Annotated in this window: 51 protein-coding genes (2 of these 51 cut by a window edge); 15 read left to right on the top strand and 36 right to left on the bottom strand. The window is 39.7% G+C overall.

The genetic code is table 11. The features are described from left to right. The 3 genes from AC504W_RS00510 to coaBC form a co-directional block, all read left to right on the top strand. Positions 1 to 52: the end of an alpha/beta hydrolase gene (locus AC504W_RS00510; protein WP_494875679.1), read on the top strand. 569 nt of this gene lie to the left of the window's left edge; the window shows 52 of its 621 coding nt (coding positions 570-621); its start codon lies beyond the left edge, outside the window; it ends in the stop codon at positions 50 to 52. A 153-nt stretch (positions 53 to 205) separates the two neighbouring features. Beyond that, on the top strand, positions 206 to 418 hold the full coding sequence (gene isiD / locus AC504W_RS00505; RefSeq protein ID WP_062297109.1) for a protein IsiD: 213 nt from the start codon (positions 206 to 208) through the stop codon (positions 416 to 418). 63 nt (positions 419 to 481) lie between these two features. Continuing rightward, positions 482 to 1,714 carry a bifunctional phosphopantothenoylcysteine decarboxylase/phosphopantothenate--cysteine ligase CoaBC gene (coaBC, locus tag AC504W_RS00500; RefSeq protein WP_494875677.1) on the top strand — a complete coding sequence of 411 codons (1,233 nt, stop codon included), beginning with the start codon at positions 482 to 484 and terminating at the stop codon, positions 1,712 to 1,714. Positions 1,715 to 1,804: 90 nt separating this feature from the next. On the opposite strand, the gene AC504W_RS00495 is transcribed toward coaBC, so the two are convergent. Next, a complete protein-coding gene (locus AC504W_RS00495) occupies positions 1,805 to 2,428 on the bottom strand; it encodes a class I SAM-dependent methyltransferase (RefSeq protein WP_494875676.1) in 624 nt (207 codons plus the stop codon). Positions 2,429 to 2,521: 93 nt separating this feature from the next. On the opposite strand from AC504W_RS00495, the gene hemH reads away from it, so the two are divergent. After that, positions 2,522 to 3,688, top strand: coding sequence for a ferrochelatase (gene hemH, locus AC504W_RS00490; protein ID WP_494875675.1), 1,167 nt, complete (start codon positions 2,522 to 2,524; stop codon positions 3,686 to 3,688). A 109-nt stretch (positions 3,689 to 3,797) separates the two neighbouring features. After that, positions 3,798 to 4,376, top strand: coding sequence for an NADPH-dependent FMN reductase (locus AC504W_RS00485; protein WP_494875674.1), 579 nt, complete (start codon positions 3,798 to 3,800; stop codon positions 4,374 to 4,376). Positions 4,377 to 4,390: 14 nt separating this feature from the next. On the opposite strand, the gene AC504W_RS00480 is transcribed toward AC504W_RS00485, so the two are convergent. The 5 genes from AC504W_RS00480 to AC504W_RS00460 form a co-directional block, all read right to left on the bottom strand. Beyond that, a complete protein-coding gene (locus AC504W_RS00480) occupies positions 4,391 to 4,603 on the bottom strand; it encodes a DUF4351 domain-containing protein (protein ID WP_494875672.1) in 213 nt (70 codons plus the stop codon). A 10-nt stretch (positions 4,604 to 4,613) separates the two neighbouring features. Beyond that, on the bottom strand, positions 4,614 to 5,522 hold the full coding sequence (locus tag AC504W_RS00475) for an Rpn family recombination-promoting nuclease/putative transposase (RefSeq protein ID WP_494875671.1): 909 nt from the start codon (positions 5,520 to 5,522) through the stop codon (positions 4,614 to 4,616). An 8-nt stretch (positions 5,523 to 5,530) separates the two neighbouring features. Further along, entirely contained in the window at positions 5,531 to 6,562 is a 1,032-nt protein-coding gene (locus tag AC504W_RS00470) for a zinc-dependent alcohol dehydrogenase (RefSeq protein ID WP_494875670.1), read from the bottom strand. A gap of 121 nt (positions 6,563 to 6,683) precedes the next feature. Next, positions 6,684 to 6,869, bottom strand: a complete 186-nt coding sequence (locus AC504W_RS00465; RefSeq protein WP_096582175.1) for a hypothetical protein — start codon at positions 6,867 to 6,869, stop codon at positions 6,684 to 6,686. 57 nt (positions 6,870 to 6,926) lie between these two features. Beyond that, complete coding sequence (locus AC504W_RS00460) at positions 6,927 to 7,994, bottom strand: glycosyltransferase family 4 protein (RefSeq protein ID WP_494875669.1); 1,068 nt, start codon at positions 7,992 to 7,994, stop codon at positions 6,927 to 6,929. A 460-nt stretch (positions 7,995 to 8,454) separates the two neighbouring features. Here AC504W_RS00460 and xth point away from each other — a divergent pair, with 460 nt between their 5' ends. Beyond that, complete coding sequence (gene xth, locus AC504W_RS00455; protein WP_494875668.1) at positions 8,455 to 9,240, top strand: exodeoxyribonuclease III; 786 nt, start codon at positions 8,455 to 8,457, stop codon at positions 9,238 to 9,240. Between the two features lie 9 nt (positions 9,241 to 9,249). Here the strand turns inward: xth and AC504W_RS00450 are convergent, their stop codons facing one another. From AC504W_RS00450 to AC504W_RS00430, 5 genes are all read right to left on the bottom strand, one after another. Continuing rightward, positions 9,250 to 11,457: an EAL domain-containing protein gene (locus tag AC504W_RS00450; RefSeq protein WP_494875666.1), complete on the bottom strand. Its 2,208-nt coding sequence runs from the start codon at positions 11,455 to 11,457 to the stop codon at positions 9,250 to 9,252. Between the two features lie 194 nt (positions 11,458 to 11,651). Beyond that, on the bottom strand, positions 11,652 to 13,160 hold the full coding sequence (locus tag AC504W_RS00445) for a hybrid sensor histidine kinase/response regulator (RefSeq protein ID WP_494875664.1): 1,509 nt from the start codon (positions 13,158 to 13,160) through the stop codon (positions 11,652 to 11,654). A gap of 8 nt (positions 13,161 to 13,168) precedes the next feature. After that, positions 13,169 to 15,463, bottom strand: a complete 2,295-nt coding sequence (locus AC504W_RS00440; protein WP_494875663.1) for a PAS domain-containing sensor histidine kinase — start codon at positions 15,461 to 15,463, stop codon at positions 13,169 to 13,171. A 157-nt stretch (positions 15,464 to 15,620) separates the two neighbouring features. Further along, positions 15,621 to 17,156, bottom strand: a complete 1,536-nt coding sequence (locus AC504W_RS00435; RefSeq protein WP_494875661.1) for a SagB/ThcOx family dehydrogenase — start codon at positions 17,154 to 17,156, stop codon at positions 15,621 to 15,623. 107 nt (positions 17,157 to 17,263) lie between these two features. Then, on the bottom strand, positions 17,264 to 18,163 hold the full coding sequence (locus AC504W_RS00430) for a DUF4349 domain-containing protein (protein ID WP_494875660.1): 900 nt from the start codon (positions 18,161 to 18,163) through the stop codon (positions 17,264 to 17,266). A gap of 186 nt (positions 18,164 to 18,349) precedes the next feature. Here AC504W_RS00430 and AC504W_RS00425 point away from each other — a divergent pair, with 186 nt between their 5' ends. Both AC504W_RS00425 and ilvC read left to right on the top strand, forming a co-directional pair. Continuing rightward, entirely contained in the window at positions 18,350 to 18,814 is a 465-nt protein-coding gene (locus AC504W_RS00425; protein WP_494875659.1) for a thermonuclease family protein, read from the top strand. Between the two features lie 93 nt (positions 18,815 to 18,907). After that, entirely contained in the window at positions 18,908 to 19,903 is a 996-nt protein-coding gene (ilvC, locus tag AC504W_RS00420; RefSeq protein ID WP_096582157.1) for a ketol-acid reductoisomerase, read from the top strand. A gap of 144 nt (positions 19,904 to 20,047) precedes the next feature. Here ilvC and AC504W_RS00415 read toward each other — a convergent pair whose 3' ends face one another. After that, positions 20,048 to 20,257 (bottom strand): hypothetical protein, encoded by a 210-nt coding sequence (locus tag AC504W_RS00415; RefSeq protein WP_494875658.1) that lies wholly within the window; start codon positions 20,255 to 20,257, stop codon positions 20,048 to 20,050. Between the two features lie 658 nt (positions 20,258 to 20,915). Here AC504W_RS00415 and AC504W_RS00410 point away from each other — a divergent pair. Then, the gene (locus tag AC504W_RS00410) at positions 20,916 to 21,659 is read left to right on the top strand and encodes a hypothetical protein (protein WP_494875657.1); all 744 of its coding nucleotides are present in this window, start codon (positions 20,916 to 20,918) and stop codon (positions 21,657 to 21,659) included. A gap of 15 nt (positions 21,660 to 21,674) precedes the next feature. On the opposite strand, the gene AC504W_RS00405 is transcribed toward AC504W_RS00410, so the two are convergent. Continuing rightward, positions 21,675 to 23,318: an alpha/beta hydrolase gene (locus tag AC504W_RS00405; protein WP_494875656.1), complete on the bottom strand. Its 1,644-nt coding sequence runs from the start codon at positions 23,316 to 23,318 to the stop codon at positions 21,675 to 21,677. A 155-nt stretch (positions 23,319 to 23,473) separates the two neighbouring features. Here AC504W_RS00405 and AC504W_RS00400 point away from each other — a divergent pair. The 3 genes from AC504W_RS00400 to AC504W_RS00390 all read left to right on the top strand — a co-directional run bounded on the left by AC504W_RS00400 (position 23,474) and on the right by AC504W_RS00390 (position 25,896). Beyond that, positions 23,474 to 24,159, top strand: a protein-coding gene (locus tag AC504W_RS00400) for an IS1 family transposase (protein WP_494873060.1) whose coding sequence is annotated in 2 segments (ribosomal slippage) — positions 23,474 to 23,813 and positions 23,813 to 24,159 — 687 coding nt in all. Because the reading frame shifts where the segments join, the coding sequence is not laid out codon by codon here. 527 nt (positions 24,160 to 24,686) lie between these two features. Continuing rightward, positions 24,687 to 24,893 (top strand): hypothetical protein, encoded by a 207-nt coding sequence (locus AC504W_RS00395; protein ID WP_494875655.1) that lies wholly within the window; start codon positions 24,687 to 24,689, stop codon positions 24,891 to 24,893. Positions 24,894 to 25,236: 343 nt separating this feature from the next. Further along, the gene (locus AC504W_RS00390) at positions 25,237 to 25,896 is read left to right on the top strand and encodes a PEP-CTERM sorting domain-containing protein (RefSeq protein ID WP_494875653.1); all 660 of its coding nucleotides are present in this window, start codon (positions 25,237 to 25,239) and stop codon (positions 25,894 to 25,896) included. Positions 25,897 to 26,006: 110 nt separating this feature from the next. Here the strand turns inward: AC504W_RS00390 and AC504W_RS00385 are convergent, their stop codons facing one another. Next, positions 26,007 to 26,801 carry an HAD family hydrolase gene (locus AC504W_RS00385; RefSeq protein WP_494875651.1) on the bottom strand — a complete coding sequence of 265 codons (795 nt, stop codon included), beginning with the start codon at positions 26,799 to 26,801 and terminating at the stop codon, positions 26,007 to 26,009. A 115-nt stretch (positions 26,802 to 26,916) separates the two neighbouring features. Here AC504W_RS00385 and AC504W_RS00380 point away from each other — a divergent pair, with 115 nt between their 5' ends. Beyond that, positions 26,917 to 27,708 (top strand): hypothetical protein, encoded by a 792-nt coding sequence (locus AC504W_RS00380; protein ID WP_187308028.1) that lies wholly within the window; start codon positions 26,917 to 26,919, stop codon positions 27,706 to 27,708. A 115-nt stretch (positions 27,709 to 27,823) separates the two neighbouring features. Here AC504W_RS00380 and AC504W_RS00375 read toward each other — a convergent pair whose 3' ends face one another. From AC504W_RS00375 to AC504W_RS00360, 4 genes are all read right to left on the bottom strand, one after another. After that, the gene (locus tag AC504W_RS00375; RefSeq protein WP_494879506.1) at positions 27,824 to 28,558 is read right to left on the bottom strand and encodes a DevA family ABC transporter ATP-binding protein; all 735 of its coding nucleotides are present in this window, start codon (positions 28,556 to 28,558) and stop codon (positions 27,824 to 27,826) included. A gap of 142 nt (positions 28,559 to 28,700) precedes the next feature. Continuing rightward, positions 28,701 to 29,855 carry an ABC transporter permease DevC gene (gene devC, locus AC504W_RS00370; protein ID WP_096582141.1) on the bottom strand — a complete coding sequence of 385 codons (1,155 nt, stop codon included), beginning with the start codon at positions 29,853 to 29,855 and terminating at the stop codon, positions 28,701 to 28,703. A gap of 92 nt (positions 29,856 to 29,947) precedes the next feature. Further along, positions 29,948 to 31,399 (bottom strand): HlyD family secretion protein, encoded by a 1,452-nt coding sequence (locus AC504W_RS00365; RefSeq protein ID WP_494875649.1) that lies wholly within the window; start codon positions 31,397 to 31,399, stop codon positions 29,948 to 29,950. A gap of 567 nt (positions 31,400 to 31,966) precedes the next feature. Beyond that, positions 31,967 to 32,704: a phycocyanobilin:ferredoxin oxidoreductase gene (locus AC504W_RS00360; protein WP_494875648.1), complete on the bottom strand. Its 738-nt coding sequence runs from the start codon at positions 32,702 to 32,704 to the stop codon at positions 31,967 to 31,969. A gap of 195 nt (positions 32,705 to 32,899) precedes the next feature. Between AC504W_RS00360 and AC504W_RS00355 the strand changes: the two genes are divergently transcribed. After that, on the top strand, positions 32,900 to 33,166 hold the full coding sequence (locus AC504W_RS00355) for a hypothetical protein (RefSeq protein ID WP_494875647.1): 267 nt from the start codon (positions 32,900 to 32,902) through the stop codon (positions 33,164 to 33,166). A gap of 87 nt (positions 33,167 to 33,253) precedes the next feature. Here the strand turns inward: AC504W_RS00355 and AC504W_RS00350 are convergent, their stop codons facing one another. Both AC504W_RS00350 and psbP read right to left on the bottom strand, forming a co-directional pair. Next, a complete protein-coding gene (locus AC504W_RS00350; RefSeq protein WP_494878799.1) occupies positions 33,254 to 33,847 on the bottom strand; it encodes a Maf family protein in 594 nt (197 codons plus the stop codon). A gap of 150 nt (positions 33,848 to 33,997) precedes the next feature. Beyond that, on the bottom strand, positions 33,998 to 34,543 hold the full coding sequence (gene psbP / locus AC504W_RS00345) for a photosystem II reaction center PsbP (protein ID WP_494875645.1): 546 nt from the start codon (positions 34,541 to 34,543) through the stop codon (positions 33,998 to 34,000). A gap of 44 nt (positions 34,544 to 34,587) precedes the next feature. Here psbP and AC504W_RS00340 point away from each other — a divergent pair, with 44 nt between their 5' ends. After that, positions 34,588 to 35,274 (top strand): hypothetical protein, encoded by a 687-nt coding sequence (locus AC504W_RS00340; RefSeq protein WP_494875644.1) that lies wholly within the window; start codon positions 34,588 to 34,590, stop codon positions 35,272 to 35,274. Between the two features lie 492 nt (positions 35,275 to 35,766). On the opposite strand, the gene AC504W_RS00335 is transcribed toward AC504W_RS00340, so the two are convergent. The 16 genes from AC504W_RS00335 to AC504W_RS00260 form a co-directional block, all read right to left on the bottom strand. After that, positions 35,767 to 37,158 carry a PP2C family protein-serine/threonine phosphatase gene (locus AC504W_RS00335; protein WP_494875643.1) on the bottom strand — a complete coding sequence of 464 codons (1,392 nt, stop codon included), beginning with the start codon at positions 37,156 to 37,158 and terminating at the stop codon, positions 35,767 to 35,769. Positions 37,159 to 38,030: 872 nt separating this feature from the next. Beyond that, positions 38,031 to 39,605: a signal recognition particle-docking protein FtsY gene (ftsY, locus tag AC504W_RS00330; RefSeq protein WP_494875641.1), complete on the bottom strand. Its 1,575-nt coding sequence runs from the start codon at positions 39,603 to 39,605 to the stop codon at positions 38,031 to 38,033. Positions 39,606 to 39,816: 211 nt separating this feature from the next. Then, entirely contained in the window at positions 39,817 to 40,458 is a 642-nt protein-coding gene (gene nusB / locus AC504W_RS00325) for a transcription antitermination factor NusB (protein WP_494875639.1), read from the bottom strand. A gap of 104 nt (positions 40,459 to 40,562) precedes the next feature. Then, positions 40,563 to 41,285 carry a DUF502 domain-containing protein gene (locus AC504W_RS00320; protein ID WP_494875638.1) on the bottom strand — a complete coding sequence of 241 codons (723 nt, stop codon included), beginning with the start codon at positions 41,283 to 41,285 and terminating at the stop codon, positions 40,563 to 40,565. 523 nt (positions 41,286 to 41,808) lie between these two features. Next, a complete protein-coding gene (locus AC504W_RS00315; protein WP_494875636.1) occupies positions 41,809 to 42,699 on the bottom strand; it encodes a glycosyltransferase family 2 protein in 891 nt (296 codons plus the stop codon). Between the two features lie 99 nt (positions 42,700 to 42,798). After that, entirely contained in the window at positions 42,799 to 43,635 is an 837-nt protein-coding gene (gene hpsJ-B / locus AC504W_RS00310; RefSeq protein WP_494875634.1) for a hormogonium polysaccharide biosynthesis protein HpsJ, read from the bottom strand. A gap of 266 nt (positions 43,636 to 43,901) precedes the next feature. After that, entirely contained in the window at positions 43,902 to 44,546 is a 645-nt protein-coding gene (locus AC504W_RS00305) for a TIGR04282 family arsenosugar biosynthesis glycosyltransferase (protein WP_494875633.1), read from the bottom strand. 33 nt (positions 44,547 to 44,579) lie between these two features. Continuing rightward, on the bottom strand, positions 44,580 to 45,140 hold the full coding sequence (locus AC504W_RS00300; RefSeq protein ID WP_494875632.1) for a pilus assembly FimT family protein: 561 nt from the start codon (positions 45,138 to 45,140) through the stop codon (positions 44,580 to 44,582). A 69-nt stretch (positions 45,141 to 45,209) separates the two neighbouring features. Continuing rightward, positions 45,210 to 46,163, bottom strand: coding sequence for a hormogonium polysaccharide biosynthesis glycosyltransferase HpsE (hpsE, locus tag AC504W_RS00295; protein WP_494875630.1), 954 nt, complete (start codon positions 46,161 to 46,163; stop codon positions 45,210 to 45,212). A 22-nt stretch (positions 46,164 to 46,185) separates the two neighbouring features. Beyond that, on the bottom strand, positions 46,186 to 46,851 hold the full coding sequence (locus AC504W_RS00290) for a pilus assembly FimT family protein (RefSeq protein WP_494875629.1): 666 nt from the start codon (positions 46,849 to 46,851) through the stop codon (positions 46,186 to 46,188). Between the two features lie 14 nt (positions 46,852 to 46,865). Next, positions 46,866 to 47,960 carry a hormogonium polysaccharide secretion pseudopilin HpsC gene (gene hpsC, locus AC504W_RS00285; protein ID WP_494875627.1) on the bottom strand — a complete coding sequence of 365 codons (1,095 nt, stop codon included), beginning with the start codon at positions 47,958 to 47,960 and terminating at the stop codon, positions 46,866 to 46,868. Between the two features lie 45 nt (positions 47,961 to 48,005). Then, positions 48,006 to 48,770 carry a hormogonium polysaccharide secretion pseudopilin HpsB gene (hpsB, locus tag AC504W_RS00280; RefSeq protein ID WP_494879505.1) on the bottom strand — a complete coding sequence of 255 codons (765 nt, stop codon included), beginning with the start codon at positions 48,768 to 48,770 and terminating at the stop codon, positions 48,006 to 48,008. A 30-nt stretch (positions 48,771 to 48,800) separates the two neighbouring features. Beyond that, a complete protein-coding gene (gene hpsA, locus AC504W_RS00275) occupies positions 48,801 to 53,522 on the bottom strand; it encodes a hormogonium polysaccharide biosynthesis protein HpsA (protein ID WP_494875624.1) in 4,722 nt (1,573 codons plus the stop codon). A 593-nt stretch (positions 53,523 to 54,115) separates the two neighbouring features. Beyond that, complete coding sequence (gene rpmB, locus AC504W_RS00270) at positions 54,116 to 54,352, bottom strand: 50S ribosomal protein L28 (protein ID WP_096582101.1); 237 nt, start codon at positions 54,350 to 54,352, stop codon at positions 54,116 to 54,118. Positions 54,353 to 54,537: 185 nt separating this feature from the next. Beyond that, positions 54,538 to 56,508, bottom strand: coding sequence for a molecular chaperone HtpG (gene htpG / locus AC504W_RS00265; protein ID WP_494875622.1), 1,971 nt, complete (start codon positions 56,506 to 56,508; stop codon positions 54,538 to 54,540). A gap of 211 nt (positions 56,509 to 56,719) precedes the next feature. Continuing rightward, a protein-coding gene (locus AC504W_RS00260; RefSeq protein WP_494875621.1) for a glycosyltransferase family 4 protein crosses the window boundary here: on the bottom strand, positions 56,720 to 57,671 show its 3' portion. The gene runs 218 nt beyond the window's last position; 952 of the gene's 1,170 nt are visible here — the last part of the coding sequence; its start codon lies off the right edge, out of view; its stop codon occupies positions 56,720 to 56,722.

The raw sequence follows: 57,671 nt of genomic DNA, 5'->3' as shown, positions 1-57,671 counted from the left end.
TCTGCAAATGTTAGAAGCGTTACGAAATTTTGTTTTAACGACAATTGGGTAGCCTTAAATACAAATTTTTTACAATTATGGTAAAAATCATGCAAATTTTTACGAAAGAAATGCCGTCTAATGAGTAATATAGATTGGGTGGTTGCGTCAAGCGCAACTTTACCCAAGCTGGATGCAAATGCTGCATAAGGGAGGGGCAAGCATTATGAAAACTCTAGGCATTTCCAGAAATGAAATAGCTGCCATGACCGCAGCAGATGTGGAAGATTTAGCTACTCGTCTGGAACTTGATAATTATAGCAATGCTTTTGAAGGTTTGAACGATTGGCATCTACTGCGGGCGATCGCCTTTCAGCGTCCAGAATTAGTTGAACCCTATATCTACCTCTTAGATTTAGAACCTTACGATGAAGCTTAGATAAAGTCTGAAGTATAAAGTATGAAGTATGAAATTAATTTCAGCCTTCATATTTTTTTTCTGATGTCTAATCTTCAGTCCTCAAGCAAAAATCACACCCAAAGGGTTCTTATTTGTGTAGGCGGCGGTATTGCCGCCTATAAAGTTTGTGAGGTGGTTTCTACTCTATTTAAAAGCGGGGTGGAAGTTCGCGTGATTCTCACCCGTTCAGCGCAAGAATTCATCACTCCTCTGACTTTAGCGACTCTCTCTCGTCACCTTGCCTATACAGATGATGATTTTTGGCAACCAACTCACTCCCGCCCATTACATATTGAGTTGGGAGAATGGGCTGATTTAATCGTAATTGCACCTTTAACAGCGAATACGTTAGCTAAGTTAACCTACGGAATGGCTGATAATTTGCTGACGAATACGGTGTTAGCGTCTAGGTGTCCTGTGCTGTTAGCCCCAGCGATGAATACGGATATGTGGGAACAGTTGACAGTGCAGCGCAATTGGCAGCAATTGTTAACAGACAGCCGTTATCATGGGATGAGTACAGCATCGGGGTTACTGGCGTGCGATCGCATCGGTGCTGGTAGAATGGCCGAACCATCAGAAATTGTTACTCATATTCAATCTTTATTACATACTGGCGGTAAGCGAGATTTAGTCGGTAAACGCATCTTAATTAGTGCTGGGGGAACGCGAGAGTATCTCGACCCAGTAAGATTTATTGGTAATCCTTCTACGGGTAAGATGGGTTTGGCGTTGGCACAAGCTGCTTTACATCGTGGCGCAAATGTGACTTTAGTACATGGTGTAGCTAGTTGGGATGTACCTTTAGGTGTGCAAGCTATACCTGTGATTTCAGCCGAGGAAATGCAGCAGGTAATGTTGGAATATTTACCGAATGCTGATGTGATTGTGATGTCTGCTGCTGTATCTGATGTCAAGCCTAAAGATTATAGTAGCGAGAAATTGCCCAAGCGATCGCTCCCTCAAGCGTTACCTTTAGAACCTGTACCTGATATCGTGGCTCAATTAGCCCAACTCAAACAACCACATCAATTATTAATCGGTTTTGCTGCACAGACGGGAGATATCATCACCCCTGCAAAGGAAAAGTTGCAGACTAAGAAATTAGATGTAATTGTTGCTAATCCTATAGATCAACCTGATAGTGGTTTTGGGAGTAATAATAATCAAGCCATATTTTTAGATAGGCAGAATCATCAATTAGAAATTGCCCATTGTTCTAAGTTGGAAATGGCGCATCATCTATTCGATTTTGTGATGAGTCACCATGCTTGATTTTTATCTGCGTGCATCTGCGGTTAATTAATTTTTTGTCTCACGCAAAGGCGCAAAGAGTTAGAGAAAGTTGGCTTGTTTAGTAGGCGGCTATTTTTTTGCGTGAATCACTTGTAAGCTCCCGCCTGCATACAATTGTGTCTTCTCTACATTGAAGCCAATTTCCTTTAATAACTCTGGTAAATCGGTTTTGATTAACTCCCATGCTGTTTCTGTTTCAAATAATAGTAAAAACACTGAGACACCAGGCCAAAATATGGGATTATTTGGTGCATGAAAATCTACTAATGTAAACACACCGCCTGGTTTCAGCACTCGATATACTTCTTGAATAATTTGCCGTAATTGTTCAGCGTGCATTTCATGTAATGCGGCGCTGGTATGTACCAAATCAAAAGAATTCTCGGCAAAGGGCATATTTTCAGCAAAAGCTTCTATATATGAGGCTTCTGGGACGTTTTGTTTTGCTCTTTGCAAAGATTTTGGTGAGGCATCTAATCCTGTTACATTTTGTGAATATTTCACTAAAAATTGTGTAGATTGCCCACTACCACAACATAAATCTAATACCTGAGTATCTGAATTAATTGTTAAGCCTTGTAAGGCAAGTTGGCGAAAACGGGTTTCACCACCGACGCTGATAGCAGCTACGCGGGAAATAGCATCATACAACCATTGATAGCGGTAACTTAAATCACGTAAAATTGTGGCCATTGCATCTTTCCTGACTATTAAGCTTTATATTTAATAAAGATATATTGTTAACATTAGTAAAAAATCTGAAAAGGTTGGGGGAAAATAACTGCTATGGGTCGTGTAGGCGTTTTATTACTCAATCTCGGTGGCCCCGATAAGTTAGAGGATGTCGGGCCATTTTTGTACAATTTATTTTCTGATCCCGAAATCATTCGCCTACCATTTCGCTGGTTGCAAAGACCCCTAGCGTGGTTCATTGCCTCGCGGCGCGTGAAAACATCTCAAGCAAATTATAAGCAAATTGGGGGTGGTTCTCCCTTACGGCGAATTACAGAAGCGCAAGGAGAAGCCTTAAAAGAACAGTTGAGTGATTTAGGGCAAGAAGCTAACATCTACGTAGGTATGCGTTACTGGCATCCTTATACAGAAGAAGCGATCGCTCTCCTAACTCAAGATGATATCGATAAACTGGTCATTCTGCCTCTTTATCCACAATTTTCCATTAGTACTAGTGGTTCTAGTTTCCGGCTATTAGAAAAACTTTGGCGAGAAGACCCAAAACTACAACCGCTGGAATACACTGTTATTCCTTCCTGGTATAAACAACCAAACTACCTGCGAGCAATGGCGGAACTCATCGCTCAGGAAATAGACCAATGTCCTCATCCTGATGAGGTACATATCTTCTTTAGCGCTCACGGTGTACCTAAAAGCTACGTTGAAGAAGCAGGCGACCCCTATCAGCAAGAAATTGAGGAATGCACATATTTAATTATGCAGACCCTCAATCGTCCTAATGCTCATACTTTGGCTTATCAAAGCCGTGTCGGCCCCGTAGAATGGCTACAACCCTATACTGAAGATGCGCTAAAAGAATTAGGCACACAAGGCGTTAAAGATATCGTGGTTGTACCCATCAGTTTTGTCTCCGAACACATTGAGACATTACAAGAAATTGACATTGAGTATCGTGAAATTGCTGAAGAAGCTGGAATTCACAATTTCCGGCGCGCACCTGCGCCAAATACTCATCCAGTATTTATTCGAGCCTTGGCTGATTTAGTCATTGAAGCACTGGAACAACCCAATTTCAAGCTATCACAAGCAGCCCAAATAAAAAAAAGGGTGAAGATGTATCCCCCAGAAAGTTGGGAATGGGGTATGACTACCAGTGCAGAAGTTTGGAATGGTCGAATTGCCATGTTAGGGTTTATTGCTTTAATTATTGAGTTAGTTACTGGTCATGGTTTGTTACACATGATTGGACTGTTGCAATAAAACAGGGGCTAGGGGCTAGAGACTAGGGACGATAAAGTAGTATTTTTAAGTAAATTTCACAATGAATTTATGAAAGTCTTTTAATCCCTAACCCCATTCCCTACTTACTATGTTTAAAACATTAGTTTTCTACGGTTCCTACAGGAGCGATCGCCAAGGCATCAAAGCTGCTAGATTTATCATTGATCAACTCCAGCAAAGAAATCATGAAGTAATTTTTGTCGATGCTATGGAGTATGACTTTGGCATCTTAGATAGGATGTACAAGGAGTATGCTCAAGGTCAGGCTCCGGCAAAAATGGCAGAATTGGCAGAACATATCCGCACCGCCGACGGTTTTGTCGTGATTACCGGAGAATACAATCATTCCATTCAGCCAGGGTTGAGTAATCTGATGGATCATTATCTTGAAGAATACTATTTCCGTCCAGCTGGTATTGTCTCCTACTCATCTGGTGGCTTTGGCGGTGTACGCGCCGCTATACAGTTACGCTCGTTTCTAGGAGAGATGGGAATGGTTACTATTTCCACCATGTTTGCTATCTCTAAAATTGGCGACTCTTTAGATGAATCAGGTACTCCACGGGAAACCAGTTTGAGTAAGAGAGTCGGTCAATTTTTACAGGAATTGGAGTGGTATGAAGACGCATTGCAACGCCAACGAAAAGAAAAAGGCACTCCGTTCTAATCCAGTTATTTTAACTATCTATTTTCAAACCAAGCTTCTAAATCAGTAGTAGTTGTAAAATTAAGCAAAGCCTCACCCAAATCTTCTAACTCCGCAGTTGATAAGCCTTGAATTTGTGCTTGCAATTGCGGATTCACTTCACCTAAACGGCGGTTAAGTTGGCGTAAAATCAGCTTTGCTTCTCCTTGTTGTATTCCTTGTCTCATCCAACTGGTAACGATTTGCATAACTACTTAACTATCTATTATCAAACCAAGCTTCTAAATCAGTAGTGGTTGTAAAATTAAGCAAAGCTTCACCCAAATCTTCTAACTCCGCAGTTGATAAGCCTTGAATTTGTGCTTGCAGTTGCGGATTCACTTCACCTAAACGGCGGTTAAGTTGGCGTAAAATCAGCTTTGTTTCTCCTTGTTGTATTCCTTGTTGTATTCCTTGTTTCATCCAACTAGTAACGATTTGCATAACTCTTTCCTCCTGCTGTGGTTCAATACTAGCAAGTTGCTCTTGAAATATTCTTTCTTCTTGAGCGTTCAAATCGAGATATGTATCAATAAACCCTGATATCAATTGTACTTGTGCTGGGTTGAGTTCTAAGTTCGCCAGTAATTGTAAGGACGTTAGTTTTACTATTGGGCGTTCTTGAACATTCATCCGCATTTTAGCTATCAAAGCACTAGCGACAGGATTTCTTTGATTGAGAAAGTCTTGCCATCTCAATTGATTTAATTGCACAACGTCATAATTAAATTCCAGCACCTTTTTGTTGGGAAAATCAATACGGTATGAATTTGGTTCTGGTGTTTGTGGTGTGTCGTGGGAATAAATGACTATAGGATATATAGGTAGCGCATATTTTTCATGCAGTCGAGCGAAGTATGTAAACATTCGCTGATTAAAATTAGTTTGTGAATAAGATTGATGTTCAGTGTGGATGATGAATAAAGTATTTTGATTTCTAAATGCAACTTTAGCGGCTACATCGAGTATTTTACGCTCTCCCTCAGTCACATCTGTAAATACTTCTTGTGGTAAAAACTCGATAGAGTCTCGCTCCCAATAAGCACTGACATCGGGAAAAAATAACTCGATAAATTCAGGGAAGAAGTTAGAAAGAAGTTCTTTAAATAAACGATCATGGTCAATCATCGAGAAATTCAGTCCTGAGTACAAACCATTGCTACTTTAATTACCTGACGCGCTTTCATATCCTGAAAAACTTGTTCTAAATCCTTTAAAGGTCGCCTTTCACTGATGAGTAATTCTAAAGGTATTTTGCGACTAGATATCATTGAAAGTGCCGATCGCACATATTTAGGTGTGTTGTGAAATACGCCTTTGATAGTAAGTTCGCTGTAGTGCAATTGTTCTGTATTCACGGTAATGGTCGTATCTCTGGGACAGCCGCCGAATAAGTTGACTGTTGCACCCGGACGGGCGCAGGCGATCGCAGTTTCCCATACACTAGGTATACCAGTGGCTTCAATCACCACATCTGCACCCCAGCCTTGGGTAAGTTCTTTCACCACACCAGGAATATCAGTCATTTGATGATAGTTAAATGTGTTGGCTGCGCCGAGTTTTTGACCAATTTCTAGCCTGTGGTCATTTCCGCCCCACAGTATTACTTCAGATGTATCAGCTAATGCGGCGACAAACATTAAACCAATCGCCCCATCTCCCAACACAACTACTTTATCTTTGGGTTTGATATGGGAACGGGCGACACCATGTAATACACAAGCTAATGGTTCTGTCATCGCCGCCAACTCAAAGGGCAATTCATCAGGAAGATGCAATAAATTATGCTGAACGATGGGTGCAGGAATTTTGAGGTATTCGGCAAATGTGCCATTATTCCAAGTCAAATTAGGGCATAAGGAATACTCTTGGCATTGACAAAAAAAGCATTTCATGCAGGGCGCAGAATTATTTGCCACGACGCGATCGCCTACTTGCCAATTGCTGACACCTGCACCCACCGCCACAATTATTCCGGCTGCTTCATGACCAAACAGCGTCGGTGGTTTCAACATCTTGGCATGACCACCACGCCGCCACACTTTCAAATCTGTACCACAAGTTGTCGCTGCACCCACTTGAATGACAACTTCACCAGCTGCTGGTGTGGGGTCAGCGACTTGCTCTAACCGTAAATCTTCCTGGCCATAAAGTAATGCTGCTAACAAGGCTTGTGACCCAATTCAAAAGCTCCACCTGATTTTATCAGGTGGAGACTTACATACTAAAATAGCCAAGCTTGTTTTACTTTTGAATTCTGACTTTTGAATTCTTTTGCAACCACAAGACTTAAGTATTGATCTTTGGTGGTGTCAGCACTCCTGTATTCCGGGTTTCTCCATTATTTAAGCGATTAACTGTTAACAGCGGTACTTCTTGTCGGCACGACAGGCAAAACCAATATAGTTCACCATGACGGACATGACGCAGTAGGGAACCACCGCAACATGGGCAATTGTTGGCTCGCATACTCATTCCAATGTCCTCCTTAAAATAAGATTGATGTTAAAACGCAGGTAAAAAGGTTGTAAATTATTGCCGAACTTTAGCGGCATGGATGTAACCGTTGAGGTTGATGCGATTTTTTATAATTTGTTTGTAGACTGCTTCGTAACTGTCTACCATTTGAGTAACGCTAAATTTGTTTTTGACGTGTTCTCTACAAGTGTGGCGATTTAGTTTCAAAGCTGCGGGAATCATGGCTGCCATTTCTTCATAGTTTTGGCAGATAAAACCTGTTTGACCTTGAACAATAACCTCCGGTACAGAACCTAAATTTATGGCAATTACTGGTGTACCAGTGGCCATTGATTCAATCATCACCAAACCAAAAGGTTCTTGCCAAGAAATAGGGAAAAGAGTAATTGCAGCATTGCCGAGAAGTTCAGCTTTTGCGGTGTGGTTAATTTCACCGAGATATTCAATTTGCTGACCATCTATTTGAGGGGCAATCTCTTGTTCAAAAAACTTCGAGTCGGCTACATCAACTTTTCCGGCCATTTTTAAGCGCCAGCCAGTTTGCTTCGCAATTGCGATCGCTTGGTGTGGCCCTTTTTCGGGAGAAAAACGTCCCAAGAATGCCAAATATGGCGGTTCTTTTGGTTGGGCTATAAACGGATAATCTGTAAGCTGAATTCCGTTATAGACGGTGGCAACATAATTTAAATTAATTTGCCTTTGGGCATTACTAATGCTGACGTACGCTTGCTTTTGGTGATGACTGTATACGTTAATGTTATCTTTTGTAAAATTGCCGTGCAGAGTATGCACACTGGGAGTGGAAACCAAACTCGCCAAGGCTAATGCCGCAATTCCCACATGAGAATGAATGATATCGAATTCCGCAGCTTGTTGATAAGCTTGGCTCAGTTCTAACATTTCATACACTGCATACTCTTTGACATCACTGTCTAAACGTAAAGCGCGTGGATAAATTGCTGCTAAACGAGCCAGAGTTTGTGAATCTCCAGAAGCAAATAAAGTTACTTCATGGCCGCGACGCACTAATTCATCGGTCAAGCGACTCACTACCAGTTCAATTCCCCCATAATTTGGAGGTGGAACTTGTTCCCATAAGGGGGCTACCTGAGCGATTTTCATAAGTTGTTTTGGTTCGGACTCTAAGAAAGTCTTTTTGTAAAGATTAGTAAAATCTTTTCTAGAAGACAAAGCATTTTTACTGACTCTTTTAAGATTTCAATTAACTTAACTGACTCTGAAGAGTGCAACATTAGTTAACAGTAATGTCCAAGTCTACCAATACATTTAAGACCATTTACTATGTTGTAGACACTAAGTGCCTACCCCTATAAAATATAGCTCACCTTCATTGAATTTCATCTATCTTGGGGATCAGAATTAACTAGACTATTTTGTAGCAGAACTTACAAAAATGCAGATTTTGTAGCCGGAAATACTAAAAATACTAGCCGGGATCAATTTTATAGAAATGTCAAACTGTACAAAAATAGGCAATTGCGAGGATCATTAACATAAAGATTAAATAATACTAAAATTTTGATAATTGAGAATATCACGCATTAATTCGATAAATAACTAAATGAAAATTGTTACTTGGAATGTTAATTCGATTCGCACTCGTCTAGAACAGGTGATCAATTGGTTGAGTGAGAATCCTGTAGATGTGCTTTGTTTGCAAGAGACGAAAGTCATAGATGCCGACTTTCCGCGATCGCCCTTTACAGAATTAGGCTATCACCTCTACATATCAGGACAAAAAGCTTATAACGGTGTAGCTCTAATCTCCCGTCAACCATTAACAGATGTTTCATCTGGATTCACCGCCATATTGCCTCACTTAGAACCAGAATGGGATGAGCAGAAACGCGTAATTACAGGTGTGATTGATGGCATTCAGATTGTAAATTTATATGTGCCTAACGGTTCTGCAATTGGCAGTGAAAAATATGAATTTAAGTTACGCTGGTTGACTATTTTACGGGAGTATTTACAATTTCTGCTTAAATCTCAACCAGCCATTTGCATCTGTGGCGACTTCAATATTGCGCTGGAATCGATAGATATTCACGACAAAGTAAATCCAGAAAACCACATTATGGCATCACAGACAGAACGCCAAGCCTTACGAGATATTCTGGAATTAGGCTTTGCCGATGCTTTTCGCAAATTTACTACTGAAGGTGGTCATTATAGTTGGTGGGATTATCGCACAGCCGCCTTTCGCCGCAACTTGGGTTGGCGAATTGACCATCACTATCTCACACCAGTTTTGTATGAGCGTGCCAAAAGTTGCATCATTGATGTTAACCCCAGAAAATTGACCCAACCCAGCGACCACACACCAGTGATTGTGGAAATTGAGTAAACTAAACAGTTATGCTTCACAGTTCATCTGCACTATACAATTTCTGCCTTGGGCTTTTGCCTGATAGAGTCCTTGATCAGCAGCAGCAATTAAAGTCGCTGGGGATGATTGACTATCGGGAATAATGGTTGCGACACCTAAACTGAGAGTGATGATTTGATTTACCTGAGAATTTGGTTGTAGCAATTGCAATGCACGGATATTATTTTGAATTTCTGTAGCAACGGCGATCGCACCTTCAGCATCTGTATTGGGCAAAATGACGGCAAATTCTTCACCACCATACCGAGCAACTAAATCCGCAGGGCGTTTCACAGTCATGGAAATTGCCTGGGCTACCTGTCTGAGAACATCATCTCCTGCTAGGTGTCCATAGGTATCGTTATACAACTTAAAACAATCGACATCACACAAAATTAAGGATAAACAGGCTTGTTCCCTGGCTAATCTTTGCCACTCGGTGTTGAGTGTGTCGTCAAAGCAGCGCCGATTTGCCACTTGGGTTAAACCATCAGAAGCAGCAAGGCGCTGTAATTCTTGGTTTGCTTGTTGTAATTGATGGTATAGTTCCGACTGGTGAATAGCGATCGCAGCTTGTCCGGCTAACTGGTTAAATAAGTTAATTTCTGATTGCTGCCATTGTCTGGTGCTACTACATTGATGAGCAATTAATAATCCCCATAAACGCTCTTGTTGCAAAATCGGTACGACCAAGTTTGCCCGAATTTGTAAACTCTGCAATAGTTCAATATGACAAGGCGATAGCGCTGCGGTTTCAATATTTTCCATAGCTCTTGTATTGCCCTGTTGGTAGTAATCTGCGCGAGTGGACTGAAAGCATGTATCCATCACATTAAATCCGAGAATGGATATACACCCAGGTGCTAAGGACTCTACAGCTACTAAACCACTCCAGTCTGGCTCAAACTGATAAATTACCACGCGGTCTACAACAAATAGTTGTCGGACTTCATCGGCTGTGGTTTGCAAAATCTCGTCTAATTCTAAAGATTGTCGGATACGCTGGGTAACAGCAGCAACAATCCGTTCGGAGTCACTTTGGTGTTGCACTTGTTGCTGGATTGGTTGCTCGGTTGCCGATGCTAAAGTTAAAGCGATCGCCTCAAAATGTGGAGTGTGAGTCACAGGTACAGGATCAGGTTGAGCGATTAAATAGCCTTGAGCAAAGGTTGCACCTTTTTCTCGTAGCCAGTTCAGTTCTTCAATGGACTCAATTCCTTCCGCAACTGTCAGGATGTTTAACTTGTGGGCAATCTCGATAATTTTCTCGGTAATTGAGGCTTTGTACAAATCTTGATGCACATCTCGAATTAACTCTATGTCTAACTTAATAAAGTCGGGACGTAACTGGTGCAATAAGTTTAAACCGGAATAACCAGAGCCAAGGTCATCCAGGGCAACTAAAAACCCCCTATCTCGATAGTATTGCAACACCGCCTGGAGATGGGCTAAATCTTGTGGATTGTCTGACTCTACAACTTCAAAGACAACCTGATCGTGAGCAATACCTGCTTGATCAATTGCTTCGACTGTACTACGTAGACAAGAAGCGGGGTCATAAAGTGCTGTTGGTGTAAAATTGACGAAGATTTTCCCGTTGACTTGATGACGGCTAAATTGAGCTATTGTACTCAGGCGAGCGAGTCGGTCGAGTTGTGGTAACAGTCCGGCTTCCGTAGCTAATTCCAAGATTGGCCCTGGTGATAATAAATTACCTTCTTCATCTAGCCCTCGTAATAGCGATTCATAACCATAAATTTCGGATGTATTTTGAATTGAGACGATGGGTTGAAAGTGTGTAGTAAATCGTTCCTTTGCCAGCATATTTACTAGCCACTCAGATTGATTGAATGTAATGAAGCGTTGCAATGAGGCAATGTCACTAAAATCTTGCAGTTGTGGTTGAAGTGCGCCACGAATAAACAAGACTTGCGTTTCTTTTAATTCTCTTGGTGCTAAAAGTTGGGCTAAGTTGTAGGCAATTTCTTGAGCTTGTCCGGGTTTACACTCTAAACTTAGCCCTGGACGCTCTTGCATCAGTTCATACTTCAGCGCAAACTGCCGCAGATAGGTTGTAACTTTTGTGAGGGTATGAGGAATGGGAAACCAGAGAAAAAGTCTGCCTGCTTCCTTCGTTTGGCAGCGTGCAAGATGGCGACAAGCACAAGTCTTGGAAGTAGGAGATTTCTCGCTCATAGGTAATACTTTGCTGATCCGACTTATTTTAATGTTCCCAATCGTCTGAAATTAAAAGATAAATTGCTCTTCAAATACATGAAGATTTGGTAATTTTCAGGTAATATATTTCAGTTAAAAAATTTATTCTGTGGAGACAAGGTAATAGGGAACAAAAAGTTAGACAGAATTCAATTCTAACTTCTAAATTGTAACTACTGAATTTTGTTTGGATAATTTAACGGCAAAGTAATTGTGAATGTACTACCAACACCAGCTTGACTGTTGATACTGATTTGGCCTTGATGTGCTTCTACACACTTTTTCACGATCACTAATCCTAGTCCTGTACCTGGAATGGATTGTACATTAGAAGCTCGGTAAAATGATTCAAAAAGTCGAATTTGGTCGGCTTCCGGGATACCAATTCCGTGGTCTTGAATGCGGAAAATAGCTACTTTATCAATTAGGTCACAAGTTAAATCAAATGAAATGATACCACTTGCTGGAGAGTATTTTACAGCGTTATTGAGCAAATTCGTAAATATGTAACGTAACAGTTGCTCATCCATGCACGCCTCTGTGCGATCGCTATGACATTTAAAAATAATTTCTGCGCCTCTAGGATTAATGGTGGTAAATTCGGCAAGCAATTCTTGACAAAATTCTTGCAAATTTATAAAACTAGGATGACACTCCAATTTACCTGCATCTGATTTACCCATAAACAGCACATCTTCCATAAGTTGTTTCATGGATTGCACTGCACTATTAATTCGTTTTAAATAGGTCTTTCTTTTCTCTATAGTTAAATTTTCTCCTTGCAGTTCAATCAATTCAACTGATGATTGAATCACACTTAAAGGATTACGAAATTCATGCGAAACAGTCGAAATAAATAGAGATTTAAGTTGATTAACTTCTCGCTCTTTATGCAATGCTTGTTCAAGTAATTGCGCTTGTCTTCGTTCGCTGAGATCCCAAAAAACAACTACTACACCATTTATCTGTCCAGGCTGCCGCATAATGGGAGAAGCACTATCACCAATGGGAACTCTAGAACCATTTTTCGTAATCAGTGATGTAAAGTCATTTAAATATATCACCTGTCGCTCTCTGAGAACTTTTGCTACAGGGTTTTCTAAAGAAGTTTCTGTAACTTCATCAACTAGCTGAAAAATTTTAGATACATCTTTCCCCAAAGCATCTGCTTGCTTCCAACCAGTTAGCGACTCTGCTGCTGGGTTGACAAATGTCACCATTCCTTGTTCATTTGTGGCAATAACAGCATCACTCATTGAGTTTAAAAGTGTAGCTAATCGGTCTCGATTTTCGCGTAAATCCCGTTCTAATGCGTGTTTTAATAAGCCAATTTCAATGGCTATCCGCAAATCTTTAGGAGTGAAGGGTTTAATGACATATCCAAATGGTTGCGTAGTTTTCGCACGTTGTACTGTATTATCATCGCCATAAGCAGTCAGAAATATTACTGGGATATCTAACTGCTCACGAATCTGAGATGCTGCTGTAATGCCATCCATCTCACCTTTTAAGATGACATCCATTAAAACTAATTCAGGTTTGCCTTCTAAGGCTTTAGCAATGGCAACTTGGCCGGAAGAAGCTGTTCCAATTACTGTATATCCTAGTTGATTCAGTTGGTTAGCAATGGTTCTGGCAACTATAACTTCATCTTCTACGACTAAAATTCTCACTTGCTCCATTGGAAATATTACTGCAAAATGAACTGGGGAAATTTAATTGTAAACTTTGTACCATGATGACGTTCTAAAGTCATGCTGCCTTCAAGCTGTTCTGTAACTAAGTCATAAACTAAAGATAAACCTAAAGAACTACTATTATTCCAATCTAAATCATTGGGTATCCCAACACCATTGTCTTGAATAGACATTTCGATCTGATCCTGAATATTCTGTAATGTAATAGTTATACTTCCCTCCTCCTCATTGGGAAAAGCATGTTTGAGACAGTTAGAAATTAATTCATTAATAATCAAACCACAAGCGATCGCTTGATCAACATTCAGGCTAACTGCGGCAATATTAGTTTTTAAGTCAATTCTTTCTAACCCGATTTGGTAAGAAATTAAAATACTAGTTGCTAAAGTCTGGATATAGTCAACTACATCTAATTCCCCAATATTCGGTGATGTATATAAATTTTTATGAATTAATGAGATAGAATCAATCCGATTTTGACTATCTTGAAAAACTCTAATTACTTCTGGGTCTTTGAGAGTTTGAGATTGGAGTTGTAATAAACTTGAGACAATTTGCAAGTTATTCTTGACGCGATGATGTACTTCTTTCAAAAGAATTTCTTTTTCAGCTAAGGCGCTTCTCAGTTGCTTTTCGGCTTTTTGTCGTTCGACTAATTCTGTTTGAGCTTGTTGAAATATACTAGATTTTTGAATAGCGATCGCAATTGTCACTGAAAGTTGATCAAGCAAGTCTAACTGATTTTCTTCCCATTCCCGTGGACTAGAACATTGATGCGCCACCAGTAAACCCCAAAGGCGAGAGCCAATGTTTTCGCCACCTAATTCTAATAAAATAGGTACAACTAAATTAGCTTTGACTTCAAATTGTTCTAATAGATGAATATGACAATTCGTAAGTCCAGCTTGGTAGATATCGGCGATCGCGCGTTTTCGCCCTTGATGATAATCTACTCCTCTTCCTGTCTGAAAACAAGTATCTTCTATTTGTACACCTAAAGATACTTTCCACCCAGATTCTACCGATTCTGCTACGACTTTACCACTCATATCAGGGGCAAATTGATAAACAATTACTCGCTCGACTTGTAGCAAATGTCTTACTTCTTGAACTGTAGCGTCAAGAATATCTTGCAAATTTAAAGATTGATGAATTCTCTGCACCACAGTTCGCATTAATTGTTCTCTTTCTAACTGAGTTTTTAATGCCCTCTCAGTTTGCTTGCGATATGTGATATCCTGCCCGATACCCATGATTTGTTTATTAGGAAGTCTAATATTAGTCCAAGATGTATCAACAATTCGACCATCTCTCACTTTAGTTTTAAAATCATCCCAAGTTTGGTCTGCTGACTGCACAAAATTAATTACATATTGACGGTCTTCAGCATTAGGATATATTGATGTGAGCAAATCACAACTTGGAAAATCTTCCAGCTTCCACCCAATAATTTTCTCCCATTCTTGATTCACCCATTCTAATTGACCTGCTGGATTAATCAAGGCAATCATTAATGGAATGCGCTCAAAAATACTTTGCAGAAATTCATTTTGCTCTTTGAGGTGTGTTTCTGTATTCTTGTGTTCGGTGATATCAGACAATACAGATAAAATCGCTGACTCACCATTAAATACTAAATGCTGAAGTGAAGCAATAGCCCAAAATGTACTTCCGTCTGCTCTTTTGAGCATAATTTCATAATTATGTAATGAGCCTTGCTCCTCTAATTCTGTTAATAGGTTTTGAGATTCATTTATATCATGATAGATATCTGTAACTGGACAATTTATTATATCCAATGACTCGCATCGAAATGCTTTGAAAAACTCTTGATTAGCATTTAAAATTAAACCATCAGATAATCTAGAAATCATTAAAGGGGCAGGAATTCTTTCTGCAACGGCTCGAAACATTGCTTCACTTGCTAGAAGATTATCCTCTATTGCTTTACGCTCTGTGATGTCTTGGATATAAACTAAATGAGAGTTTTTATGCTCATATTCTATAGCATAAGTTACGGTTTCAACATCAATATATTTGCCATCTTGACAACAATGCCGACATTGATGATGAAAATTTAAATCATACTGATAATTAGACAAGTTTTCTAATAAAGCAGGCAAATGTTCTACATGGTATAAGTCAGTAATTTGCATTTGCAGAAATTGTACTTTTGAATAACCATATTTACTAATTGCTGCTTCATTGACATTGAGAAATTTAAGAGTTTCTCTATCGTAGATCCAAATCGGAGAAGGATTATTAGTAAATAAGAATTCATTATTCATATATTTATTAATATTTTTTAGACTAAATTAGTTACATTCATAAATTGCTGTTTTAAACGTTTTCTCAGAAAAATATTCTGTTTTATATTCTTAATAAAACTAAACAAGAGAACACAGAGATGACTAAAAATTTCTCTCTGTGTTGGTAGAGTTTGTTTTATCTTGGTTTTCCCAACGTAGTGATGTAGATGACAGCCTCATCAATAGGAATACCTAACACTTCGTTTACTTGGTCGTCAAAGAAGCCACCAATACCACTAACACCTAAATTAAGATTAACTGCGGCTAAGTTTAAGCGTTGACCTAAATGCCCAGCATCCATGTGTAAATAACGATAAACGCGATCGCCGTACTGAGCAATGGCAGCTTTGAGATCTGCGGTATGAAAAACAACTGCGGCGGCATCTCTGCCTAAATCTTGGCCCAAACACAGAAAGTGTAACTCGCGGCGGAAGTTTTTAAACCGAATTTGGCGTAACTCTTGAGCTTTGGGTGCGTAATAATAACAGCCAGATTCCAAACCTTTGACACCACTGACAGCAATAAATGTTTCAATTAAGTTGAGGTCAAAGTAATCGGGAGTCCGGTCAAGGTGTTGCTCAATGTAATTTTGGGGTTGGTAAGTGAAATCAAGTAAAGCTTTGAGTTCATCAAAGGTTAAATCATCACCACTGTAAGCACGGGTAGAACGGCGTTTATGGATGGTTAATTCCAAATTGAAGAGATTTTCGCCCCACTCTATTGGTGTGGTAGCAGTGGGAATTTTCAGACAGAAGGGAAAATTATATTTATCTTCCAAAGACTTTTCTTGTTTGACGGCGGGTAAATTCAGTTTGCCTGTGACACCTGGCTGAATTTGGGTGTGACGATGGAAATATTTCAGCAATTCGCCGTCAGGGACATGGGGATAGTTAGTTTCTGTAGCTGAAGGTAAAGCCGTACATCCTGTAGACAAATTTTGTTTGATATCTAATAAGTCTGCCAGAGCGAGGACAGCGATCGCACCTTCTTGTTGTGGGTCAATATATAACAAGTCATTGACCGCATCATCGATAAAACCACCAATCAAGTGTGGGCGATAATCAGTAATAGCGCTCGCTAACTCAATATTTCCCAAAAGATGGCCTGTATCGAGAAAAATTCGCCGATAAGCTCGATCTTCATAGCGCCAAGCTGAACGATAAAAAACCCCAGTCACCACAATTGCCAATTGGGTACCTTCTAAAGCGGGGTGCCAGAAACAAGCATCTTGTAAAGCTTGCCACACATCATTCTCCCAATACAACATCAGTGAATGAGTACGACACTGATAGTTATAAAGTCCTGCTGGTAAGAACGGCGTACCGCGAGATACTATATACACCTCAGCCGGATATAACCCGCCAGCGCTGGGTGCGGAACGCAAATACACCGCACTTCCCATAGAAGGCATTCTCGCCGTTAATCCGTAGCTGCGAAACAGTAACCGAGATAGCCTTTGCCACCATTGAGCATCTTCTTGTTGAGCAGCAAGGGGTTCTAATGATTCTTGCAGGTAAGGTTTAAGATCAAAAGCCGAGCCAATTTTATACTCTTTAAAAGGTACTGGCTGTTTAGCCCAGTCTAGCCTTTGGTTTTTTGAGGCTAGGGTATCAGGGTCATATTTAGTACGTTCGTGGTAGTGCTGTGCAATAGATTGGTGTATTTCTGGCATAGTACTTTCAATACCCTAGGGCTTTCTTTTTTGATCTTGGCATTCATCTGGCTCATTATTTCGTGTTAATCGGTACAATCCTCTTAAAGAGTCAACACTCAAAGCTCTTAATTTCTAGTTTCTTGGGGTCTATGGGTGCGCCGCCAACGAATAACGCCGTAAACACCCGCCGCCAAAATCAACAAATAAGGTGTGTAAACTATTAACCATATACCCAACTTTAATAAACCAATGGTAAACCCGCCTAAAGATTGGGTAGACTTGTTCCAAGTTTCCTGAATTTGTGAACCTACCGCGCGTTGGGGACTAGCACTAGATACAGCTGCTTCGAGGTTTAGCGTAATGGTGGAATAGGCAACTTGATTTTGTAAGTTTTTGAGTTGAGCATCAATTTGCTCGATAGATTGCCGGACTTGACTAAGTTCTTGAGCCACACTTAACACATCTCGTACAGAGCCAGCCCGATCCATAATTTTTTGTAAATTAGCTTCAGTTTTACGCAGATTAGTTAATCTAGCTTGGAAATCTACCAAGCGATCGCCTACATCTTCTGCTGTAATACTACGACTTTCTATTGTACCTAATTTAGCTAGTTCTTCTAATGTTGGTTCCAATAAGTTTTGGGGAACTCGCAGTTGGATAGATGCAGTATGACGTGAGTTTTCTTGAGTTGGTTGGCGTTCGTTTAACCCAATTAAATCACCTTGTTGTTTGGCGATAATTTGTGAAACTGCATCAATACTTTGCTCCACAGAGTTCACAACTATTTTTATTGCTGCCTTTTTAATTAATTGAGGACGCGCACGGAGTACTGACGCAGCTTCTACTTTTTGGGCAACATTACCTGTAATATCAGCGGCTGGTGCAGCTTGGTTTTGCTCTGCCAGTGGCGGCAATGATTTGGTAGATAAATTATTTTGTGCAGCACAACTAGTGAAAACAACTCCTCCTAGCAAAGCACTCATAAATAAGGCAGATTTGCGGGGTAGTGGCAGAGAAAAATTCATAATCTCACCGGGGATGGATGGAATTAATCTCAGTATTGCCGAGGAAAGTTTTTAAGTTAGATATTGTTGCGATTTATGTAACAACTATTTTGTCAAATTTGTGTATGTGAGATAAATCACAGGAACTACCAGATTACTGAAATAGACTCAAGGTTGCGGTGTAAAAAAATACCCATTTTAAAAAATATGAATTTAATAGAGCTACTTTTAGTTTTGGCGACAGTAGTTGGAGTCGGAGATAGCAATATAATTCGCGTCAAAAACGATACAGGACAAATTCAGACAGTCAAACTGGCTTGTGTTAATTTACCGAATGCAAGACAAAAACCTGATAGTTCAGCCGCAACGCAGAAACTCAAACAACTATTACCAACAGGTAATGCGATAGTGATTAGAAGAGTTACAGAAGATGAAGGCGATCGCATTACTGGCGAAATATTTGTCGATAATCAGTCAGTCAATCTCCGCTTAGTTGCCGAAGGTAATGCTGTTGTTGATCAAGATTCTATCTACAACTGCCAAGAAACTAAAACTCAATATTTAATCGCTCAAGCCAATGCTAAAAATAAACGACTAGGAATATGGCAGCAAATTAATCCAGGTACAAAGAAACAAGTCCCAAGATCATCATCGATAACAGAGAAATTTTGATGTTTCTTAGCTTATCTTTAGTTACACAATTTAAGGTAAGATCAAAAACCTGCCTATAAATAATTGTGATGCTTGCTGACAGGAGATGCTTCTATGGCCCGGATGTACTATGACGAAGATGCCAATTTAGACCTTTTGGCTGGAAAAACTATTGCTATTATCGGCTATGGTTCCCAAGGTCATGCTCATGCCCTGAATTTAAAAGATAGCGGTTTGAATGTGATTGTCGGGCTATATCCAGGAAGCAAGTCAGCACAAAAAGCCGAAGCCGCTGGCTTAACCGTGAAAAATGTTGCAGATGCAGCTAAAGCCGCTGACTTCATCATGATTTTGTTACCCGATGAAGTACAAAAAACAGTTTACAAAAACGAAATTGAACCTAATTTAGAAGCTGGAAATGTAGTGGCTTTTGCCCACGGCTTTAACATTCATTTTGGGCAAGTTGTCCCACCTGCTGAGGTAGATGTGGTGATGGTAGCGCCCAAAGGCCCTGGTCATTTAGTGCGCCGGACTTATGAACAAGGACAAGGCGTACCTGCGTTGTTTGCTGTTTATCAAAATGCTAGTGGTCAGGCACGCGATCGCGCAATGGCTTACGCTAGAGGTATCGGTGGCACACGTGCGGGCATTCTCGAAACCACTTTCCGCGAAGAAACTGAAACCGATTTGTTTGGGGAACAAGCAGTATTATGTGGCGGTTTGAGCGCCTTAATCAAAGCTGGTTTTGAAACCTTAGTCGAAGCTGGTTATCAACCAGAATTAGCTTATTTTGAATGTCTGCACGAAGTTAAATTGATTGTTGACTTGGTTGTAGAAGGTGGTTTAGCCACAATGCGCGATAGCATTTCCAACACTGCAGAATATGGCGACTATACCCGTGGCCCTAGAGTTGTCAACGAACAAACCAAAGCGGAAATGCGGAAAATTCTCCGCGAAATTCAATCAGGACAATTTGCTCGTGAATTCGTTTTAGAGAACCAATCTGGTAAACCTGGATTTACGGCAATGCGTCGTCAAGAAGCCGAACACCCCATTGAAGTAGTCGGTAAAGACCTACGGGCAATGTTTAGCTGGTTGAAAAAAGTTTAATTTAGTTTCACATCGGCAATTTTTCATGGTAGAGACGCAATCAACAGCGTCTCTCTACCTACACCAGATTGCAAGTCAAACAAAAGCAGAAACTCAAAGCTGTTCAGCCTTGTTCACTGCTGTAAATCCAAGATTCTGACAAATTCAATCATCCAACAAACTCATCAAGGCTTGCATTTCTGGGTCTTGTGCCTCAGATAGCTGACGACGCAAATTTGATATTTGATTGTTTAATGCTTCAGATGTATAAAGCATCTGTGATTCCTGGGCGATTTTTAATTGACTTTCCTTAATTCTGATTTTTCTAAGCAGGTCATCAACAGCATAGATTGAATCATAATCTTGAGAAATCATAGCCTTAAATTTATGGAAAATTTTCAGTGGTCAAGCTAAACTTTGCATTGCCTGAAATTATATATGTTTTGGCAGCAGGCTGATCATGAGGTTGATTAAATTTAATGAACTTTGCATCTTCTCTAGAGCGATCGCCTCAACACTGATAAAATCAGAATCACAGAATATCTCGTATTCCACGTATAGGTTTTTACATAAACTTTACACAAACTTCCCTCGTAGAGATATAGCAACGAAAAACTAGGATTTTGTTTGTATAACTGCGATTTCCCCTCATCAGCAATATGATCTGTGTGATTTACTTAAGTAAATTCCTACAAGTATTTGTAAAAAATACATGAATTTACTAGAACACTATTGCTTTTTTTCAAAGCCATTATTTATATTAACTATAGACTGTTAATCATTACTTTATTATTCATCAAAGTTTCATCTTTTAAAGCTCGAAGTCCACGTAGCTCTATAAATTTTATTTCTCAAATCACCTCAATTCCTGTATCTAACTTCAGATTGAAATAGGGATATGGTCAATATTTCAGAGGGGCAATATTTTGCATCTCTACAGTAATTGCTATTTTGCAAGTATTGTTGAACTTAGCCAAGTTTCAACTAAATTCTTGTTGCCAAAATTATAAAGTCCAACAAAAAAGAGAAGAATATGCAAGACATTCTAGAATATATTAAACAACAAGAAAAAAAATTCTCCCAATTACCTTTTTTTCAATTCCTAACAAATAGCAACATTGACCCTCATCAGCGATTAGTTTGGTTCCCTTGTCTGGCACATTTTGCCATGAGTTTTAAAGATTTGAATAATGACATACTTCAAAATAGTGTGAGTGATCATCCGCTACAAAAATTGATTAATCAGCACGCAATTGAAGATGGTAGTCACTGGAAATGGTATCTCAAAGATTTAGAATCACTAGAGATTGATCAGGTAATGCGATTCAGTGATTTTCTCAAGTTCGTTTGGAGTGAGAAAACAATTAAAACTCGCCGTCTTTCTAATAATTTAGTAGCAATGTGTCGTTATGAAACTGACATAGCACTAAAAATAGTAATTATTGCAGCAATTGAAGCCACAGGAAGTAAGGCACAGCAGGCAATGGCACAGGTCGGTGAAGAATTAAGAGCCAAAACCAATAAAAAGTACTTCTATGTTAGTCCACACCATTTAAATGTAGAAAATGCACATTTTCAATTTGCATTAGAAGATAACAATAGTGAAAGTTGTCTGGTCAATATTGAATTGAATGCAGAGCAGAAAGCTAAAGCATTAGTGTTAATTGACTATGTTTTTGATAGCTTTACTGAATGTATGGATGGGTTAATGCAATTTGCCAGTCAACATAAATTTAAAGAATTGGTCGCTAGACCTAAATATGCTTTACATAAATAGAATTTGCTATTTAGACTAGTTTGATTTTTTGTCTGTGCCATTTTTTAAGGCTTGCGCTAATTGCTCTGTACTCAAGGAACTTAACAGAGTCATATTAAGTGGAGCTTGACTAATATATTGAGTATATGCTGGCTGCAAATAGGGGCGATATTCATCATTATTTAAGAGATTAGTTTCCATAAAAGCTACACTTAGGGCTTTCAAGTAAGAATAAACTGGAGCAGGATCTGGCCCTAATAAGCCAGATGGTACAGGCAAAACATTATTTTCTGGAGTTGACTCTTGTAAAGCGGAAAAATGGGTAGCATTCTCAATTAACACTAAATATTTGTTAGGTTCAGCCAGCCAAGTAAAGGGGCGAATTTGTTCTGGGATTGCGGGGGCGAAAATATCTTGGCTACCTGTGACTAACATCGCGGGAATTTTGATTTGACTGATACCAGTTTCACCCAAGACAGAACTGTTAATGGGATTAATGGCCATCACAGCCTTAATCCGCGGATCTTGTAGCGCATAATCTGTTGGTGGCAACTCAGCTGCTTGGCATTGCAACAATAGAGATAAATTCAATGATCTATTGGGATAACAATCCCGACGTAGCTGGGCAAAGTTCAGTTTTGCTCCTGCTAAAGTTAAAACTGTGTAGCCACCAAATGAATGTCCAATCAGTCCAACTTGCTGAAAGTTGAGTTTCCCTTTGAGGCTAGAATTGAATGTTTCTAAACGTTGGAGTTCATCAAGTACAAACTTGACATCTAATGGTCTGTCAATAAATTCTCTAGGTTGTGGTGGCCCGGCTAAACCGGCAAAGTATTGTTGAAAGCGTTCGGCATTACTACCAGGATGTTCCAATACAGCGACGGCAAAGCCATAGGAAACCAAATGTTGCGCTAAATAAGCTAAGGCATAGCGGTCTGAAGCTAAACCATGAGAAATCACAATTAAGGGAAAAGGTGTTGAGGATTTGGTTTGTGGTACATAAACATCTACTGGCAAACGACGATCGCGTTTAGCGTCATTTAACTCAAAGTAAAGTTTTTGAAACTGCAATTTTCCTGGCTGGCGTAAATCTGGCTTTTGGGAAAAATCTATGTTTGCGTTGCTGGTTTGGGCGATCGCTTGTTTTTGCAAATATGCCACAGCGGCATCTCTGTCTTTAAGTAATTCCGATAAATTATTGACTATCTTAACTCCTTCTTCAAAGTTTAATTTAATAGTTGGTGAAGGAAATTTACGTATAATGTTGACAACAGTCAAACCCTCCTTAGAGTCGGCTGCTGCTAAAATAAACGCAGCCCGCAGGGCATAAAAACCATTTTGACGAGATTCGGTGAGGATTAATTCTCCTAAACGTTTGACTACTTGTTCTCCTATAGGTGAATAAGTAAACTGTGATACTAAAGTAGGTGTGGCACTAAATCGCTGTTGTAGTAATTCTCGTAGTTGCGCCAGTTGTTGAGGTGTGGCACGCTGGGCATAGGTGTCCAACTCCCCAGTAATTTTACCTTCTTTGGCAAAGGCTTCTAACGCATCAGTAGATAAAGAAAATTCTCCAAACGGAGGATAAAATAAGCTAATGCGCTCGGCTCCCCAGCTAGGAGTAGCTGATAAAACTGTGGATAACAGCCCTAAACTTAGGTATTTCAGCAATTTTTTCATAAGTTATTGATAAATCCAGAATTATCAAGGTTATATGGGGATGCGATCGTTAATATAGAAGGTTTTGCAGGACAAAAGTTAAACCTCAAAAGAAATAATACTTCGGTGGTATTTCTGGCGTTGCATAATAGAGGGATGACTTGAGGGTATCTACTGTGCAATGTCCATACTGCGGATCTACGAAAATTCGTAAGAACGGAAAGCGAAGAAGTAAACAAAATCACATTTGCGTATCATGCGCTCGCCAATTTATTGATTTGTACGAGCCACCAAAAGGATATTCTGAGGAATTGAAACAAGAATGCTTAAAAATGTACCTTAACGGTATGGGTTTTCGTGGGATTGAACGAGTCAAAGGAGTACATCATACTACTATTATTTATTGGGTCAAACAATTGGGAGAGAAACTTCCGGACGTACCGAAAGAAGATGTAATTCCAGAAGTTGGAGAACTTGATGAATTAGAGACATTTGTTGGTTCAAAAAAAACAAAATTTGGTTATGGACAGCAGTAAATCACTTTACTCAAGGTATTTTAGCCTGGGTTTTGGGAGACCATAGTGCCGAAACTTTTGAGCCATTGTGGAAAATTGCTAAACAATGGAAAAGCTATTTTTATGTGACAGATGGCTGGAAAGTTTACCCAAGCTTTATTCCAGATGGAGACCAAATTGTCAGTAAAACATATATGACACGAGTTGAAAATGAAAACACTAGGCTTAGACATTATTTAGCACGCCTTCACCGAAAAACTTTATGCTATTCCAAGACAGAAGAAATGCTGAGATACTCGGTTAAATTATTACTTCATTATTTGAAGTATCAAACTGTACCTACATAAATCGATTCATCCCTTCATTCAGCAACGCCGTATTTCTGTCTTAAATATTGGCGTTATGTTCACCCTGACTCATACCGTTTCACTTTAAGTTTGATACAAATAGACCGCAGGGGAGGCAGCGCGTTGGGGAGACACTGCGTTGCGGAGGGAACCTCCGTTGTAGCAAGTGTCGGCGGGTTTCCCGACTTGTAGCGACTGGCGTGGGCAGGGGAGCAGAGGGGCGGAGGAGAAATTATTCGTATCATTTATTTAGTGAAATGTTGTCAGATATGTGTCTGTGGGAAGACTTTTGTGAAAAAACTATGTTTGCAGTCAAGCGATCGCACTGACTCTACATGTCATCAAGACAGCTATGACACAATCTCTAGGCACAAACACTAGATTAAGAAAGCACCTAAATCAAACTTTTTGCAGGCTATCTGAAATGACCATCCCTACCCCCCATCTCTACAGATAATCTTTGTGCTTAATTCCTGTGAGTATCATCAAATAGGCGCGATAATAGATATAGAACTCAAGTTAAACTCATGTCTACAGTTTCCTGCTCCAGTTGTGTCGTGCTTCTCAGCCAACAACAGGAACAAAATATTTCTTATCAACAGCAGTGCCAAGATGAGCCAGCCAACCACAGCAAGACTACTGCTAAAAATTCTACAGTGGTAAAAAATGGTCGAGTTGTTGTTGTCTCTGAGCCAGCACAACCCCAGGAGACTAATGAATCCAAAAACCCATAAAACAAGAGTTATAAATTTTGATATTTTTTGATATTAAAACGTTAGTCTTTACTAAAAAACTACAAAACTAAGTTTAATAGCCGTATTTTTGACTAATTCCTTAAATTTACCTTTACTAATTTGCTCTAAAATTACTCTGGGGCTTAAGCTATTACACTGAGACATACGTAAATTACATATCTTTCTTGGCTGGTTGTTAACTGCTTACTATTAACAGTTAACAATCAAAAAATATCATGAGTAATTTTGTAGTTTAAAAGTGCCATAGCTTAAGAAAAATACTTTCTAGAAAAGTAAATTTTTAGCTCAATTACCTAACTTCAACTACACCAGAGGCAGATAAATGAAAAGCTTATTTCTAGGACTGGGAGCAATTTTAGTTTTTGCTCCTAATGCTTATGCAGCAAGCTTTGTATATAACGAAGCTATTAACGGCGAATTGTCTGGTGACAGCTTAAACCCAACAGTATTGAATCTGTTAGATGGATCTAACCAGATTACTGGCTCAACCACTGGTAATCCAAATCTTGACAGAGATTTCTTTACCTTCACTATTCCTGTTGGTTATGAACTGAGTCGAATTAACTTAGCTAACTATGTTGGGCTAGATGGGGTAGGCTCCAATCAAGGATTTTTAGCTGTGCAAACAGGTTCTAGTATTGCACCTACAACTATCACTACTAACACACCGCCATTACTGGGTGCAGCTTTAATTGGTGCAGCATCTGGAACACAAGTTGGAAATAATGTCTTAGATGATTTGGGTGTAGCAGCATCAATTCAAGGAGCTACCTTTGTCGGTTTCCCTAATGGTAAACTTGGCGCTGGTACTTACACTTTCTGGATTCAGGAAACTGTTCAGGGGATACAGAACTACAATCTTGATTTTGTCGTTACCAAAGTTCCAGAGCCATCAACTATTTTAGGTATCGGTGCTGTGATGGGTTTGGGTAGTTTAATCAAAAGGAAGAAGCGTGGGCATAGCGCTACTGTAGATCAATAAAGTATCTCAATAGTTTGAGCATTAATTATCTGACAAATCCCCTAATTTAATTATGGGGATTTTCTGATGATCTGTTCCCTTTTGGCGATCGCAGAATTGATGATGCTGATTTAAATCTTGGGGACTGTTGACTTTAAAATATAACTAGCTAACTCACAAAATCCTGTGGCTTCAGCTGCACTCGTTACGTAAGTGGGTTGATATTGTAGCTGATTTGCATATTTCAGTACGTTAGCTACGCCCACAGAGACGGGAAACTGATGGCGAGCAAATAAACTTTCATCATTAGGGCTATCACCAACGGTCACAACTTGTTCGAGTGAGTAGTCAGGCCAATATGCTTGTAATACTTGCAATAAACCCACAGCCTTATCTTGACCTTGGGGTTTAATGTGACACTGTACTGTACTGTAAGTGAATCCCCAGCCCATCGATTGACAGAGATGACTTAAAGTTTGTAATTCCTGTAAAGTTAAGGCAGCTACATCAAATGTCCAATCTGTGAGGCGAAAGCGATTGTCAGCAGATTCTTGAATTTGAGGAAATTCCCTTTGTAATTCGGCAAAAGCTGCTGCTAATTGTTGGCGATGTAAGCTTAAGTCAGGAATAGAAGTTAAAGCAATGGGCTGTTCAGTACCATTGGGATAGAATATACCGCCATTTTCGGCGATCGCACCTGCAACTGGCATTAAGCTGCTAACTCCACTGACCCAACCAGCCGAACGTCCAGTAACAATTATTACCTTGATGTCAGATGCCGTTAAATCTTCTAAAACTTGCAACAAGGCAGCAGAAAATTTACCTTCCTTGGTCAGAGTACCATCCATATCCGTTGCAATCAGACGGATATTACTCCAGCAAGTAGAGGCAGCTTGAGATATTGGACTAAGATTCAAAATATACATTTTAACAGCGGTATGTACGTAGTTTATAAAAACCTGTTAAAAATACTAATAATACAGCAAGATGACATTAAGGATTTGGGCATTCTAAACAATGACAATTACAGTTATTGCCACCATGCTAAATCCTATATTTCTGGCGCAGTCTCCACCAGCAAAAACAAAAAAAGTAACTCAAAAACCACCAGCCAACGAACCTCAGCAGTCCCCACCCTTTTTATTAATTACCTCTGGAGGGCTGGCTGTCGTCGTGATTGGTTTGATTATATTTGGCAAAATTCAGATGGATAAATTAGAGAAAAAAATCAAATTTGAAAAATTCCGGGCCAGAGAACTAGAGAAAAAGTTTAAACTGGCGCTAGAAACTATCCGCAAAATGGAAGCTAACCCAGATTTGGTGAACTCACGAGACTTTAACCTAGATTATCTGCGGATGCGGATGTCTGAAGAAGTATTTCATTTTGCTATTCTGAATCAAATTAAAATCAGAGTCAAAGATAAAATTTCTCAAGCTTTGCGTCCCAACCAATCTCAACAAGGAACGGTGGGAATTGCCAATGGTGCAGGGCGACAGGTGGATGAGATTTTTGATGTCGAATATGAGAGTGGTACGCCGCCAAACATTGCGAAGCGGGTGTTGTTTCGTATTCAAATTAAGCTGATGAAGTTACCGACACAAGCTACCTCTACCACAATTAGCCAAATTATTGACTGTATCGAGACTTATCTGAGTCCGATGGACGATGAGGATACATGGCAACCGACAATTCAAGGTCGAATTGCCACTATGCACTGGGATCAAAAGGCTAAACCTACACCGTTACTGGTATTAGAACAATCAAATGATGGTGTAAATGTAACTTTCCGGACTAGCCGCCAAGGAAATGCGCCAAGTCCTCAAGCTAAATAGTTATGGCTGAAGGAGTGTAGCTATTTATAGAGATAGGAGAGGGGAAAAGAGAGTTTTTAAACGCGGAGTGGCGCTGAGGTAAACGCAGAGGTACGCTGAGTTTGTGCTATGGACTTTATGATTTTTCGCTCCATGCTCCAGAATCGTAGCTGACGACGGCGCTTTGGGAGTCACGAGCTAAAAGACCATCCTCCATTTCGACAATGCGATCGGCTATGTCTAAAATCCGATTGTCGTGTGTCACTAACAAAATGGAAGTACCTTGTTCTTTAGCTAGACGCTGCATGATTTCGACAACATCACGTCCTGATTGTTTATCTAAGGCTGCGGTTGGTTCGTCCGCTAATACTAGTGGCGGATTGTTAACTAGGGCGCGAGCGATCGCAATTCTTTGTTTTTGTCCACCAGAAAGATTATCTGGGTAGTAATTTACTCGGTTCTTTAAGCCAACAGCAGTTAGCATAGTTTCGGCTGTGGCGATCGCATCATTTTGACCAACTCTTTCATTCAATTCCACTGCCATCTGCACATTTTGCCTTGCAGTTAAAAATCCTAGCAAGTTGTGCGCCTGAAAAATATAGCCAATGTTTCGCCGAATTTGCACTAATTGATTTTGGCTAGAACCGAATAGTTCTACGCCCAAAAATTTTAAACTACCTTCTTGGACAGATCTTAAACCACCAATCAAACTGAGTAATGTTGTTTTGCCTGACCCAGAAGGCCCAGTCATAATTACAATTTCCCCCGGATAAATTTCCAGGTTAATATCAAATAAAATTTGTCTTTTTAGTGAACCTTTACCATAGTAATGATTTAGGTCTTTAATAGCAATTACAGGTTCTTGTCTCATAATAAATCCTGTGTTAGAAGGTAGTAATTTATTTCCGTAACTCTAGAGCCTGTCTGCAAATTATGATGACAGTTTAAGCATTAAATATATACTATATAGATAATAAAAACTGATTAATTACTACTGTATTGATCAAAATTATTTAAAAGATGTCAGCCGGGTCAGCGGAACGTAATTTACGTACGGCGATCGCGCCAGAAATGAAACACATAATCATTGTTAATATCAATACATTAGTTGCTCTGCCAAAAGTCATAAAAATTGGTAAAAGAGTAGCTTCTTTAGCTTTTTGGTACATTAATATGGTGAAAAATAACCCAGGAAGATACCCTAAACAAGCTAATAAAAGTGCTTCTTGTAAAATCACTATCAATAAATATTTTTGTGTATATCCTATGGCTTTTAAGGTAGCATATTCTGATAAATGGTCAGAAACTTCTGTGTAAAGAATTTGGTAAACAATCACGGTTCCCACAATAAAACCCATAATTGTACCTAAGCTGAAAATAAAACCAATTGCTGTGCTACTTGCCCAATAGTGACGTTCAAAATCGATAAAATCTTGTTTGGTCAACACATTTACATCTTGAGGTAAATATTGGCGTAGATCTTTAGCCACAGTTTCTACATCTGTGCCTGGCTTAACTTTGATTACCCCAATATCAATCAATCCTTGCTGACGGGTGTTAAAAATACGTAAAAAGTTAACATCACTGGTGATTAAATTACCATCTGCACCAAAAGATGTTCCTAAAGTAAATAGCCCTACTACTTTAATTTTGCGTCTTCTTAACTCTGCTTTGACTGTTTTCCCTTTTTCAAAATCATCGGCGATCGGCCCATATTCTTGTCGAGAAGAACGGTCAAACAAAACTACATCAGGCAACTTTAATTTATCTAAATTTTCTTGCACTCCTGGCAAATTAAATAAATTAAACTCTGGATTAATGCCAAATACAAGTAATGAGCGTGACCGACCTGTAACTGGATTTTTCCAAGCCGTGTAATCTAAATAGATAGAATGTACAGATTGTACGCTTGGTAAATCTAAAGCTTTATACAACCGCCGTTGAGAAAAGCTTTTCATGGACAAAATTGCATTCGATTGGCGGTTAATTAAAATAATGTCGCCATTTAAACTACTATGTAACTGAACGTTACTATAATAGAGTGCATCTCGGAATCCGAGTTGGGTAAACATTAAAATATCAGCAAAAGCAATTCCAGCTAAAGCTACGGCTAACCGCGTTTTATCTCGCGTCATTTGTAGCCAAGCTAGAGGTATTTTTTGAATCATGTTCTCAGATGAATAGAAAGTAAGTAGGTGGGTTATTACTCATTAGTTATTTTTAGGGGTTTTAGGCATTGTATTAATGCTCCCCAACTTACTTATTGCTTCTCTGAATTAGAGCCTGATTGGTTGTTAATATCCACAAGAACTTTGGCGTTGGTTAAACCAGAAACTTTGTTGCTATCTTCTGGTGAGAGGGCAATTTTAACTTCTATCACTCTTGCATCTACATCAGCGGCCGGATCAGTATTGAGTACATCTTTTTTGCCGACTTTTCTGCCAATTTCCGCCACTGTTCCTTTTAATTCGCCTTCAAAAGCGCCATTATCACTGCTGACAGAAACACTTTGACCAATACGCACCTTACTAATGCTGTCTTCAGGAACTTCAGCAATAACCATCATTTGTTCAGTTTGTCCAATTTCAGCAATACCATTGACGCTGATAGCTTCGCCGGACTTGGTGTAAATTTTGAGAATTTCACCAGAAGTAGGTGCTTGGACGTAGCTTAATCGCAGTTCTGCATCGGCTTGTCTAACAGTAGCGATCGCATTACTCACTTGTGCTTGCGCCATCTGCACATTCGTCGGATCAACTTCTATCAGTCTCTTGAGTCTGGCTCGTTCTTCGTCGAGTTGTCTTCCTAAAGTAGCTATAGTTTGATCACGGGTGACTCTAGCTTCAATTAACTGCTGTTGTAACGTTGTTAAAGTCTTGACTTGATTAGCTCTAGCTTCTGCAACTTGTTGACGCAAAGTGGCTACTGCTTGTCGGAGAGTTGCTTGACTTTCAACTACTTGCTGTTTAGCGGTGACTGCACTTAATCGTCGTCTATCCCTTTCTTGCTGAGAGATAGCACCTTGTCCGTACAGAAAATCATAACGTCCAGCATCAACTTGAGCATTACGTTGTTCGGCTTGTATGCGTGTCAAGGTAGCTCTTAAGGTATCACCTTGACCTCGCAATTCGGCTTCTAGTCGCTCGACTGTCGCCTGTTGCGCCATTTTTTCGGCACTCAACTGCGCTGCAATTCTGGTGATTGTGGCTTGTTGAGCATCCCTTTCGCCGCGTAACTGGGCTTCTAGTCGAGCAATTACCGCTTGTTGCGCTTGAATGTCTCTGGGTGAACCAGCCCGAACTTGCGCTAAATTAGCACGAGCTTCTAGTAATTTGGCTTTTGCTTCTTCTACACTGGCTAACTGAGTTTCGTGGTTATCTAAAATGGCAATCACTTGCCCTTTTCTCACCACTTCTCCTTCTCGGACAAACAGCTGCTTTACTCGTGATGCAGATTGCAATCCCGCAGCAGGCGCAGAAAGTTTGATAACTTCGCCTCGCGGTTCTAAACGCCCCACAGCACTAATGCTGTTAGCAACTGGTTTGACAGGTACAGATAAGCTAAGTTTTTTCAACTGCTCAACTTTAGCTGTAGTTAGTAACCCCGCAGCGATTACTATTGGTAAGGCTACAGCAATGCCCCACCAAATCTTAGGCTGTTCTGGATCAAGTATTTGTTGCCTTGATCTTGGCTTTTCAGTCACCCTTGACATGGTTGTTGCCTATTTATTTAAAAATGTGCTGATGGATATAAAAAAGTATTAGACGCAATAGAGACTTGATAAATTGCCTCTACTAAATACCCTCGGAAACTTGATTCTTATGAATACTTAGCGCCACAGCTTTTGGATCATGGCGCTACTAGTAGCTAGTTATTCAATAGATGCAAGAATCAAGATAATTACTAATTCATCACTAAAAAACTATTGAGAATCCACCGCTTTGAAAAGCAACCCCGGTTCAGTTGGAAACTCAATCTTTATCAGAAACTTAATTATGAACTAGCAATTACGAATTTTCAATCAATTTTTTCAAATAGAGCATCCCTAACATTACAGTTTCCTTAAACTTGTAGTCAACCAATTATTAGGCTTGTTAACTCTTCACTCATTTGGATATTTGCTCCAAAGATGCTAAAGCTATGGTTAGACTCCATCAAACTATCGTTAACTGAATTCTACATTTATCAGTTAAGGGAAAACGTAACAGAACCTACAGATGGGGAAGGGGAAGAGGCAGAGAGTAAGGGAGCAGGGAGTAGGGGATAATTAACTATTGACTCAATTTGGTAAGTCAAATAAGACTGTGGTCATATAATTATCTGCCCACTCTTGACCAAAGGCTTTTTCAAGGACGCGGCGGGTTTTATCATTTTGCTGCTGCTTGGTGCAGTAGTTGTGTTGTCCGGCGATAATTTGCAGGGTTTGTTCGGGGGACACGGGACTAGCGGCGATCGCTTGGCTACAATGCACCTCTAAAAAGTCTTGCACACGCGCCAGAAACATCGCTTCTTCTTCTGCGGAACTAGGACGCACAAAAATACAAAACTCAGAAAAGATATGACCCCATTCTGGTAACTCTCTCGGTTGGGAAAAGTCCAAGGCTGGGAGTGCTGCAAGTTGATTTGTATAGGATGCTGGCAAAGTGCGGTCTAAGTGAACAGGAGATAGATCAGCGATCGCTGCACTAATTTGACCTCTACCGCCAACTAAATCGCACCCAAACATCGGTAGGTCATATTCTGGCCGCGGAAACATCACGCAGTGCAGAATATCCAGCATATTTCCCACCTTTGCCAGTTCCAAGTGCATTTTCCGAAACTGCGGTGTTTGATAGCAGCGATTTTCAATTGTCAGTTTCTCACCCTCTAATCGACCTTCCACATATCCCAACTCTGCTGGCAAATGGTAAGGCGATAGTTGCAAATGCTTGTGCCAAGCAGCCTCAATGCTATCAGCTAACTGACGAATGAGGGGATGTTGTTGTTCACGTAATGAGGGAGTAGAAGTAAATGACATATTCTTGTGAGAAATGCTATCTAAAGTCAGTCTACAGTCAGCTGCACCACTTCAGTTTAACCGCGCAACATTAAGCAAACTGTTACGCCTAGTTACGTAAAGTTATAAGACGTTGACTTTTCAAAGTAATTAGTTATTTTGTAGTCTTAGTTACAGAATGATTTTTGCTTTAACCCATCAGGGAGGCTTGCAGCTATGAAAATTGATACTCAAAGACCAAATTGTGCTGTACCAGCAGTCAGACAGAATCTAGACTGGTTAAGCAAAGCCTATAGCAAAAGTTCAACCAAACAATGCCAACCTGACCTATGGGTGCGTCTTTTAGAACTTCCTAGCCCTTACAGTTTTGATGAAGCATTGTTACTCTGCCAAGTTTCCGCTGATGAGTGGTTAGCTTGGGTACCAGATCATGGCGAAGTGAAATTGCATAGTAGTCAATGGTCAATGGTCAATAGTTATTAGTTATCTGATATCTTGCAGCATTCTCAATAACTGTAGTGGGCAGAGAATTTTCACTTTGCCCACCTGAGTTTAATTGCCATAAAGTATTTATTGCCAAAACTCAGTAACCTCATATCCCAGTTCTGCCAACATCTGCCTGAGCAAAGGTAAACTGAGACCAATGACATTGCTGTGACAACCTGCAATTTGCTCAATAAACAAACTACCAAAACCTTCCAAAGCAAAAGCACCAGCGCATTTGAGGGGTTCGCCAGTAGCTACATAAGCTTGGATAGCGCGATCGCTCATTTTGGCAAAATAGACCTTTGTTACCTGAAATTTGACTAAAGTCCGGTTTTGTGAAGTGTCAATTAACACATGGCCAGTGTATAAATCGCCAATATTACCTTGCATTAATTGCCAACGAGCGATCGCTTCTGCTGCATCTGCTGGTTTACCATAAATCTCACCATCAATAGCCAAAACTGAATCACAACCCATAATTAAGGCTGATGCAAATTGGGGTGCGATAGTTTCTGCTTTACGTTGAGCCAGAACTTGCACTAACTCAGCAGGTTCAATCAGTTGGATTTGTGACTCATCAAAATCACTCGGTTTAACTATTGGTTCAATCCCAACAGTTTGCAGCAAGCGACGACGGGCTGGAGAAGCCGAAGCCAGTATAAATTGAGGAATGTTCATTGTCATTTGTCAATGGTCAAAAGTCAATTGTCACACACTGGCTTTTCTCTTCTGCCTTTTGACTTGAAAGTGCTGATTCAAAATACTAATCCCTAGCCTCTCGTCCCTACTCCATTCATGGTTATGAATTTGGTCGGGACTGCCTTTTGATTAATACACTGTGAAAGAATCGACAACATTTTCCATAGTCCGTTTAACCTTCGCCCAACGTTTTTCCGGAATTGAGGCGTTGAAAGTAAACAACTTGCCACGACTAACAGCAACACTAGCGATGTTATGTCTTTGTTGATTATTCGGTAGTTTCACTAAATACTCTAATATATAGTAGATTTTACCTTCATCGTCTTTTTCTCGTGCATCAACTAATTCGGCTGTCCGACCAGAATCTGAAGGTGCAAGGGCTGCTTTTCCCAACTTATACCCAACTTCTGTGGGAGCGCCCAGTTCTTTTAAAGTTTTACCTTCTGAAACAGGACTAATCACCACCGAGACATTTTCGGATATTTCGATCAAATCATGGAAGACTACATCAGGGCCATTAGCAACTTTAACAGGTAGCCAGCCGTTAGGGTATGAAAATTGATAGCCATCAGCAGTATCGACATAGCTTTTAAATCCAGCCGCAGCAGCTACACCAGGATTACTCAAGCTGAAGCTCAAAATTAATAAAAAAATAATTGCAATTCGTTTCCACATTGTTAAAAATTCCTTTGGGCTGGAAGCAACAAAAGTTAAGCATTATGTATCGTTTTTATTGTCCCACCAACTGGGTCGTAGCGGATAAGGCATCACAAGGGGAGATTCAGTTATATATGCTGACAACTATCGAATTGCGCTGGTTTTACCCTAGTCAGATCCCAAGAGAGATTGAAGAATGGTTTCCCCAAAACTGTTCACCAGAAAAACGAGAAGACTGGTATCTTTACGCGCCAAAATGCGATTATTTGGGAATTAAACTGCGCCAAGAACGTTTAGAAGTCAAATGGCGCAAAGCAGAATTAGGTGTACTGCGTTTTGGGGAATTGATAGAAGGTAAGGCCGAAAAATGGGGTAAATGGATGTGTAGCGATTCCACAGGAGAAAGTTTTCAGCCTGCAATGGTGTTTGGTAATTTTGTTTGGGTAAATGTGCAAAAAGTGCGCCGTTTGCAATCATATCAAATTTTACCAGACTCTTCAGTACAGGCGGTTGCTATCAATGAAAGTATTGATAACGGTTGTAGTGTGGAAATTACGCAACTGCTAATTCAGAATCAAACTTGGTGGAGCCTAGCATTGGAAGCTTTCGGAGAATATACTCATCTGCAAGAAAATCTCCATTTAATGGCAAGTTGTGTATTTAATAACTATCGAGGGATAAAACTCATAGCTGCAAATTCTTATGCTTATCCCCATTGGCTAGATTTGATTTTGGGGAACTATGGCTAAGTGCTGAGTGTAAACTTATATCATTTTGAATTTTAGATTTTTGATTTTGGATTGAGAAAGAGTTTACTGGTAAGCTGTTTAGAAATCCATTTGTCGCCATCATTTTTCAAATTGGTATTAGTATTGACAAGGCTTTGATAAATCAACACTGTCCTAACATAAATGATTATTACAGGTCGGCGTAAATAAACAAACCATCTGTAATTGCTAAAAGGCTGGTGGTGTAAATATTCTTTCTTTTTCCGCTGAACTCCTTCAGAGTGACACTCCTGCGTCGCTAACGCCACTTGCTTCTCCTAATCGGAGACACTACGCTTAGCTTGCTTCCCCCTAGGGGTACAAGTCGGGAAACCCGCCGACACTTGCTACAACGGAGGGAACCTCCGCAACGCAGTGGCTAACTTTTGACTTTTGCCTTGTTGTACTAGGGCTATAAAAATTACCCTTTAATTTTTCACAAAGGACTAATAACCAATGACCAATGACTATTAACTAAACAATCTGCAAAACCACAAGTGTCATATCATCAGTGTTTTGCCTATCAGCACCGATGAACTGCTGAACTTGGTCAAATAGATAATCAACAATTTCTTCTGGCCCGTTGCAATAGCGACAAGCAGCGCTAAAAGCTGCTACAAAATTTTCTTCATCGAAGCGATCGCCACTAGCCGCCGCCGCATCAGTCAAGCCATCCGTATAATAAATTACTGTATCTCCAGGCTCTAACTGTGCCTGGGCATCTTCATATTGGCTGTTAGCATCCAAACCAATCAGCATTCCTAGAGTATCTAAACGACTAACTGTTTTTGTTGCTGCGTGCCACCACAAGGGAGGATTGTGTGCTGCATTACTGTATGACAAAATCCGATTTCTGGGATTGTACTCAGAATAAAACAGCGTCACAAAGCGATGGGAATTTTCCAAATCCGCATACATAACTCGATTCAAATTTTGCAAAATCCCAGACGGCGAATTGCCATGCAACACTTCACCCCTCAGCATCCCCCGCATCATTGTCATAATTAACCCGGCTGGGACACCTTTCCCCATCACATCTCCAATGACAAAACCCCAACGACTTGTTTCAGGAGAGACCCTGCTAATTAACTGCAACTGATTATGATTGGTCGGAATAAAGTCGTAATAATCGCCACCTACTCGATTAGCAGGTTTACAACGTGCTGCTAGGGATACACCAGGAATATTTGGGCATTGACGGGGTAATAGCCGTCGTTGAATTTCTGCCCCAATTTCTAATTCTTGGTCTAGGCGTTCTTTTTTCCTCAGTTCTACCGCTAGTTCATCATTTTCAATTGCTACAGCTGTTTGGTCTGCAACCAAGCGCACTAGCTTTTGTCTGGTTTCTGTCCAACTATAGTCTGGGTCACGGCTTAAGACATATAGCCAGCCTCGTTCTGTATGCTTAACTAAAATTGCCGTGCCAAATATTTGGACATCTGGCCCCAAATAGCGGTGCATCTGATCATCTAAGATACCCGTGGAACTGGCTAGAGGGGTACTATTGGGCAGTAATGTAATTTGACTGCTGGCTGTTTCTAAGGCTTTGCGGATATTTTTGCGCTGGCGACTATCTTGCCAGTGTAGTTGCTCTAATCTAACTTGACCGTTAGGTTTGTAGAGAAATAAGGCACTACCATCGGCATCTGTCACCCTTGTTGCCATCAACGGAATCAGTTCCAAAAACTGATTAAGATTATTGAAGCTTCTGAGGGCAAATCCTAAAGAACTCAGCAAATCTTGAATTTTATTTTGTTCTCGGTGCAACCTGGCGACAAGTTCTTTCAGTGCCACGACTGGTGTGACATCGGTCGCGGCACTATTATTACCATCAGTAGGTTGAAAAGGCACTTGAGACACAGGCACAGATACTATCCAATTAAGATTAGTAGATTGTAGATTGCTTAATAACTTTACTTTGGCAAAATATTGCTAAATCATATTGAGACAAGATCCCTCAATTTAGCAAGAGTAGAAAGACGTAGGGTGTAGCTAGAAAAAAATATGGCATTTGCTGATTTTATTTCTAACTAAATACAGATACAGAAATTTCATGTATTTTTACGGAAAAGCTGATTAGTATAAATCATTAACTACCTCCATTGTGCGGAAGCTTTTTATGAGCGCAGAACTTAATTAGCAAATCATACATCATGAAACAAAAAATTAATTAATTAATTAATTTTTCCGAATTTTCCGATTTTTTATTGTCTTGGAGAAATAGCCAGATACGGAAATAAACGGTAACTTAAATTTTTCAGTTAAAACTTGAATTGTTCTTTGTTCTTTGGACAATTTTCTAACTTATAATTTATCTCCAGAGAATATTCATGAATTTTTAAGGAAAGTTACTTCATATCTGCTCCTAAGTTAGATAACTCTGTTTGGGTTATGAGGATAACACGCCTTTGCCCATTTACCAACTAATTAGGCTTAGTTTTTATTTTTTCCAGTATTTATAGCAGTTATCAATTAGGTTTACAAGGTTATTGCCAAGAGTGCAATCCTTACATGTAAGTAGGTAGAGGTAAATAATTATCGTTAGTATGAAGTATATACTGAGTAGGAAGAGGCAAAAAGCAGAATTTATCAGAGTTTTGCCCTATTTAGGAGTTAGGCAAAATATCTCTCCGTGGCCGCTGCACCTCTATGGCTCTTTATTCCGGAACTCATGCTTAAATTCTGTCTTAGTCAAAAAAAACCTACACTGCACGCTGCTGTCAGTGTAGGCTATGATTTTAGCCACTCAATAGAGCCTCGACAAACTCGTAGCTAGAAAATGGCCGTAAGTCTTCAATTCCTTCTCCTGCACCAATAAAACGTATTGGTAAACCTAACTGCTGCACTACAGCTAGCGCGACACCGCCTTTGGCTGTACCATCCAATTTGGTTAAAACTACACCACTGAGTTGGGCTGCTTGGGAAAATACTTCTGCTTGGCGCAAGCCATTTTGACCAAGGGTGGCATCTAAAACCAACAAAGATTCGATTTTGGCATTCGGGGCTTTTTTGTCGATAATCCGGCGAACCTTACTCAGTTCATCCATTAAGTTCTTTTTATTTTGCAATCGCCCAGCGGTATCAACTAATAATAATTCTGTTTCGCGGGATTGGGCTGCGGCGATCGCATCAAATACCACGGCAGCAGGGTCTGTGTTTTTCCCAGGGTTGGCAATTACTTCTACGCCGCTTCTGGTTCCCCAAACTTTTACCTGTTCCACAGCCGCCGCGCGGAAAGTATCTGCGGCTCCAATCAAGCATCTATAGCCAGATTTTTGGGCTAAATGAGCAATTTTGCCGATAGTTGTGGTTTTCCCTGCCCCGTTGACACCAGTAATTAACCAAATATTTAGGTGATCTTTTTCTGGGGCAAAGCTGGGTTTGTCAGATTTACGGATTGGCTCATCTAACATATCCCGCAGAAGTTGTTTTAAGTAAGCGATCGCTTCTTCTGGGGGCGTAACTTCTTCCCGCAATTTTTTCTGTAAAGCACTGATAATATGATCTGTGGCTTCTACGCCTACATCGGCTTGTAAAAGTACAGATTCAATTTCTGTTACCGCCGCTTGGTTAAGTGGCCCTTGTCCGACAATTGCTTTGAGTTGATTGAGAATGTTACGCCGGGTTTTGTCTAATCCTTGTCGTAACTTTTTTAACCAAGTTATTTCTTCAATCGAAATATCTTCTGCTCGTCTACCTTGAGCCGCCAATAATTCCGCTGACCAAACAAATCCTTCATCAAATGCCAAATCTGGAATTTCTGTGGCAGTTGCTTCACTAACAGTAGCCGATTGCGTCAATTCCGGTTCTGCTACTTCAATGGCGCTGGCTATTAATCGCTCTTGCTTGGCTTGTCGTTCTGCTGCTGCTCGTTCTAAAAAAGACAATGCAGCTGTCTCGGTTGGCTGTGTTTCTATAGATGTCGGTTCTTCAGCATTAAGTGTAATTTCTGCCTCTGTTACAGGTACTTCTTCAATAGTTGCTTCTAGTTGTGGAGCTTCTATAACTACCGCAGATTCTAGGACGGGAGTCACTACTTCTTCCGTAACTGCGGCTACCGTTTCCGGTGTTGCTGATAGTGTTGGGGCAGTTTCTTCAGTTTCCGATTGTTGTTTTTGCTGAATATTTTTATAAGCAGCTTTCGCAAACGCCAACAAATCTGCTGCCGATTCTGGTGTAGTTGTTGGGTTAGTATCGGATGTTTCGGTTGCCTCTGGTTGGGTTACAGGTGCCGGAGTATTTTCCGCCTGTTGGTTTTCAGAGGGGGTATCAGAAGAATCGTTATATTGACGACGAAACCAATTAAAAGCCATTGCCGCTAACGGTATGAGTTGTTATGTAAGTTAGGAGTTATGAGTTAGTAAGTTATGAGTTTAATTGAATTTGTTACTCTTCCCTATGGTGAAAACCTCCGGGATATCCTCACCTCTCAGTGTCGGGTTACTGGTAGGGGGTAATTCCCCGCAAGCAACTGACTTCTCCACACCTTCAACTCACAACTTAGCATTCATAACGGTTACACAGTTAGGATAAAACACTGGGCAATTTTTTTTGTTCGGTGAATCGGCGCAGAACTCCATTGATAAATCGATGACCTTCATCTCCGCTGTAACGTTTGGCTAACACCACAGCTTCGTTAATCGCCACGCTGTCAGGCAGTTTTAAAAATCCCATTTCTGCCACAGCGATGCGGAGAATATCGCGGTCAATTTGAGCTAGGCGATTGACTTGCCAATCTACCAAAGCGGCGGATATTTGTTCATCGATAAAGATACGATGTTCATTCACTGTTTTGACAATTTGAATGGCATATCTGCCGACTTCTCTGTCTTGATTTGCCAGTTGAATCAATTCTGGGAACTCAACTGCTGCACCGAGTTGATTAATGGCAGTTTGGGTGTAAGTAATCGCTTCTTGCAACATAGTCCTCGCGGTATTCATGTCTGAAGCACGAGTTTGACTGGTTAAGAGGCGATCGTTACTGCGTTGCAATTCAGCAGCAGCGTTATCTAAAGTATCTTGAACTTCTGCTCTCAGGGTTCGCACAGTGGCTAATACCAATTTGGGCAGATGTTCCTCGGTTAATTTTTTTGGGTTGACTGGTAGCTGGCTGAGACTTAACAGCGCCAGTTCACGAGCAATTTGTTGAGGTTTGCGGTCTTGCATGGAAGTGAGTGCCTAAGCAGTAAATTAGGGGTTAAGAGTGAATTGATTTTCACAAAGCTAGACATTCATAATATCTATTTACTTGTGTCTTTGCCGGATAAATTTTATATTTCCTCGACGGAAATTACTGAATGCTTTGGTTCTTTAGTTGAAGCTGGCAGGTTTTGTTCTTTACCCAAAACTAAGGGCGGTAAGGGAGTATTCGGTGCCACAATCCCACCAGAGACAATCACCTTAAAAGCATCTTCAATCGACATTGACAGGTTAATAACATCTTCCTCTGGAACTACGGCATACCATCCGGTAGTGGGATTGGGTGTAGTTGGGATAAAAACACTCAACATTGGGCGGGACATCTTGGCTTGGATTTCAGCACCCATAGCACCTGTAACAAAAGCGATCGCCCAAATTCCCTGTCTGGGATATTCTAATAAAACTACACGGCGAAACTTGCCATTAGAGTCTTTGAGTAGAGTTTCTAAAAGCTGCTTCAGGGTCTTATATACTTGTCCCGCTAAAGGAATCGCCTGTAACACTCGCTCACCAACATCGAGTAACCAACGCCCAGCAATATTTCGCGCCATTAACCCAATTAACAAAATACTTAACAGCGGTACTGCTAGTCCAACCGCTAAATTCAGTATATTTACTAGAATTGGGTGCAGTCCATCAAAGGGATTGAGTTGTTTGGGAACTTGGGTAAGAAAGTCGATTACCCAATTGGCGATCGTGATTGTTAGCCAGATGGTGGTTGCTAGGGGGATAACTACTAACAATCCAGCTATCAGGTCATTTTTAAAATCCTGCTTGAGGCGATCGATTACCAAACTTCGTTTCTCCTTTTTTAGGCTAGTAAAACTCTGATGATAGGAATTAATACCAGCAGATGATCAGCTTGGGAAGGTTTTATTGACGACTTTATTGACCGTATTCTATTTGAGAAAGCGGTCAATAGATGCCTGTTACTTTGATAATAGGCTGTTACTACAAGAAAAGTCTTTATTTTTCGCTAGTTAGAGATATATATCGCAAGATATAGCTAACTACTGAAAGTTTTTCCATCTGCGAGGATGTTACTTTTCTTTGTACAGCTTGTAAATGATTGTTGCAAATATTTTAATTATTACTGATCCTACCGCGACAAACCAAAATCTGCTGATTATTCTGAAAGCTAGGTATAACAACTAAAAACGTGCTTTTAACTAGTTTAGAACTAACTAGGAAGTCAAGGGTATTTTTCTGAAAAACTTTTGTTATAAATTTTAATAAAATTCTGCGTTGAGAAACTATCAAGCCTGAAGACTAAAGCATAAAAATAACTTTTACACTTCAGACTTCAGACTTTGCCCTTCATCCTTCTCCAGCAATTTGTGTAGCCACAACCTTGTTGTTTTCACTTTGAGATATGATGTTTTCTACACTAGGTGTAGGCAGATACTTCATTTCCCATACTTTCAGTAAAATTAAGTATTCATAAAAAGCCTGCAATGTACACCAAGCCATTCCAGCGCGACCATCTAAGCAGCCACCTAAAAGAAAATACATATATAAAAAGCGTAAAAAAGGTCTAGCTGGTAAACGTAAAGATAAATCTTTTAAAGCACGTCGTCTTTCTACTTCAGTTTTGCCAAAAAATAAATCGCGCCATTCAACTTTGCCATTTTCTAGTTGATTTAGTGTCTCTTGAGCTTCATCTGTAGAATAACGATTGTGTTTTTCAATCCAACGATTCAAGCCTTTGCCACAGGTGTAATGTGGGTAAGTTTCTTTTAAAAAGCTAGTAGCCCCTTCGCAAACTTCCCGTTCGGTGTGACCGTAGTCTGTAAACCAGACTTTACCGTGGCGGAAAAGACGCATCTGATAACGGGGATATTGGGTACTATAGCGAATCCAACGATTCATGAACATCACCCGTTCAGCGACGTAGTAACCAATGTAGTTTGGGTTTTGCATCGCCTGGGTGCATTCAGCAAATAGTTCTGGTGTCATACGCTCGTCAGCTTCCAGAATGTAAACCCACTCGTATTTTGGAGGTATAGACTCTAGCATCCAAGTGCGTTGACGACCGTGGCTTTCAAAAGCGTGTTGGACAACACGAATGGGATAGCGACTAGCGATTTCCACAGTGCGATCGCTACTGCACGAGTCCACAACTATAATGTCATCGGATAGCATTGCCGACTCGATACAAGGTGCAATATCTAGTTCTTCGTTATATGTCAGTATGTAAATTGAGAACATGTGCAGATTTTATAGCGATTTTACTAACAGTTAATTACTCAAAAGCATGAAGTATGAAGTATGAATTTTATCGTTCAGCCTTCAGACTTCATCCTTGCTTTACCGTGCAGCAGCTTTACGTCCACCAGTTTGTAAAGCGCCACCACCTCTTAATCCTGTCCAGCCGATAATAATGTATCCAATAGACAACAACAGACTGCTCATACTAATCCGTAATCCCGATTTCCAAGCATTGTCTCTAGCTTGTTTTTCCGCATCTTCCTTGCGCTGACGAATTTGGCTTAATCGCTGATTAGCCAGTCCTTGAGGATCGGTTTGTTGGGCAATAAATTTGTCTAGTTCTTGAGGATTAGCTTTAAACTTCTGGAGTAAGTCTTTCTGTGATTGTGGCAATTGAGGATTAGCCAGAGCTTGTTTATACTTTTGATCATCTTTCAGTAATTCCGAAAACTGCGCTCTGGCTTGGGCGCGGAGTTGTTCTAACTGAGCTTTTCCCTGATCTGTATTAAGTTGCGCTTGGAATTGATTTACTTGGTTTTTCAGTTGGGCTTCTGCCTGATCGGCTTCTTGACCAATTTGAGTGACAGTTTGCGCTTTGGCTTGATTAACATTATTCAAGTGTAACGGGAAAATCAACAAGAAAATTAGTCCCAAAACACTGGATAGGATGAAAGCTGGGAATCGTAAGTCAATCCCTTTGGCACCACTGTCACTAGCACCATCAATCCAATAGCCAATCAACAGGGAACCTAAGCCCACCATAGGCACGATACCTCGGTCAACTAGGGCTGTTGCTAAATTAATTTGCCAGCCGCGATCAGTTGGTTGAAACGGGAGCAATAAAATTAAAAAGTCCAGCAAAAAGGACAAAATTAAAACTACCCCAATTACTTTGAGTCCAAGGGCTGCGTTCCCAGAAGTAAAACGATTAGTCATATTCTCCAAACTTATTAATGAATCAGCGTGATTGTCCTATTTAAAGTTACTGGAATATTGTTCCTGTAACTCTGCCTGTTCAATAAAACTATCTCTTATATAGAAAAGGCAAATGTAATACTAGTTATTACCTGTAGGTTTGAAACTACACCACGGTAGCACTAGTTAACCTGTGTGTCTTCAGAAAATACTTGGTGTTTGAAGATACGAGATTAGCTGATATGAGTAAAAAAAACAACGTTGATTTTCAGCTATCTATGAATCTCTCAGCCGTCTGACTGCTGAACAATTTCCTCCCAAATTGACAGATCCTCTGGTCGGTCAACGTCAGCCAATGCAGGTAAGTAGGTATGTGAGACACCAATTTTTTCGGCAATAGCCACAGTTTGTTGTAATACCTGAGCAGTTCCCCAATCGATGTTAGCGAATAATTCTGGAATGAAGCGATGCACACCAATTAAGTAATAACCACCATCGATAGCTGGCCCAAGTACCAAATCAACAGTTTGTAATTGTTGGAAAGCGGTTGCCAAAATTTGGGAATTTAGTCCAGGGCAATCGGTGCCAATGATAATCCCATATTCTGCCCGCTTTTGGAAAGCATCAAACAGCGATCGCGCCATCCGTGAACCTAAATCACCTTCACCTTGTGATTTATAAAGTAGTTCCAAACCTAACCAATCTTGCATTAATTGCAAATTTCCACCAGTAAACCGCACTTCTACAGAAATACCAATAGCTTTTTGTAATTCTTGCGCTTGTAACAAAGTGTATTCAGTCATTTGCTGTTGCAGATTAGCAGCACCAATACTACCCAAAGCTGGTATTAAGCGAGTTTTAGCCTTTCCTGCTTCTGGATAGCGCGTAAAAATAATTAAGTGCTGTTTTTGAACTTCTGATAATTTCAGCACGCAATAACCTTAATTTTTACCAACTAAAACATCTTAATAGCAATATTTACCACTGTCGTTAGCTGTAGAATGTTCTGTGCCTTTACGCATTGCCCCTAATAGTGTAGAAGCATACACACAGCGCCTAACTTTTCCAGCATATTTACTATAGAAAGTGATCTGCCCCAAAACTTTCACATTCCCCCGATGATCAAACTGAACTTGACTTATTCCGTTAGACTGTTGCAAAGTTGTCTCAGGTTCATACATTTGCACGTTCCTATCTAAATTATTCCAGTTAGCTTCCGAGGAATTTACATTAGAAGGGTGAATTGCCCATTTGACAATGCCATTTTGTTGACTAAAACTAGCTTGCCAAGCTAATTTGTCTTTAGCAGCTTGGCTTTGAGCTTGTCGCATAGCCCGATAAACTTCATCTTGGGCAGCATTAAGACGCTGAATATCTATAAAAGCCAACCACTGTGGTATTGATACAGCAACTAATAAACCAATAATAATAAGAGTTACTAATATTTCTGGTAGTGTAAATCCGCTAATAGATTCACACTTATAATTTTTAGTATGGAAGATAAAATGCACTATATGCTTATTCAAAACTTCATGCACCCAAAAAAAGTTAATAAGTAAAGCAAATAATTTTTACTTCAAATTTTCACCATTAACTTATTTGTTAAAATAGCCTTTTTTCCACAGATAAAAAGGGCTGATTAAACTACTTAAAAATAGTTGCATTTCACAGGCTGTAACTAAATCTGTTTTGATTTTGGTTTGGTATTTAAATAAATGTAAAATTATTTTTCGGATATCGTTTAACATATAAGCTAATAATGCTACTGGTCTTAACCAAGGTTTAACATTAATCATTCGTGTAACACAACGACTAAAGCCAATCCCGCGGAAGAAGGGAATTAAATAATCTCTGGTTAATCGAGAAGCGCTAATTTTGTGGTAAATTTCCATTTCTGGGTTATACCAAATTTCCCAGCCAAATTTTTGCAGATAAGATAACATTTCTAAATCTTCACCTGTTACCATATTTTCAGCAGTTCTACCAGTCAAAATAAAATTATTTGGGACACTTTCTAACCAAGCTTGTTGTCGGATAACAAGCCCGGCGGATGGGGGAAGTAATTTTTTTGCTGGTTCATATAGTAAGGGTAAATTACCTCGTTCTGTAATTGCTAAAAAAGCAGCAATACGCTGAAAATTTTCTGGGGGATCTATTTCCCATAAAGGATGTATTTGACTAGCATAAGCACCAGCTTTTGGATAATGCTGACCAAAAGTATAAGCTGTGGCTACCCAATTTAAATCTGGATAGTTATCATCATCTAAAAAACCGATTAATTTACCTTTAGCTTCCTGAACAGCAAGCTTTCTAGCGAAGGCTGCACCCTGTTTTGATTCAAAACAATATCTTAAAGGATAAGGTTTTTGCCAAGTTTCTTGATAGGTTTGTACAAGTTTTGCTGTATAGTCGTTGCTATTATTATCTACAACAATAATTTCCCATTGAAAATTTTCAGTATTAACCTGGTTGTGTAGTTTTTCTAGCAAATCAGGTAAACGTTTGGCTCCATTATAAGTGGGTATTGCCACAGTAAATTCAATAGACATTTTCTTTTATATAGGTTTTGATTTAATTACAAGCACTATCCTTAGCGCTTCGCATTCCACCAAGAAGTGTTTCTATAATCACGCATCGTTTTAGTCCATTAGTCTGTGTAATGTTGCTAGAGCTAGATGCAACTACTATTTTTATGGGTACTGTAGCATCTACAGGTAAAGTACCATTATTATCAAATGTAATTTTTCTAACTGTTGTAGTAATTAAGCTCACACTACTAGTACCCTGATTTGCATTATTCAGATTACTTCCTATCGATATTTGTCCTGTTTTTAAGCCTAAATCATTGAATGTTTTATCTTTAGAAAAGTCAGGAGTATCAGAATCAGGGTGAAAAGCGAGTTCTGGTAAGTTATTACTGTTTCTAAAACTGACACTATATTTGAGTTTTTTGTTTTTAGCTTCTTGTTGTGCTTTTTGTAATACTGTTAAAACAGCCTCATTAGCTTTACCGACTCTTTGTCTGTTAATAAAAGCATTCCAAGATGGGATGGCGATCGTAGCTAAAATGCCAACCATAAGAACTACTGCTATGATTTCTACTAAAGAAAATCCTGCATTTTCTTGAGAACTATATTGATACGCGTAATGCTTAGTTATTAAGCATTGTTTGGAAGAGTAAATAACTCTGCTTTTTGAAGATTTTTGCCCAGATTTACAGACTATTAATTTTTTCATAATTATGCTCCAGTTTACTCAATACCAAGGAAGCCACGACCTTTAATCTGAATATTTGCAGTTGGAAAATAAGCAGATTGCTGAGAACTATATTGAGCGCCAGTTTTAATTCGAGCTAGAGCATTACCTCTCATATATACTCTTGCTATGTACTTACTTGCATTTACGCAAGCATAGAAACTGCCGGTTCTAAAGGTAGTAGGAACATTTGTTTTTGTATAGTCTGGAACCTGTTGCTCACCTGCTGCTGTGTTACAAGCTGCTAGGGTTGGTGTTCCACTTGTAGTTTGGTCAATATAATCAGCTAAGGTAGTTAACTTATTGACGTTTAAATCGTAACTAGCTGAATGTTTTCTCCAGTTACCTAACTTTCTCTTTAAATCTCCTTCTAAAGAGAGATCAAATGGCATAAAACCAGTGCTGGGTAACAACCGATATTTCACGGTTTTTGTAGTACTATTTATAGTTTCTGAACGACTGAAAGAACCAGTAACATCTCGAATACCATCCCGAATTTCCCATCTCTCAATACGGGTAGTAGTAGAATTCCAGGTAGCACTATTATCTTTAACTAGGTAATAAGCTACCAAGGAATACAGCATATAATCTTGTTCATTACAACCACCCCCGCCAGTACTTGGCAGGTTATATAAGCAACCTGCTCTACCAGTACTAGTGCTAGAAGTTTGGACAATTTGGTCTTTATTTAAAAAGTAGCGCTTCCAAAAAACCAGTACAGGTACTTTATCGGGGTTTGAAGCTGTTCCACTTGGTAATTGTCCTAAAATTCCGTTGATTGTGATTGTTTCTCCGTTTACCGTTGTTGTTTTCCCATATATTCCATCAGCATCATAGATATATACGGCTTGTTCCATGTCTTGGGCAATATATGCTAATGCTGCCTGTACTTCTTGTTCTGAGGTAGATTTTGCCTGCTCTTTGCGATCTGTATTCATCACATCAATCATGAAACCCATCAAAGGTGTGATGACAAGAAATGCCAAAATCAAGGCTACCAATAACTCGACTAATGTAAAGCCTTTTTGTGACTGCAAATGCTGCGATTTTTGCAGCTGAATTTTGAGAAGAAATCTGAGGAAATTTTTCATTTGGCAGTTTTCTCCTGAATTATTAAGCCGTTATTCATAGCTGATTTACTGACAACCTCCAAAACGAGAGCAATAATCGTCAAATTTGGTTTGTTGAGATGCAACTTCTGTCACAATTTCCATTAATGGTGTTTGACGATCGCCTAAACCACCAGTAAAAGTTCTCGCTTTGGAATTATTGGCTTTCATTGTTTTTAAGGTACCCGTACCAGTAAAGGCATCTGACCTGTAAACCCGCACGCCTAAAAGGTATCCTTTGGTAGCATCATCATTGGCAGCACTAAGAGTAGTAGCTGTGGTACTCCGAAAGGCTTGAATGACATAATCTCTAGTACTATTACTCGTACAACCACCACCATCCCGATCTATGCAGTACAAACTAGTTGTGGTTGTAGTTGGGGCGGAGCCATTCTGACAGTAGCCATTTGTAGGACTGGTGCAGGTAGGCAAAGTTGAACTAGGTGCTGCTACTCCAGAGAAGGTACTCCGTTGTGAGTTAAAAGTCTTGTTAGTCGAATTAACTTCATTCAACAGCACCACTTGGTTAGGAACATTAATTGAGCCAGCCTTAATCCCATCAATGTAGGCTCTGGCTGATTGGCTGGCTAATTCAACACGTCTTGCTTGAACACGAGTAGCAAATGATATAACCAGTGCAGGTGCGATCGCAGTCATTAAAATAGCAACAATCAGCAATGCTATTAAAGACTCGATGATTGTAAAACCATCTTCACCAGATTGAGCAGATTTTAATTTGATTGCTATGTTTGCCACTGTTATTTGTTGACTGAGTTGCTTATGTCTAATCATGATGAATCACCCAACTTTCAAGCGGCATTTTTAAGGATAAGGAGTACTTGGACAAGAAGGACGATAACTAGCTGGAACTGCATAACTTGAACCTTGAGCCGCACACAACAAAGTTTTTACCCAGTCATCATCCCTACCAACTTCGCGGAAATATTCTGCTGGTGGCCCTGCTTGTGGCACAGTAAATCTTTGAGCAAATAAGTCTGGTAACTGAGATAACAACGCTACATCAAAACCCCAATCTCTAGTTGGTGGTGTGTAGTAAGCCGTGGTACCTTGTGGAGTTCCTTTGTTAGTCCAATATGTCATGTAGGGGAAATCAAAGAAACTGCGGTTATTAGTTGCACTACCACTCGCTATTGCATCAGCCGTCGTGATACTGGCAAAAGGTGCTGTAGCATAACTGCTGCGTTTGAATTGAATAAAACTACCCCTAATCTTGGCAGCACGGAGAGGACTCGCAGGATCACCAGAATCCCCCCAATACTCTAGAAAGCGAACAAAATTCTGTAAACCTGCTGATTCTTCTTCAGGACGGCTAGGGCTATTACCAGATACAAAACTGGAATTAAATGTATAGTCACTAGTCACTTTTTGTACCCATTGTTGTTGAATACCAGGTGTTTTTCCTCCTTGAGTTAAGGCATTACTGGGGGTACCTAATGGACTATAGATATGTAGCACTGGTACTAATGGAGGTTGTTGAGTACCAAATGGTCGTGACTGTAAGAAGAGTGGTTTATCAACTGCGTAATAGTCGCTACCTGTAGGAGCAGTGTTACTATTGCTGGTTTTAAACCATAACGCTGATTTATTAGTGACTGAGCGCGGTTTATTAGTATTGCTAAAAGTACTGTATGGATACTTTTGGACTTTTCCAGTAATATCAATGCCTATTGGTACTGGCAGCTTGGTACTAGCTGCTGTGGCATCAGTAATTACAGCACCAGTATCATCTAGTAGCTGATTACTGCTATTTCTGACGAAAGCTACTCTACGAGCGTAGCTTTGGTATTGTGTAAGAGCAGGTTGAGCATTTGTACCAGCTTGATGTGTGTTTGTAATGTCAAGAGCAACATTAAAAGTTAAATCTGAAACTTTTAATGCACCAGTAGTACCAGGCTTAATATACCAGTCTCCATCTCCACAGGTTGTTGCGGGTACTTTGACACAAACTTCCATGAGATACTCGTTAAAGTCTGTTCGGCGCTGAACTGGTGTTACACCGTTGGCAAGGTAAGAAGTTTTGAAAGTACTACTTGGATATCCGGTAGTAGAATCTGCCCAGTTAGCACTAGTCACAAAATTGTTAACTAACTGTGTATCTGGGATACTGCTGGCATTATCTCTTATGTCGTAGTCACCATGATTGCGGAAACCGTCGAGGAAATCCCCTGATAACAGAGTAAGAGAATCAGCCAAGATAGTTGATGGTCGCCACACGTCACCATCACCAGCACTACTAGGACATCCACCTCTTCCTGGACGACAAGCAAAATGGGTATTGAATGTTGCGCGGTTGTAGAAGTTGCTAGAGTCAGTCTCAAGATAGTCAGAAAACTCTTCAACCGCAGTTCCATCAGGCTTTTGATGCAGATTGAAATTACCTTTAACGTAAACTGGTGTGTTACTGACTAAAATTAAGCCTTTTTCTGAAGGATCGTAAGTTGTACTATTGGTTCCGTTTCGTGCTAGATTGCTGCCATTGATTAGTCGAATACCGTTGGGACGACGGGTGGGATCAAGTTTGAAGTCGGTTTGACTAAATAACAGTGCTTTATCTGTTGAAGCACTTGAGTCAATAGTTTTGTAACTTAAATCAGGGAGAGAGTCATCACGAGTAGCGTAAATAATGCCACTCTTGGGCAATAGGTACTCAGTTGTAGCAATGGTTGTATTTGCCAGCCGACCTAAGTTAATTTCGGTAACACGAATCTCTAATGGCTGACGTTGTTCTAAGTCCAAGTTGTATTCGCCTTGGGTACCAGTTTGGTAAGCAGTGCGATTTTGTAAAGCCTTCACTTCTCTGGCATCTAAAAAAGCTGCTTCTCTAATTGCGCCATGAGGAAGGGTAGGAGATGTAGCTGGTGTTGCACCGTTGAGAATGGAAAGCGAACACAAAGCAGTATCAACAGCGGAATAATCTTCCATTGTGAAATTAGTAAAAGCATTACTATTGCTTGTGTATTTTTCCATTGCCCTTCTCAAAGGTTCATTAGCAATACGTCCATTAGGAAAAACTAATCTTGCCTGTCGTTTGAGTATGGTGAGATTAGCGCTACTAATAGTTCTGCCAGGAAAAGCATAAACAATACCGTTATTGGACTTACCAGCAGTTGTACTTTGATCAGCAGGTGAAGGATATTTCCAGGATGCAGTTAAAGTTGATAGGTTTTGAGCAGTAATATTATTTGTTGGATCAAAGTAGCTACTCACACAAGCTATCGGAGTTTGGGAAGTCCCAGCACTGCTTTTGAAGTGATACACTGCTGTAGCCCGCATTAGTAAGTCGCCTTTTCTGGTTTCTCCCTGCCCTCCTGTCATCGGCATGATATCAGGCCAAACTACTATGTTAGTTTGTGCTGTACCTGCATCTTTAAACCCAGTAGGCGTAGGCATTTTGCCTCCACCACTACCAACAAAATTTGCATCTAGCGTGGGATTTGACAAAAATGAGCGCGTGCTACGGGCAAAAGAAGCTGTACCAGAAGCAACAACACCATCATCATCAACATAAATACCTGAGCCTGTAATTACCCGCAAACCACCAACATTGGATAAAGGATTGGCTGAGTTATCTTCAACAGCTTTTTGTTCCCAGAAATCGTTACGGTCTGTTACACCTAAGTTAAGCTGCGGTTGTACTTGCGAAGCACGAGTACGGGCTATGGTGTTGGGGTTATCCCACTTAGTTGTACCGTTATCTACAGGCTGACGAGCTTGACCTGTAACATATTGACCAGCACTATTTTTCCAGTATGCTGGAAGGTTGTTGCCAATAAAAACGCGATCGCCTGAATAATTCTCTTTCCCGTCGTCTTTTTGTTGTTCTGGTTCCGTGGCTGGTAATTTATCAAGGCTTAGAGTCAACCCTGTATTAGCAGTGGTAATATCTCTCCAAACCGCAGGTACTTCAATTTCTGTAGTACCAGGGAAAACGTTACTGGCTGTATAAGTACCAAGTGCTTGTGTATCGCTGGGTATAGCACTGCTAACTTCCGCAAAAGGAACACGGCGAGTACGGTTTCTTAAATACAACTCGATTTCATCACCCAAAATGCTTTTAGCACCAGCCACATCTAAACCAGTACTTTGGTCAATCCTAGTAACAACATTAGTTTTAACTTCCTGGGGATAACGAGCAACACCTTGAACTGCTGTTTTTAACCCTGAAACTGTGGTTTGTGTTGCACAACTAGTACAAAGACCAAGAGCAGTTTCTTTCATTAAATTGATGCGCTTGTTATAAGCCGCATCATTGTGTCCTAAAGTTTGACCACCATTTTCTGTTGTTGATTTATGGTTAGTACTACCAGCAATTTTGATTTTGACGGCTGGAGTAGACTGATCTCCAGTCCACGGATTTGTTTTATAACCCCGAAATAAGTGAACGCTTATTGGCTCTTTATTAGTGGTTTGCGAAACGTTTCCTGTTCCTAAATTTCCGCCAATTGTGATTTTGGCATTTTCCGGTTCATAGTAACAGGAGTTTTTACTACTGACTTGACGGAAAACAATATCTACACCACTGAATTGTCCACCAGCTAATAAATTACCGTTGGTGTGAACAGAACCGTTTAAAAGTAAATCAGAACCCGGAGAAATTTCTAAGTCATTTTCAAACCAGACCGCTTTATTGTTAACAGGAATACGCTCTCTATCTTGTTGATACTCTAGTGCAGAAAAGCCACGATTTCCCGGTTCATATTTTGTGGTAGAAAGACCTGTCGTACCTCCTACAGCATCAATAGGTACATTAACTGTGTAAACAAAAAAGCTTTTTGCTAAATTTCCCCCTGACTTGTACCAGCTTGCGTCACCTACTAAACTGGCACTTGTACCAATAGCATCTGCACAGGCTCCACCTACTTGGCTTTTGTCCATAGGTGGTGTTCTAGCATCTAAGGCTTTTCTGGCTCTATTAAATAAGTTGCTTGTATTACGTGGCGGACTACGAAAATAAATAGAATAAATAGTAAAGCTATCAAATTTACCATTATTGTCTGTATCAATAGGAAATTTCCAGGCAGTAGTTAAAGTTTCGTTAGTTTCCAGCGTTGAACTAGTTTGAATACCTGTTGTTCCATTAAAGTCCGCGGCCAATTTCAAACGTGTTTCATCACCAAAGTCATATCTAGTATTACTTTTAATAACATCATATAAGGCTACATCTGTAGGAGTTGAGCGTGGTAGTGACGGGTCATTTAATAACTGTTCTAATTTTGACGTTGCGCGGTCAACTGCTGGCATAGAAGCGTTAAGAACAGCCTCATTGACTCGTACATTAGTAGCATTTTTAGAGCGCTCAAAAGAACGAAATAAAATTGCTGTAGTTAATAAAACAACCACCAGTGCTACCATAGCCACTGTTGGCAATACAAAACCAGCATTTACAGATTCTCTTCTTCTCTTGCGGAGAAATAAAGTTCGCAGCAGCCAATTAATTTGCTTTTTAACTACAAATAAAGAGTGTTTACTAATTTTTTTGGAGATGATTTTGATTATCTTGACTAGCTGGCGTTTTAAAGACATAACTGCTTTCCTGTCAAGTGATTTGATGCTAATTTATTTTTGGCAATTGTGAAATTTACCTGTTGAGTAATTCTCCAGGCTCAAGTTTTTTATTGATGCTAATTTTTCTTGATGCTATTGAACTAATTCTTCAACACAGTAAAACACCAGACAATGATGTTTAAGTTATATCATTGCTAAACTTTTTATATTTTCCGGAAAATACTGATTTTTCCAATTAAATGAATTTGCTGCTGATATGGGATAAAATACGGAGGCTTCATATTAACTTTAAAGATATGTATTCCAATGGAATACAACTTTATGAAGCTGTATTTGGGAAGATACGCTTAGGCTACCCAACTTTAGAAGAAAAAATATCAATTAAACATAAAAAATATGAATTAATTAAAAACCTCCCTATTGCGGGGAGGTTAATAGCATCAATATTTTGAATTCATTAGCTGTTGATACCTTGCTTGAAGGTGAGTTTAATTAATCTCATTGCCTCATCCTAACTATTTCAAAAGATGAGCATGAAAAACTCACAACTAGGTATTTATATACAAAAGGTGCATAAATACCATCTCGTTGAATTCACTTTGATGAAGGTTTTAGTAATGGTTCAGGTTAATACCTGCTTCTTTAGCCATTGCTTCTAAACCTTTGACCTCTAAGGTTTTGATGGCTTTGGTAGATAGCTTAAGTTTTACCCAGCGATTTCCGCCTTGCCACCAAACGCGCTTATTTTGGAGGTTGGCCTGTTGAAGACGCTTTGTACGGCGATGAGAGTGAGAAATTGCAAAGGCGTTATTTGCCTTTTTACCAGTTAGTTCGCAGCGACGAGACATAGGATTCGACTTAAATACAACCTTTCTATTTTAGGGCTTCGGAAACAGAACAGCGATAGATAAGAACAGGACTTACGTAACAATACCACTTGTTTTGGGATGTAGCGATTTTAAAAACCTCTAATCTTTATGCAAACCAGCGATTTTTCGTGTTCATCCGTAAGTCCTGAGAGAACTGTTTAGCCCTACTTACTGGCTTGTTCTGTCAGCTTAGTAAGTACGTCATTTGAGCGCTCAACGAAAGATTTCATTCCATCAGCGTCAAACCCTTTTTGAGACATCAGCGCCAAATCATAAACATGTTGACAAATCAAATTCACTAGCTGGCCTGTGGGTGATTCTGCTCCGTCTTGAATAATACTACCTTGGTTGAGATTTGCCAGATTTTGAATTAGGGGATGGGAAGTATTTACTAGCAAAATGTGGTCTTCAGGAAATTCTGCATTTTGCTGCTGCATCATGGCATTCATTTCTCGCAGGCGGCGGAGAATTTCTGGTAATAGCACCATTGCTGGGGGTGTCCCTTGGGGGTCATCGGATTTTAAAGCTTCGGTGCGAATGTTAAGTTTGGGTTTGTTAAGAGCTTTTTCAAATAGCTCTTTAATAACTTCGCTTTTGGTTTTGTTGGTTTTGGGGTCAACAATTTCGCCTGATTTGTCTTGATCTAGCAGGGTATTATCTAAGTCAGAGTCTACGCGGGTAAATTTGACATCGTTATATTCTCGTTCTAAGAAGTTGATGAAGTGGGTGTCAATGAATGAGTCCATAAACACAACTTCCAAGCCTTGATTTTTGTGTAATTCTATATATGTGGCTTGGCTGGATTCATCTGTACTGTAGAAAACGCGGTTTTCGTGGCGTTCTTTGTTGCGTTCTAAGTATTCTTTGATAGTTGTGTAGGGAGTGCTGCTAGATGTTGTTGGGGTGACATCTTGCCAAGCATCACCTTCTGAGGATTGGACTTCAACGGCGGGAGTTTCAGCCGCTTTTTGGGCAACGTTGGCGGTGGTACGGAAGACAATAATGTCTTCGACTTGTTTTTTGAACTTTTCGTCGTTGAGAGCGCCAAATTTGACGAAAGTGCCGAGATCCTTCCAAGCATTAATGTACTGCTCACGGTCATCGCGGTAAAGTTCTTTGAGGCGATCGCCTACTTTCTTCGCTATATAATCGCCGATTTTGCGGACAGTGCGATCGCCTTGTAAAGCACTGCGCGACACGTTCAAAGGAATGTCGCTACTATCAATTACACCTCGCATCGGCATCAGGAATTGCGGCATAATTTCTTCGCAGTTGTCGCTCACAAAAACTTGATTGCAGAATAATTTGATTTGCCCTTTAGTTACATCCACATCTGGGCGCATTTTCGGAAAATACAGAATACCGTTGATGATAAAGGGATAATCTGTATTCAGATGCACCCACAGTAATGGTTCTTCTTGGAAAGGATAGAGATAGCGATAAAACTCTAAATAATCTTCTTTGGTTAAACTACTGGGGGACTCTCGCCAAGGAGCTTTTTGCCTGTTTAATACTTCACCATCCAGCTTGATGGGTACTGGCATAAAGTCACAGTAGGTCTTGACAAGATTTTTAATTCGTGCTGACTCTAAATACTCCTCCTCATCTGTCATCAGGGTGAGGGTGATAGTTGTACCGCGAGTAGTACGGGGAGACTCATCTAGGATAAATTCTGGCGAACCATCGCAAGTCCAGTGAATTGCTTGTGACCCTTCTTTATAAGATAGTGTATCAATTTCTACCTTTTGCGCCACCATAAAGGAAGAGTAAAAACCCAACCCAAAATGACCAATAATTGGTTGGTCGGCTTTTCCTTGATATTTGTGAATAAATTCTTCTGCACTGGAAAAAGCAACTTGGTTAATATATTTTTTGACTTCCTCTGCTGTCATCCCTATACCGTTATCGGTAATGGAAAGAGTCTTTTTATCTTTATCAATGGCCAGTTGAATTTCTGGTTCGCCTACATCACCATCATATTCTCCAGCACGGGATACCATTTTTAGCTTTTGAATAGCGTCTACAGCATTAGAGACTAATTCCCGCAGGAAAATCTGATGATCTGAGTAGAGAGACTTTTTGATAATTGGGAAAATATTCTCAGTATGAATACTGATAGTGCCTTGTTCTAGCATAACTTATGGTTAGATAAAAGATTCTCATTGAGGATCTTAAAGGTAGAGTGAGTGTTATTGCTTTGTTTTACAGCCTGATTTTCCCCCAATAGCTGTTCGGATTTCCCTACTGAATTAATTTTGGGTGGATTTAGGCACAAGATGTATCTAAAAATGGTGGTGGCATTTTGGAAGAACTTTTCTTATAAAGAAGTAATTATGAATAATTAAGTTAAACAATTAAATCATTAATTAATTGTTTAGCTTTTTGGACTGCGACATGCCAATTTAATCGCTGTTGATACTCATTAAACGATGATAAAGAAAGTTGTTTATAATCACTATAATTAGCTATAAGTTTAATTATATAGTCGCAGTAAGCTGAAATCTTTGCATCTAATGGAAATATTTTTCCATTGAGATCATCATGTATTAAAGTAGCTAGTCCACCTACATTTGTAGATATAGCAGGTACTCCAAAGGAGTTAGCTTCAGCCACAACGTGAGGAGTACAGTCTGCTGTAGTTGGCAAAATTAAAAAATGAGCTTCTGTAAATAATTGATTTATTTTTTCCAATCCAGATTTTTTAGATTTATCAATAAATTCTATATATTTTACAAATTGTGGTAAAGTCTCATTAATATTTGGTTTGCATCCAACTATTGTTAATTCACATTTTAAACCCAGATTATTTAACTCTTTTGTAATTTGAAAAGCTACATTACCGCCTTTCCTTATCCAGTCAACTCCTATAAATAATAGTTTGCATGGACTGATAGATTTAGATTGAATAATATTATGTATATCCTCAAGGTTACGATTACATACTAAATTAGCTCCATAAGGAACTATTTTAATTTTATTGGCAGGAATATTATATGTCGTCATAGCTGTTTTAGCAGCCCAATCAGATGTATAGATAATTAACTGACACCGATTTAAGGCTTCTGCTTCCATTAAATAGATGTTACGAATATTTTCTTGGCACAAATTATTCATGTGCCGATAAAAATTTATTAAAGAACTGAGGGTAGTATCTGTCCAGATTACAATCGGTTGCTTACAGTCTAGATAAGCAATTGGCACTATATTTTCTGGACATAATATTATATCTGAATTAAGATTTTTTAATTTTATCTGAACTTGACGAGCATAATCTTTCGCTATTAATGGTTCTGCCCAA

The organism is Nostoc sp. C96, assembly GCF_059384975.1.
Note: the sequence above shows the minus strand (reverse complement) of the source record. Positions and strands in the feature narration are given on the sequence as shown.

Bases quoted from the DNA above. Each gene is read 5' to 3' on its own strand.
- isiD (WP_062297109.1), top strand. From the start codon at position 206: ATGAAAACTCTAGGCATTTCCAGAAATGAAATAGCTGCCATGACCGCA.
- coaBC (WP_494875677.1), top strand. From the start codon at position 482: ATGTCTAATCTTCAGTCCTCAAGCAAAAATCACACCCAAAGGGTTCTT.
- AC504W_RS00495 (WP_494875676.1), bottom strand. From the start codon at position 2,428: ATGGCCACAATTTTACGTGATTTAAGTTACCGCTATCAATGGTTGTAT.
- hemH (WP_494875675.1), top strand. From the start codon at position 2,522: ATGGGTCGTGTAGGCGTTTTATTACTCAATCTCGGTGGCCCCGATAAG.
- AC504W_RS00485 (WP_494875674.1), top strand. From the start codon at position 3,798: ATGTTTAAAACATTAGTTTTCTACGGTTCCTACAGGAGCGATCGCCAA.
- AC504W_RS00480 (WP_494875672.1), bottom strand. From the start codon at position 4,603: ATGCAAATCGTTACCAGTTGGATGAGACAAGGAATACAACAAGGAGAA.
- AC504W_RS00475 (WP_494875671.1), bottom strand. From the start codon at position 5,522: ATGATTGACCATGATCGTTTATTTAAAGAACTTCTTTCTAACTTCTTC.
- AC504W_RS00465 (WP_096582175.1), bottom strand. From the start codon at position 6,869: ATGAGTATGCGAGCCAACAATTGCCCATGTTGCGGTGGTTCCCTACTG.
- AC504W_RS00460 (WP_494875669.1), bottom strand. From the start codon at position 7,994: ATGAAAATCGCTCAGGTAGCCCCCTTATGGGAACAAGTTCCACCTCCA.
- xth (WP_494875668.1), top strand. From the start codon at position 8,455: ATGAAAATTGTTACTTGGAATGTTAATTCGATTCGCACTCGTCTAGAA.
- AC504W_RS00450 (WP_494875666.1), bottom strand. From the start codon at position 11,457: ATGAGCGAGAAATCTCCTACTTCCAAGACTTGTGCTTGTCGCCATCTT.
- AC504W_RS00445 (WP_494875664.1), bottom strand. From the start codon at position 13,160: ATGGAGCAAGTGAGAATTTTAGTCGTAGAAGATGAAGTTATAGTTGCC.
- AC504W_RS00440 (WP_494875663.1), bottom strand. From the start codon at position 15,463: ATGAATAATGAATTCTTATTTACTAATAATCCTTCTCCGATTTGGATC.
- AC504W_RS00435 (WP_494875661.1), bottom strand. From the start codon at position 17,156: ATGCCAGAAATACACCAATCTATTGCACAGCACTACCACGAACGTACT.
- AC504W_RS00430 (WP_494875660.1), bottom strand. From the start codon at position 18,163: ATGAATTTTTCTCTGCCACTACCCCGCAAATCTGCCTTATTTATGAGT.
- AC504W_RS00425 (WP_494875659.1), top strand. From the start codon at position 18,350: ATGAATTTAATAGAGCTACTTTTAGTTTTGGCGACAGTAGTTGGAGTC.
- ilvC (WP_096582157.1), top strand. From the start codon at position 18,908: ATGGCCCGGATGTACTATGACGAAGATGCCAATTTAGACCTTTTGGCT.
- AC504W_RS00415 (WP_494875658.1), bottom strand. From the start codon at position 20,257: ATGATTTCTCAAGATTATGATTCAATCTATGCTGTTGATGACCTGCTT.
- AC504W_RS00410 (WP_494875657.1), top strand. From the start codon at position 20,916: ATGCAAGACATTCTAGAATATATTAAACAACAAGAAAAAAAATTCTCC.
- AC504W_RS00405 (WP_494875656.1), bottom strand. From the start codon at position 23,318: ATGAAAAAATTGCTGAAATACCTAAGTTTAGGGCTGTTATCCACAGTT.
- AC504W_RS00395 (WP_494875655.1), top strand. From the start codon at position 24,687: ATGTCTACAGTTTCCTGCTCCAGTTGTGTCGTGCTTCTCAGCCAACAA.
- AC504W_RS00390 (WP_494875653.1), top strand. From the start codon at position 25,237: ATGAAAAGCTTATTTCTAGGACTGGGAGCAATTTTAGTTTTTGCTCCT.
- AC504W_RS00385 (WP_494875651.1), bottom strand. From the start codon at position 26,801: ATGTATATTTTGAATCTTAGTCCAATATCTCAAGCTGCCTCTACTTGC.
- AC504W_RS00380 (WP_187308028.1), top strand. From the start codon at position 26,917: ATGCTAAATCCTATATTTCTGGCGCAGTCTCCACCAGCAAAAACAAAA.
- AC504W_RS00375 (WP_494879506.1), bottom strand. From the start codon at position 28,558: ATGAGACAAGAACCTGTAATTGCTATTAAAGACCTAAATCATTACTAT.
- devC (WP_096582141.1), bottom strand. From the start codon at position 29,855: ATGATTCAAAAAATACCTCTAGCTTGGCTACAAATGACGCGAGATAAA.
- AC504W_RS00365 (WP_494875649.1), bottom strand. From the start codon at position 31,399: ATGTCAAGGGTGACTGAAAAGCCAAGATCAAGGCAACAAATACTTGAT.
- AC504W_RS00360 (WP_494875648.1), bottom strand. From the start codon at position 32,704: ATGTCATTTACTTCTACTCCCTCATTACGTGAACAACAACATCCCCTC.
- AC504W_RS00355 (WP_494875647.1), top strand. From the start codon at position 32,900: ATGAAAATTGATACTCAAAGACCAAATTGTGCTGTACCAGCAGTCAGA.
- AC504W_RS00350 (WP_494878799.1), bottom strand. From the start codon at position 33,847: ATGAACATTCCTCAATTTATACTGGCTTCGGCTTCTCCAGCCCGTCGT.
- psbP (WP_494875645.1), bottom strand. From the start codon at position 34,543: ATGTGGAAACGAATTGCAATTATTTTTTTATTAATTTTGAGCTTCAGC.
- AC504W_RS00340 (WP_494875644.1), top strand. From the start codon at position 34,588: ATGTATCGTTTTTATTGTCCCACCAACTGGGTCGTAGCGGATAAGGCA.
- ftsY (WP_494875641.1), bottom strand. From the start codon at position 39,605: ATGGCTTTTAATTGGTTTCGTCGTCAATATAACGATTCTTCTGATACC.
- nusB (WP_494875639.1), bottom strand. From the start codon at position 40,458: ATGCAAGACCGCAAACCTCAACAAATTGCTCGTGAACTGGCGCTGTTA.
- AC504W_RS00315 (WP_494875636.1), bottom strand. From the start codon at position 42,699: ATGTTCTCAATTTACATACTGACATATAACGAAGAACTAGATATTGCA.
- hpsJ-B (WP_494875634.1), bottom strand. From the start codon at position 43,635: ATGACTAATCGTTTTACTTCTGGGAACGCAGCCCTTGGACTCAAAGTA.
- hpsE (WP_494875630.1), bottom strand. From the start codon at position 46,163: ATGTCTATTGAATTTACTGTGGCAATACCCACTTATAATGGAGCCAAA.
- AC504W_RS00290 (WP_494875629.1), bottom strand. From the start codon at position 46,851: ATGAAAAAATTAATAGTCTGTAAATCTGGGCAAAAATCTTCAAAAAGC.
- hpsC (WP_494875627.1), bottom strand. From the start codon at position 47,960: ATGAAAAATTTCCTCAGATTTCTTCTCAAAATTCAGCTGCAAAAATCG.
- hpsB (WP_494879505.1), bottom strand. From the start codon at position 48,770: ATGATTAGACATAAGCAACTCAGTCAACAAATAACAGTGGCAAACATA.
- hpsA (WP_494875624.1), bottom strand. From the start codon at position 53,522: ATGTCTTTAAAACGCCAGCTAGTCAAGATAATCAAAATCATCTCCAAA.
- rpmB (WP_096582101.1), bottom strand. From the start codon at position 54,352: ATGTCTCGTCGCTGCGAACTAACTGGTAAAAAGGCAAATAACGCCTTT.
- htpG (WP_494875622.1), bottom strand. From the start codon at position 56,508: ATGCTAGAACAAGGCACTATCAGTATTCATACTGAGAATATTTTCCCA.